Below are 57,671 nucleotides of genomic sequence, written 5' to 3'. Positions count from 1 at the left end.
GATGCCGCCGATGCCGGACGCGGTGCCGTCGCTGCCGTTGATGATCCAGCGGCTTTCGGTTTCCGGCATGCGGTTGTAAACCTCGTCCAGCTTGTACGCAAAACGCTCGACATAGTTCAGGTTGGCGTGCTGTGGCGCCTTGATGGCGGTCAGTACGATGGCCTGATCCTCGGTCGGCGCCAGCTCGCGCTGCGGCATCAGGTACAGCAGCGGCAGGCTGATCATCACCAGCAGCGCCAGCGCGCCGGTCACCCAACGGTGGTGCAGCGAGAAATCCAGCGCGCGCGCATAGCGCCGCGTCAGGCCGCCGAAGAACCACTCGGCGGCGCGCGCCACGCGCCCTTCGCTCTGTTTGGCCGGCAGTAGAAGAGAACTCATTACCGGCGACAGCGTCAGCGCCACCACACCGGACACCACCACCGCGCCGGCCAGCGTCAGCGCGAACTCGCGAAACAGCGCGCCGGTCAGCCCGCCCATCAGGCCGATCGGCGCGTAGACCGCCGCCAGCGTCAGGGTCATGGCGATCACCGGCCCCGCCACTTCGCGCGCGCCGATCATCGCCGCCGCCAGCGGCGTTTTCCCCTCTTCGATATGGCGATGCACGTTCTCCACCACCACGATGGCGTCGTCAACCACCAGACCGATCGCCAAAACCATCGCCAGCAGCGTCAGCAAATTGACGCTGAAGCCGAAGGCCAGCATCAGCCCGGCAGCGCCAAGGATCGACAGCGGAATGGTCACCACCGGGATCAGCACGGTGCGCAGCGACCCCAGACACAGGTAGATCACCGCCACCACGATCGCCAGCGCTTCGAGCAGGGTATGCACCACTTCATCGATCGAGGCCTGGATAAAACGTGCGGTTTCGAACGCCAGCGCCATCTTCACGCCCGGCGGCTGCATCTTGTCAATTGCCGGCATCAGGTGACGAATGCCGTCGACGATCACCAGCGGGTTGCCGGTCGGCGTAGGGAAGACGCCGAGAAACACCGCCGGTTCGCCATCCATCAGCGCGCTGGTTTCCGTGGCTGCGGCGCCCAGCTCCACGGTGCCGACGTCTTTCAGGCGCACCAGGCCGTTGCCGTCGTTGCGCACCACCAGATTACGAAACTCCTCCACGCTGGTGAGATCGGTATTCACCCGCACGTTGGCAACCACATACTGCCCTTTCACCTTGCCCGGCGCCGCCTGGTAATTGTTGCGCCGCACCGCGTCGGCCACGTCGGCGGCGGTCAGGCCGCGGCCGGCCAGCCGATCGCTGTCCAGCCACAGGCGCATCGCCATTTTTTGCCCGCCGAACACTTCCACCTTGGCGACGCCGTCGATAGTGGTGAACATCGGCTCCACCACCCGCGTCAGGTATTCGCTCAGCGCCGGCGTGGACAGCGTTTTACTGGAAAAGCCGACATAGGCGACGGCGGTAGCTTCACCGGCGGAGCGCTCAATCACCGGATCGTAAGCCTGCTCCGGCAGCTTGTAGCGCACCTGGTTGACCTTGGCCATCACTTCGGTCAAGGCCTGGGTCGAATCGCGGTTCAGCGCCATGCGCACCGTCACCACGCTGCGCCCCTGCACCGACGAGGATGAAAGGTAGTCAACGCCCTCGACGGACGACACCGCCTGGGCGATCGGCTGCGTGACAAAGCCCTGCATCAGCTCGGACGACGCACCGGGATAGTCGGTGCTGATGGTGATGGTGGAGTTTTCCAACAGCGGGTATTGACGGATCGGCAGTTGGCTGAGCGCCAGCGCGCCGAACAGCAGGATCAGGGTGCTGACCACCAGCGCCAGCACCGGCCGGCGCACGAACAGATCGGTAAATGTCATCGGTCTCTCCTCAAGAACCAGCCTGGGTGGCGTTCAACGTATCCTGCGCCACCGGCTCGGCCGCCATGCCGTCGCTCAGCTTGAGCTGGCCCGAGGTCACCACCCGATCGCCTTCCTGCAGGCCGCTGACGATCTCGACGCGCCCGTCGTTGCGCTCACCCACGGCGACCGAAACGCGTTTGACCGTCATGCCCTTTTCATCCTGCTGCGCCAGGAACACGGTATCGCCGTAGGCCGTGTAGGTCAGCGCCGTTTCCGGCACCGTCAACACCGCCACGCGCTGCTGCTGCGTGACGCGAATGCCGGCGTACATGCCGGCCTTCAGCAACCCCTGGCGGTTGGTCAACGTCGCCTGCACCTGCACGGTGCGGGATTTGCCGATCATCGGGTCGATAGCGGTAATGGCGGCAGGGAAAGCGCGATCGGGATACGCCCCAACCTGCACCGACACCGCCTGCCCCAGCGCCAGCCCGGCGCTGCTTTGTTCGTCCAGCGAGAAGTTGACGCGCAGCGTATCGGCGTCCACCAGGTTCGCCACCGCGTCGGCGGCGTTGAGGTATTGCCCTTCATGCACGCGGCGAATGCCGATGGTGCCGGCGAACGGCGCGCGGATCGCCTTTTGCGCGATTTTGGCCTGCGTTTCCTGCACCGCACCGAGCGCCATATCCCGTTCGGCCAGCGCATCATCCAGCTGTTGCCGCGCGGTGGCGTTGAGGTTCATCAGCTTGCGCATGCGCGCCAACAGCAGATCGGCATTGCGCAATTGCGCCTGCAGGCGCACCAGCTCAGCCTGCTCGACCGCATCGTTGAGCTGCACCAGCAGTTGCCCCTGCCGCACCGTTTGGCCGGATTCGAACAGAATGCGCGTGATGCGGCCGCTGGTCTCCGCCGCCACTGCCACCTGGCTGGCCGCCTCCAGCTCGCCCACGCCGGCGTAACTGCGCGCCGCCTGTTCACGCAGGGCGGGCGCCAGCGCCACTTTCACCGGCGGATAGGCCGGCGCGCCTTCGTTTTGCCGCGCGGTGGATCGCATCGCAACGGCGGCGACGGCGAGCGCCGCCAGCAGCGCGGCAATAATGAGGTTTCGTTTCATCATGTAACGGTTTCTTCCTGATTTTACAGCCAAAGCCATCCTTCCCCCGACGCAGCGCAGGCAGGTGACGAGAGATGCCGGTTGCCAAGCCCGGCTGGCTGCACTATAAAACCTCAGGTTAACTTGAGGTCAAGCTGAGGCACGTGGAATGGCAAGAAATGAACCGATTGACACCTATCGGCTATTGACCGTGGGGGAAGTGGCGAAGCGCAGCGGCGTGACGGTATCCGCGCTGCACTTTTACGAAAGCAAGGGGCTGATTCAGGCAACGCGCAACGCCGGTAACCAGCGCCGCTACACGCCGGTGGTGTTGCGCTACATCGCGGTGATCAAAATCGCGCAAAGCGCGGGCATTCCGCTGGAGGAGATCCGCGCCACGCTGGGCCGCTTTCCTGCCGGCAGCAAGCTGAACGCCGAACAATGGGGAATTTTGTCCTCCGCCTGGCGCAAAACGCTGGATGAGCGCATTCAGCGGCTGACGGTGCTGCGCGACCATCTCGACAGCTGCATCGGCTGCGGCTGCCTGTCGCTCACCGACTGCCCGCTGCGCAACCCAAACGATATTTTGGGCCAACAGGGCGCTGGCGCGCATATTTTCGAACGCCCAGGCTAACACGGGTGAACAGGTGTTCTTCCTGCGGCCCAACGCTCCCTGTGGGATAGCGATTAAACTCGCTCATCCGCAGCCAAAATGAACTGATGAAAACGTTCAATCTCCAGCTTACGCATGGCATTCATTTTATGTTGGCTGACGGTTTTCTCGGAAATGCCTAATGCTTTGGCAATACGAGTATTGGGTTTACCCGCCAACAGCATGGCCAATACCGCAATCTCTCTCGACGACAGACGCTGCCCTTTGGCGCTTGCAACAAACGACGTGATGGCCTCCGTGAACGCGACCAACCCGATGTTTTTTTTTAGGCAATTAAAATTCGACAGGCGCGGCGTTTCCACACCGGTCAGCACGATAGCATGGTCAGGTCTGTCTATAATATGCGACAAAAAATTCATAATCCGGCAGATAGAAGAAAAAGAAACAATAACCATATCCGCATGACAATAAACGGCATGCATTCTACCACCGGCGGGTGAATAGAGATTAATGACCTCAATACCCTCAAAAGGTATCAAGAGCTGCGACATCCCATAAAATAAATAGTAATCGTCGGAAAAAATAGCCACTTGCATAAAGTCATTCCGTTGCCATTCGTGATGGGCCGTTTTTTAGACAGCCCATGAAAGCGATGTTAGTTAATCGGTGTTGGTTAACTTACTTCAGAGAAGTACATAATGAGCTCAACAACCCGGACAACGATGAAAGATAAAAATCATCCAGATACATAACACCTTCTTCACTGTATTTTACATTATTCTCTAAAATTTCATGAATACCCTCTACCGCACATACGGCATCCTTCCAGACGACACGCTGGCCAAATGGCGAAATACCTAGATATTGCGCATTCTGGCGGAATCCAACGACGAAATCGTGCAGTATATCGAGAATGATCAGCACCTCCCCCCTACTTATACTTTGTTTTAATTGGACTTTATCAAAAAATACGCGAAGTGTGTTCTGTAAGGAGAATAGGTTTTTGAACAAACCTCCGGCAATGTCCTTCGGTGTTTTCACACTGGTTGATATGACAAAAGGAAGTTCACCGTGTTGCGAAATATATTGATAGAGTCCATTTATCGCCGTCGTCGGTTTAATATCCAAACCGCGAAGAATTACGTCAACCTCATCTTTTAGCGACTTTTCCACCTTAACACCGATCTGGATTTGTTCCGTCATACAGTTCATCCTCAACATAGAGATCCTGATTAAAAACCAATATTATTCAAATAATAATATTTGCCATCAATTACCATGTTAAGATTTTTCTTATTCGTATCAACCTGTTTTTTATTATTAAAAATAACAGAAGATTTATTTATATATAATATTAAGCGTGGCGGATGTGTTAATCGTCCCGCTGCTCAGGGTAACCTTGTCGTAAGGATAATAATAGGCCGCCATGCCGATGGAAAATTGCGCATCTAACGCATTACCGACGCCAACATGAAATAATGATGTCGCCGAGCCTTGTACCGTGTTGGAAAGCGCTAACATAACGGGCGCATCTGGTGTTTTAGCATTCACCAGTCGAATACCTACACCTCTCGCCGCCCCAGCACTCTTATCAATCAAAACTGAATTATCCGATGACAGCAGGTTGTTGCTGGATAAAAACATATTGATATCACGATCGGTCTTCCCGTCATTTTGTCGATTCTGACAGCTGAAATTGAGCGTAAAAGGCGTCAGCCCATTTTGCACGCCCTGAGTTATCTGGGACACTCCCAGCGTCGGCAGTTTCACCGCCAAGCCGGCGTTGTCGAAAGAACAGGTCGTCATTTTAGGCGCATATTTGATAGTCATCGGCTGCCCGTACATGTCGCGCTGATCGTAAGGCCAGTTGAAACCGTTGAGCAGCCAGGTCAAAATCTTCAGCAACTGCTTGGCCGGCCATAAAATGATCTCCAGCAACGACATTCCGCTCAGATCGGTCACGAACATCACGTCCTTAAGGCTGACGGTATCGCCGGGTATCGATGTGCCTGTCTTGCTGACCAGACTGAAGCGAATATTCATCGGCTCATTCAATTCCGAGGCGTTGTGCGTTCCCCAGCCACTGAGTTTCTTGTTAGCGACATCGTTGATTATCTCTGCGCGCACCCAATACTTTCCATTACTGAACCCCAGAATGGTCGCTTTCGAGCTATCGGTTGACAGGATCCGGGTATAGCCGAATTCGCTGCTTGAGGTTGAACAGCTAAATGAACCACTGTATTGCGTATAAAAACTGCCTTCCCAGACCGGTGTCTTGGCGCTGAGCTTATCTGACAAGTCGACGTAGATAGGCGGCGCATATTGGATGCCGTTGCCGTAACATGAAGCGTAACTGTAACCGCTGAACACTAAGGACAGCGTCAGTGCGAGTATCCTGAGCATGGTGTAATTATCCTTTTATCGACAAATGTTGGCTGCGCTGTCCATCGAGATTTGCGGGCGTTCAATCTTGCAGATACCGTCATTCAGCCTGACTTCCAGCGACGTGGGTTGCTGTTCCACACGCAGATACAGGACGCTGGCCTGCCCGACAAAGCCAATGGCATGTCCGCTTTGATCCGCCACCTCCGCACCAAATGGCAAGGGCACATCGCCATGTTTAAAGGCGCGAAGCGTATAAGGCCGACGCTGATCGGTTTCGAATCTCAAATAGTTGACGGCGCCGGCATAAGGCACGCTGTTGGCGATATTGCCGACGATCTCCGCCCCGGAGCTATTGCCGGAATCCGACAACGTTACGGAGTTTTGCCGGTAAGGCGTCGCGTACGGCACCAAAGCCAATCCCTCGTCGTTAGTGACAATACTTTCGTCACCGTTCACCATCAGCCCTTTGGCTTTAGGCGCGTCCACCACCATCATGGTGTTACCCATTTCGTTTGACGCCAGCAAATGCCAAGGGATCGCCACCAGGCTGCCGCGGGCGCTCATACCCAATTGTCGATAGTCAGAGGATTCGCTGTAGGAGCCGCCGACGGTCGTCGCGTTGGCGCGATAGGCAGCATTCACACTCGCCATGCTGTTGCCACCGCTTTGATTACTGCCGGCAAGCGCATAACTCAGTCGGTTCGATTCCAGCGCATTACCGCTCAGGCTCAGCGTGCTTTGTTGATAATGTGAATCGGTAGCCGACAAGCCGGTGCTGAGATAGGCATTATTGTCGAATATCGACAGCGGCACGCTTAGCGAAAGATAAAATCGCGTCTCCTCTTTTCGATCGGAGTTTCTTACCCTGCTGGCGGAAACGTTATAGCTGATACGTTCAAAGGCGTTTGAATACCCCAGTTGATATTCCCGGCTTTTATTAGTATCCGACCAGTAATCACGCTGGGTGCCGGAAAAATACAGCGTTCCCCATCCCTCACCGAGCCGTTGATTAAGGTTCAGATTGAAGGTATTGCGCGGACGAGCGGCGCGAACGGCATCCCAAGTATTCAAATCCAGCGGTGTAAGCTCATCGTCATCTTGGCTGTTCCAGTAGTCATGGAAGCGTTTGTCGCGTTCTCGGTAACCTTGATGGGTATAGATGGCATCGTTGAAACTGTAATAACCTTTAGTCGAATAACGGTAAGCGGCCAGCGTGAAGTTGGTCGCGGTGGCATCCAGAAATTTGCTGTAGGCAATGCGAAAACTTTGCCCATCCTCTGTGCGATCCTGCAAAGACGTCGAAGCTTGAGTCACATCGACGGATACCGCGCCGATCGGCAAGTTCCAGCCACTGCCAAGCAGCCAGGCGCGGTAATCCTCACTGAGGATCGTGCCGGCATAACCGGTGACCAGATTATTGAATCCATACTGCAGCGTGCCCTGAACGAAAGCGGGAGAGTAGTCGGTATTTGCCTGATTGACTTTACCGGCAACCAGGCCGTATTTGCTGACGCCCTGCTTCAACATATTGGGTACGGCGGAAAACGGTACGGTAAAGGACTGCTCTCGCCCGTTCGCTTCCTTGACCACCACCAGCAGATCACCCGCGGAACCGGTAGGCAAGATGTTGTCCAACGTAAAGGCGCCCGGCGGGACGTTCTCCTGATAGATAAGGTTGCCGTTTTGTAGCACTTTCACCAAGGCGTTGCTCTGTGCGACACCCCGCACTATCGGAGAAAACCCCTGCTGTGAATTGGGGCGCATATTGATATCAGACGCTAGGGCGCCGCCCCGTACCCGGATAGAGTCGAATAAATCGCCCGGCGAGTAAAAATCGCCCATGGTCAAGTTTGATTTGATGGCAGCGAAGCCACGCTGCACATAGCGAGTATTATTTTGCCAATCGCTACCTTGCCGAGAACTGCTACGGAAATTGCTGCTGTCTCTGAATTGCCAGCCCGCAAGGTTGAATCCAGACTCCAGGCCGGTATAAAAATCGTCCGCAGACGCTTTATCGCCCTGCAACGATTGCACGTGATAATAGGTAGCGTTATAAGCCAACAACAGCGCCGGTACGCCACGATCCCAAAATTTAGCGTCAACATAGCCGGCTTCTGCGCGAATGACCCGCGACTGGGGCACCGTCAACTTCAGGCTAAGCGTCGCCACTTCAAAATCGAAACGCCCCCCTTGCACCAACTTATCAATGGGAATAAGGTCGTTGTCCGCAACGGCGGGCAATGCGTCCAGATCGATGCCCAATAAAGCGGCATCGCGACCGGCAATGCGAATATCGCCTTGGTGCTCGCCGAACAGCAGCGAGAATCGGCCTTTCCAGCTTTGGTTGACATAAACGTCGACAGTCTGGGTTCCCGCCGGCATATCATTGTTGAGGTAAAATCGCGACAGGTCTGACTCTCGGGATGCTCCTGCCAATAAAGAGGTGTCAAATTTCATTGCCGATGCTTTATTCGGCGAGAGGAATGCAGATACGGTCAGTATCGAAAGCAATTTTATTTTAAGCTTCATTGCTATTCTTCACGTTAGCGGGCAGTAATGGCTTTGGATTTATAAGCCCCCAGGTCATCGATATACAGCAGGGTATAAGGGACGTTTCGGCTCACTCTAGACTTCGTCGCGGCAAATAGGCTGGAAAATGGCGCGACCATCACTGAATCGACCAACAGGTTTTTCTTGTCTTTCTGGTCAACATTGGCCAACGTAAAAAAATAAGGGCTTTTGTTGATAACCTTAAATCCCGATCCTGCCGCCTGTAACTCAATAAAATCCGTAATGGCATTAGCGTTGCTGCTTAACCCAGCCGGACGATAAAATAACTTGATGCGCGATTTTATGGCTAACTGCAGCGTATTGACCCCCTGCAAATTCTCCGGCGTAGGTGGAATATCTAACACATTCAAATAAAATACAGACTCACGATCGCCAGGAAGCGCGGCACCTATTTTCTGTATACGCAATTGCTGGCCATTATTTCCAGCCACTTTCACCACCGGTGGCGATAACAAGAACGGTACGTTTGCCGTCTCAGGCGTCGAGTTTATATCACCGTCATCAATCCATGCCTGCACGAGCGCCGGATCGTTGCCGTTGTTCACCAACTGAACGATAACATCTTTATTTTTTTCGGGATAAATAACACGCGTTCCATTAATTACAATATTGGCATCGGCGAAAAAGCTGCTGAAAAATAGCCCAACAAAGATTAAGCATTGTTTCATAGTCACCTCAGAAGCCAGGCCTCTGGCACAGGCCTGGCTTAATTGCGATTACAGGTAAGAAATGGTGTAAGTCACGTTAGAGCTCAATTCCCCTACTTTTGCCGCCGTCACATTGGTCTTGTAGTAGTAAGCATCCAACGTCAGCGTTTCTGCATCAGGTGCCGTTTTATCGCCTTTGATCTTGGTGAGATAAGGCACATTCAGTGGAATCGGCGTGGATGAACCCGGCTCAGCCAAAGAGAAACCGACGTTTTTGGCTACGGCGGCGTCGCTTTCATTAACAGAGCTGTTTAACAGATATTTTCCGTCGGTAGAGATATTATTCGCCGAAGAGAAGTAAATCTTCAGCGGTGTGCCAGCCGTTCCCGCAGCCGGTGTACAACCGGAAAACGTCAGCGAGAAAGATTTCTTGTTTTTGGTGATTGGCCCGACGACGGTGCCCGCATCAGTGACGGAAATTGGGCTGAGCGCAACGGTAAAGTCAGCGCTTTTTCCACCGTTGATGGTACAAGTGGTATCCGTCACGGCACCGCTAAACGAAATAACGCCACCGGCAGAATTATCTGCCGCCGTTGCGCTCACAGAAGTTAACGCGGCAGCCAATACCGCCAAAGAGATACCTTGCTTAATCATAATAAACTCCATTACTTTCTTCGCTGAAAGAGCATATATAAAACGACCTATACCATTAAACCGTTCAGAGGCTAATGAATCTTAGACAATAGCAGAGTATTGACAGCATCCTGCCATCTCATAGTTTATATTTGAAGGTATATGTTTATATATATCCACGTGTATTTGAAAATATATCCAGCAATGGGAAAAATCTCATTCACCGCCAGATGCAGAACATATTAATTCCAAAGGCAAAAAGATTGCAACATCGAATCAAATAATTTTCACAACAATAAAAAAAATGAATCAGGCAATAGATGGGAAGCTACGCATCATAAAAGAGTGGGCATGGTATGCATGCTTACTACTCAGGTTAAATGAGTACAGCCATTTTTTCATGAAGTATGATGTGGGATAAAAACAAAACCCATTGAAAATAAAAAGAAAAATACACAGGGTAAATCTTAAATTTCTTAATTAGTCCTCTTAGCGCCCACGTAGGGTTAGCTTATTTCCACCTTAAAAATTATCTGGCCTACCGATATAGGAGTAGGACAAAAACACGATACCATCTACGTTTGGATATCTATACATATCAAGAATAACCCCCGTTAATTTCATCTATCAGCCGATAAGGCTAAACGCGTCAGACTGAAATATATCTTTTATTATAAATATAAATCCATCTTTGAAGTATATTTTTTAATATACCGAGAGATAAATCACGCCAATAAAACGCTATAGGGGCTGATCAATGATGGGTAGAGAAAATCTCAGAAAGAGAAATAGCAGGAATAAAAAACCCGAACGCACTGGCTCGGGTTTATAGAAAGACAGACATTCGACGATCAGAGCTGTTTTTCAGCCCGAACGATGCCATGGTTTTTCATCACCTCTTCCATGGTGAGGTTCTCATCATACGGCTTATCGTCCACCACGACGTCTTGCGGGCGCACATAGGGTTTGGTCGCGCGTTTGAACATCCACCACCACACGAACACCAGGAAAGCGCCGGACTTCAAAAATATCATGGTCCATAGGGCGACTTGATACCAGTTCATCTCTGTCTCCATAAGAGCATTAAGCGAAATTGATAAGGTGGCGTTGATTATCACCCCGGCGGCGCCTGGCAGCAGCAGGCATCCGGGCAGCCAACCTTGATGACCGCATAATCTCACCGATGCGTGGCCCTTATCAATAGCCGATCGCGTTTCCTGCAAAAGCGCCCCAGTTTCTGAGCACGCAAAAGCAAAAAACCCCGTGCTCAGAGAGCACGGGGTCAGAATGTATGGCGGAGGAGCAGAGATTCGAACTCTGGAACGGTTTCCCGTCGACGGTTTTCAAGACCGTTGCCTTCAGCCACTCGGCCACCCCTCCGCAACGACGCGCACTATAAACAGACCTCATTCGCTTGTAAAGCCCAAGCGCGTTCAACCGCGCGAAAAATCGGCGAAGGCGCAGCAAACGGCGAACAAACGCGCACCTCCCCCCCGCTGTTGCCGTAATGATAACTAAGGGTAAAGATTGGTAAACAAACTTTAATCAAGCGCTTGCGCTGCCTATTATCGGGATTATTTTGTGATGGCTTGATAAGAGAGAGCATTATGGACCGCATTGTCGTCTCATCTTCTTCGCGCGACTCGCTGCTCAGCACGCATAAAGTCCTGCGCAACACCTATTTCCTGTTATCCCTGACCCTGGCCTTCTCAGCCCTGACCGCAACCGCCAGCACGATGCTGGGTCTGCCGGCTCCGGGTCTGCTGCTGATGCTGGTCGGTTTCTATGGCCTGATGTTCCTGACCCATAAACTGGCCAACAGCCCGGCGGGCATTCTGGCGGCGTTCGCGCTGACCGGTTTCATGGGATACGCCCTTGGCCCAATCCTCAGCTCGTTCCTGAACGCCGGCGCGGGCGACCTGATCATGCTGGCGCTGGGCGGTACCGCAGCCGTCTTCTTCTGCTGCTCGGCGTACGTGCTGACCACCCGTAAAGACATGTCGTTCCTGTCCGGCATGATGATGGCCGGTTTTGTGGTGCTGCTGGTGGCGGTGATCGCCAACCTGTTCCTGCAGATCCCTGCCCTGCACCTGGCTATCAGCGCGCTGTTCATCCTGTTCTCTGCCGGCGCGATCCTGTGGGAAACCAGCAACATCATTCACGGCGGCGAGACCAACTACATTCGCGCCACCGTTAGCCTGTACGTGTCGCTCTACAACATGTTCATCAGCCTGTTGAGCATTCTGGGCTTCGCACGCAGCAACTGATCGCACGTTACGCATGCCTTCCTGGCCCCGCTCCGGCGGGGCTTTGTTTTTTGCGGCCGAAAAAATTTGCTAAACTGGCGGCCGTTCCGAATTATCCGTTATCGAGGCAGTATGTTGGAGTTTGAAGGTCAGGTTATCGACACTGACGCGCAGGGCTATCTGAAAAACAGCGCCGACTGGCATGAGGGCCTGGCGCCGCTGCTGGCGGCACAGGAAGAGATCGTGCTCACCGAAGCACACTGGGAAGTGGTGCGCTTCGTACGCGCCTTCTATCAGGAATTTAACACCTCACCGGCGATTCGCATGCTGGTCAAGGCCATGGCGCAAAAATACGGCGAAGAAAAAGGCAACAGCCGCTATCTGTATCGCCTGTTCCCGAAAGGGCCAGCTAAACAAGCCACCAAGATCGCCGGATTGCCGAAACCGGTAAAATGCATCTGACCGCTCCGCCCGCAGCGCCGCTGCAGCCCGGCATTCAATAGCGAATGCCAAACCCGGCGTAATCGACCACGCCCTGCGGCTCCACCAGCACGCGTTCGACGCGCGCGCTGCGCGGGCCGCCCTGTTTCAACCACGCCACCAGCTTGTCCACCTGCGCCTGCGTGCCGCAGGCCACCACCTGAACGCTGCCGTCATCAAGGTTGCGCGCATAGCCGGTCACCCCCAGCGCCTCGGCCTGCCGCTGGGTGGAATAGCGGAACCCGACCCCCTGCACCACGCCATACACATACGCAGCTATGCAAACTTGTGTCATAATCGCCCCCTTATTCAGTTTTCGTTATGGCATTGCCGTGCTTTTGCACCGCCGTGTCACTCTTTTTCTCCTAGCTGGCAGCATTATTAATTATGACCGTACGCCTGTTTCTCGCCAAAGGACGTGAAAAGTCCTTACTCCGTCGCCACCCTTGGGTGTTCTCCGGCGCCGTTCAACGCGTTGAGGGCAAAGCCCATTCCGGTGAAACCATCGATATTCTCGACAGCCAGGGAAAATGGCTGGCGCGCGGCGCCTATTCGCCCGAGTCGCAGATCCGCGCACGCGTCTGGACCTTCCAGCCAGATGAAGAGATTAACATCGATTTCTTCATCCGCCGCCTGCAGCAAGCGCAAAGCTGGCGCGATTGGGTCGCGCAGCGCGACGGTCTGGACGGATACCGCCTGATCGCCGGCGAGTCCGACGGCCTGCCGGGCATCACTATCGATCGTTTCCAGAATTTCCTGGTGCTGCAGCTGCTGTCCGCCGGTGCCGAATACCAGCGCCCGGCCCTGCTTTCCGCCCTGCAACATTGCTACCCGGAATGTTCGATCTACGATCGCTCCGACGTTGCGGTGCGCAAAAAAGAAGGCCTGCCGCTGGCGCAGGGCCCAGTGCTGGGCGATCTGCCGCCGGAACTGCTGCCGATCACCGAACACGGCATGAAGCTGCTGGTGGACATTCAGCAGGGGCACAAGACCGGTTTCTACCTCGACCAGCGCGACAGCCGCCTGGCGGCGCGCAATTACTCCGCCGGCCGTCGGGTGCTGAACTGCTTCTCCTACACCGGCGCCTTCGCCGTTTCCGCTCTGATGGGCGGCTGCGCGCAGGTAATCAGCGTGGATACCTCGCAGGCGGCGCTGGATATCGCCCGGCAGAACGTCGAGCTCAACAAGCTGGATCTGAACAAAGCAGAGTTCGTCCGCGATGACGTGTTCCAGCTGCTGCGCAACTACCGCACCCAGGGCGAGAAATTCGATCTGATCATCATGGATCCGCCGAAGTTCGTCGAGAACAAAAACCAGCTGGCTAGCGCCTGCCGTGGCTATAAAGACATCAACATGCTGGCGCTGCAGCTGCTGAATCCGGGTGGCATTCTGCTCAGCTTCTCCTGCTCCGGGCTGATGCCGACCGACCTGTTCCAGAAAATTTTGGCCGACGCCGCTGTAGATGCCGGACGTGATGTACAATTTATAGAGCAGTTCCGGCAGGCTGCCGATCACCCGGTGATCGCCACGTATCCTGAGGGGCTGTACCTGAAAGGATTCGCTTGTCGGGTGATGTAACTTGAAATGCGCTGCCTTGCCCCCATATATGAGCAAGGCATTGTTTCTCAGGAGGTCATCATGATTGCCAGCAAATTCGGTATCGGACAACAGGTTAGGCATAAACTGCTGGGGTATTTGGGTGTCGTGATCGATATCGACCCGGAATACTCTTTGGAACAACCCAAAGCTGACGAGATAGCGGCGAACGATGAACTGCGTTCCGCCCCTTGGTACCACGTGGTGATGGAAGACGAGGAAGGCCAACCGGTACACACCTATCTGGCGGAAGCGCAGCTGGATAGCGAAGCCCAGGAGGCACACCCCGAGCAACCATCGCTGGATGAACTGGCGGAATCCATCCGCCACCAGCTACAGGCGCCACGCTTGCGCAATTGACCGCGCCAAGACCTGAGAAACCCGAGAGGGCCTGGCATCGCGCCAGGCCCTTTTTATTCAACGCTCCAGCCCCAAACGCGAAATATCGATTTTCGGACAGCGATCCATCACCACGCGCAGCCCGGCCTGTTGCGCCAGCTCCGCCGCCTGATCGTTAATCACCCCAATCTGCAGCCACAGCGCCTTGGCGCCGATCGCTATCGCCTCTTGCGCCACGCCGTAAGCCGCCTCTGAATTGCGAAACACGTCAACCATATCCACCGGCTGCGGTATAGCGGCCAGCGTAGCGTAAACCGGCTGCCCCAGCAGCGTCTGCCCCGCCAGTTTTGGGCTGACCGGGATCACCTGGTAGCCTTGCGCCAACAGATATGCCATCACCCCATAGCTGGGCCGCGACGGGTTATCGCTGGCACCGACCAGCGCGATAGTTTTCACCTGCTGCAACAGCTCGATAATCTCTTGATCTTGCATCTTTCAACTCCCGTTTATCACACCGCCACTCTCCGCTTCGAGTGTAACCGATCGGCACCCGCTCGGCTAAACGCAACGCGAGGGAAACTTCAGCGCAATCTTATGGTCAGAGGCTGTCGCGGTTCAGCTGCTCATGGTCGTGTCTAATCGCGATAAAATATGTAAAAATGTGAACATAACGCCCGATTGAAAAATTTTGACACAACCTGTGCCGTGTTCAACACTTAGAGCTACGTCACTTTATAAGGAGATAATGATGAAATTTGGTCTGGTGGTTGCGGCGTTGCTCAGCATCAGCATGCCTGCCGCGGCTACGACCCTGAAACTCTCCCCGGACATCGACCTGCTGGTGGTCGACGGCAAGAAAATGACAGGTTCGTTGTTAAAAGGCGCCGACAGTCTTGAACTGGATGGCGGACAGCACCAGCTGCTGTTTAAAGTGACCAAAAACGTCCGCGCCGGCCAGCATACGCAGGCCTATGCTTCCCTGCCGCTGGTTGCCTCCTTCAATACGCAAAAGATCAGCCAGGTGGCGATCGAACTGCCGCGCATCGAGAACGATCGCGATGCGCAACGCTTTGACAAGACGCTGAATTATCTGGTGGTCGATAAAGACGGCAACGCCCTGCCGTTCCGGCATGACGTGCTGCATCCCGACAGCGTCACCTTCAATGCCGATTTGGAAAAGGTGATGACGGATTACAACCGCCAGAATCGCTCCGCCTCCGTCGCGTCCTTCGTTCAGGCGAACGCCGGTAATCCCTCAACGCCCTCGCTGGCCGGCACGCCGCTGAACGCTCCAACGGTCACGCTGAAAGGGGAAAACGTGTCGGAACAGATGCTGCAATATTGGTTCCAGCAAGCCGACAAGGAAACACAGAAGCGTTTTCTGCGGTGGGCCAATAAACAACCGGTTCGCTGATCCTTCCCGGCGTCTTTCCCCGCAAAGGCGCCTTTTCTTCGCATTTTCAAGCGCAAACGCTAGGCAGTGAAAAACAGTTTCAGTAATCTGTCGCACATCCCCGATTAGCGAAGGACACCGAGATGGAATTGACCACCCGCACTATCGCCGCGCGCAAACACATTGCGCTGGTGGCGCACGATCACCGCAAACAGGCCCTGTTGGAGTGGGTAGAGAGCCACAAGACCATTTTGGCGCAGCACCAGCTGTACGCTACCGGCACCACCGGTAACCTGATCCAGCGCGCCAGCGGCATTCCGGTCACCAGCATGCTGAGTGGCCCCATGGGCGGCGATCAGCAGGTTGGCGCATTGATTGCGGAAGGCAAGATAGACATGCTGATCTTCTTCTGGGATCCGCTGAACGCGGTACCGCACGATCCGGACGTGAAGGCGCTTCTGCGGCTGGCGACCGTATGGAATATCCCGGTGGCCACCAACCGCTCGACCGCGGACTTTCTGATCGACTCTCCGCTGTTCAAAAGCGAGGTGGAGATCGCCATCCCCGACTATCAGCGCTATCTGCAAGAGCGCCTGAAATAGTCCTCGCGGCCTGGCTACCGCCAGGCCTGATGCCTACGGTTTTTTCTGCACCGGTACGCCAAGATCTTGCAGCTGTTCGACGAACACCGAAGGGCGTTCACGATCCTGCAACAGCCAGACCTGGTGTTTGGCGCGAGTCAATGCGACATACAGCAGGCGGCGCTCTTCGGCATCCGGAAAATCCTCCGGCTGTGGCAGCAGCACCTCTTCCAACACCGACTCGCGCGCCGCGGCCGGGAAACCGTCACGCCCGTCATGCAAACCGGCGATGATGACGTATTCCGCCTGCTGCCCCTTGCTGGCGTGGATGGTCATAAACTCCAGATCCAGCTTGGGCCAGCGGGTGGCCGCTTTCGCCAGCGCTTCCGGTTTCAGATGATGGTAGCGCGCCAGTACCAGAATACGCTCGTCCGGCTTGGCATAGCCGCTCAGTTTATCCAGCAAGGGCTCCAGCTGCTCGTGCGGCAGGATCGCCACCGACTTTTTATTGCCCTTGCTCAGGCTGTTGAGCGGTTTTTTCAACTGGTGCGGGTTCTGCTGCACGAACCGGTTGGCTACCTCACCGATACGTTCATTAAAGCGATAAGTGGTGTCCAGCGCGCACTGCGCCCCTTCACCGAAGTGAGTGGTGAACGCCGTGGTTAACGTCAACTCTGCGCCGCTGAATCGATAAATCGCCTGCCAGTCATCCCCCACCGCAAACAGGCAGGTCTGTTTGTTTTGTCGACGCAGCGCCGCCAGCAACAGCGCACGCTGCGGCGAGATATCCTGAAACTCATCGACCAGAATATGTTTCCACGGGCTGACAAAGCGCCCCTTGTCGAGAATATTGACCGCCTGATGGATCAGACCGGAGAAGTCCACCGCCCCTTCCTCTTTCAAGGCGCTTTTCCAGGCTTTCAGCAGCGGTGCCATCAGCCGGATGCGTTTTGAAAACAGATCGCGGATTTCTTCATCCGCCTGCTCAATCATTTCCGCCTGGCTGCCGCCGTGCATGCGCATCAGCCCCAGCCAGCGTTCCAAGCGGCCCGCCAGCCGATCCGCCAGTCGTTGATCCTGCCAAAAGTCGCCTTCCGGCACTTCCCATTCCAGTTCGTCGCTCAACCATTGACGCCACCCCTTGGCCTGGGCTTTTTTCTCTGCACACTGCTGGCGCCAATGGGTAATCAGCAACGCTTTGCGCGCTTTGGCATCGGTTTCCAATCGGCTGATGGCCGGGGCTTTGCGGCTGCCCTGTTGAATGATCTGCAGCGCCAATGCATGGAATGTCTTGGCCTGAATACCGACATCGCCCAAACGCGCTTTGATGCGATCATTCATCTCACTCGCTGCCTGACGGCCGAACGCCAACAGCAAAATTTGGCCCGGCTCCGCCTCCTGACGGCGCAGCAGCCAGCCGGCGCGCGCCACCAGCACCGACGTTTTGCCGCTGCCGGCCCCCGCCAATACCAGAACGGAATCCTCGCCGTTGACCACCGCACGGCTCTGAGAGTCATTGAGCGGTGAACTCTCGACGGTCTGGAAGAAGTCGTGATGTTGCTCCAGCATGCGCTCGGTCCACTGCTGGTTGCGTTGTTCGACGCTGCGCAGCCCCTGCTGCAGCCATTGCAGACACAGATGATAATCAGCCCGGCAGTTATCAAACTCATCCAGACGCGCCACCGGCATCGGCAACGCGGAGAAAGCCTCGTGGATTTGCTGCTGCAGCTTGCCCAGCTCAGACTTTTTAAACCATTTGTCTTGCTGCTCGATGCGCTGGATCTGCGCCACCTGCTGTTGCAACACGCCGGCGCTGACCTCGCTCATTTCTGCGCTCCACTGCTGCCAGGCCTGCTGCAGATAATGATGAAAACGCTGCGTTTCCTGCCATTCGGTGCCGTGCAGCCGCACCACTTTTTCGTCCGGCAATTCAAATTCCAGCTCGCCCCAGACGATGCCGCGCTTGCACCTGACCTGAATCAATTGATTGAAGGGGATCAGGTATTCATGTTTTTCCCCGCTCACCTCAACGCCAGCGTGCAGCAACCGCACGCGGTTATAAGGGTGCTGAGCCAGGTGTTTCCCCAGCGATGTCGCTTTAAGTTCCATATCGTCGCGCCATGACTATGTTGAGATTAAATAACGGATATCTGCCAGTTTACCTGTGATAAGCAGTGGCACTCTAGCGCTAAAAAAAGGGTAGAATAGATTTTGCGTTTTTATCGTGAATACGCCCGCATCGCGGTTTGGCCATCATTAGAGCAGAATGACGTCTATGCGTACTGTACTGAATATTCTTAATTTTGTGTTGGGCGGTTTCTTCACCACGCTGGGTTGGCTCATCGCCACGGTGTTCAGCGTGCTGCTGGTCATCACGCTGCCGCTCACCCGCTCCTGCTGGGAAATCACCAAGCTGTCGCTGGTGCCTTTCGGCAATGAGGCAATTCACATCGATGAACTCTACCCGGAAAAAAGCAATGCGCTGCTCTCCGCCGGCGGTTCGCTGCTCAACATTATCTGGTTGGTGCTGTTCGGCTGGTGGCTATGCCTGTCACACATCGCCGCCGGCATCGTGCAGTGCGTTTCGATCATCGGCATTCCGGTCGGCATCGCCAATTTCAAAATTGCCGCCATCGCGCTGTGGCCGGTGGGGCGCCGCGTCGTCTCAGTAGAAATGGCCCAGCAAGCGCGTATTGAGAATGCTCGCCGCCACTATCATCAGCGTTAATTTTTTCTCCGTTTGAGGAGTTTTTCGTGCTCTCTTTTGCACCCGCAGTTCGTCGTTATACCTACAACAGCAACCTGCTGTATCACCTGCGCATCCTTATTGCGCTGATCGGCACCACCGCCGTTCCCTGGTGGTTGGGCATTTCCAAGCTGACCATCCCGCTAACGCTGGGCGTCGTGGCGGCGGCCCTGACTGATTTGGATGACCGCCTGGCCGGCAGGTTACGCAACCTGCTGATCACGCTGGTGTGCTTCTTTGTCGCCTCTGCTTCAATCGAGCTGCTGTTCCCCTACCCCTGGTTGTTCGCCCTTGGCTTAACCACGTCGACCTGCGGTTTTATCCTGCTCGGTGCCTTGGGGCAACGTTACGCCACTATCGCCTTCGGCGCGCTGCTGATCGCGGTTTATACCATGCTCGGCACCGCCATGTACGATGCCTGGTATCAGCAGCCGCTGCTGTTGGTGATCGGCGCACTGTGGTACAACCTGCTGACGCTGGCGGGCCACCTGCTGTTCCCTATCCGGCCGCTGCAAGAGAACCTGGCACGCTGCTACGATCAGTTGGCCAACTATCTGGATGCCAAAGCCAATCTGTTCGATCCCGATGCCGAGCGCGACGCCGATCTGCCCTGGATGGATGTCGCGATGGCCAACAGCGCCCTGGTCGCGTTGCTTAACCAAACTAAAGCCTCGCTGCTGACGCGCCTGAAAGGCGATCGCGGCCAGCGTGGCACCCGCCGCACCTTGCACTACTATTTTGTCGCGCAGGATATCCACGAACGCGCCAGCTCTTCCCACGTTCAGTACCACGCACTCAGCCGGCAATTCCGCCACAGCGACATTTTGTTCCGCTTCCAGCGTTTGCTGAGCATGCAGGCGCGCGCCTGCCGCCAATTGGCGCAATCGATCCTGCTGCGGCAAAAGTACCAGCACAACCCGCGCTTTGAACCGGCTTTCAGCCGCATTCAGGAGGCATTGGCGCGCATCGCCGAAACCCAGGGCAATACCGAGCAGACCAAGGCGCTGGCGCATCTGTTGAAAAACCTGCATGCGATCGATGCGCAGCTGGCCAATATCGAATCAGAGCAGACGCTGGCCAGCGGGCAAGCGGAAGAGAACAGCCTGGCCGATGACCGCTTAACCGGCTGGAGCGATATCCGGCTGCGCATCAGCCGCCATTTGACGCCCCAGTCGGCCCTGTTTCGCCACGCGATCCGCATGTCGGTGGTGCTGTGCGTGGGTTACGCCTTCATTCAATTCACCGGCATGCAGCACGGTTACTGGATCCTGTTGACCAGCCTGTTCGTCTGCCAACCGAACTACAATGCCACCCGCCGACGACTGGCATTGCGCATCATCGGCACCCTGGCCGGTATTCTTATCGGCCTGCCAATCCTCTATTTCGTGCCTTCACTGGAAGGACAGCTGGTGTTGATCGTCATCACCGGCGTTCTGTTCTTCGCTTTCCGCACCGTACAATATGCGCACGCGACGATGTTCATCACGCTGCTGGTGCTGTTGTGCTTTAACCTGTTGGGTGAAGGATTCGAAGTGGCAGCTCCGCGCGTTTACGATACCTTGCTGGGCTGCGCCATCGCCTGGGCGGCAGTCAGCTTTATCTGGCCGGACTGGAAGTTCCGCCAACTGCCGGCGGTGGTGGATAAAACGCTGAATGCCAACTGCCGTTATCTGGACGCCATTCTGGTGCAATACCACCAGGGTAAGGATAACGGCCTCGCCTACCGCATTGCGCGGCGAGATGCCCACAACAGCGATGCCGAGCTGGCTTCGGTCATCTCCAACATGTCCGCCGATCCCAAGGCCGACAAGGCGCTGCAGGAAGCCGCCTTCCGCCTGCTCTGCCTGAACCACACACTCCTGAGTTATATCTCGGCGTTGGGTGCGCACCGCGAGCGGCTGAATACCCCTGCCACGCTCGACCTGCTCAATGATGCCGTGTGTTACGTGGACGGCGCCCTGCATCAGGAAGAACAGAACAGCCAGCGCATTGCTCAGGCGCTGGAACAGCTGGCGGAGCGTATTCGCCAAGCCGTTCCGGAACCTGAAAGCAAAGAACAGCTGGTTTTGCAGCAGGTGGGTCTGGTGCTCGAACTTCTGCCGGAACTCACCGCGCTGCACACCCAAATCAATAAGACAGTCTAATTATTCAGGGCCCGCTCGACGGGCCCTGAATCACCGGCTCATGTCCATGGCGGCGCATCGCCATCATATGATCGAACCAGCGCACCAATTCGTTATGCAATTCAGCCGGTAATGCCGCCTGATGATAACCGGCTATCGCACCGCCCAGCGACAACAGGACTCGCAATCCCAGATTGGTCTGTTGTTGCAGCAGGCTAAGATAGCTGCGTTTCGCGCCCTGCAACCGCAGGTCATAGGCATTGCGGATACCCGCTCGCCACAACAGCCGCTCCATATTGACATCTATATTCGGCAGCGCCTTCAATCTGCCTTGGTCGCCGGCCTTGAGCCGCTGTTCCCGACGGGCCTCCCTGACAGCTTGCCAAGCCAGCCCCACCAATTCGTTACGTTCCCGCCACAGGGACTCGTCAACCCAGTAATAGCGCAAAGTGATGGGCACTCCGCGCTTGGAATAGACCATATTGACCATGCCCCGAGCGCGAAAGGCCGGTTCCATGCTCGCCGTAGCCCGCAAATACAGCTCGCCTTCCGCTATCACTGCAAACATCACCCCCTCAGCCAACAGCCCATAGCCGCCAAACTGTGACCGCGTGGTGATGGTGCCCAGCGCCGCGAAGCAACTTTTAGCCTGCGTGATTCTTCTCGTCGACATCCTTTTCATAGCATTCCTCCTTTTTAGGTTCCGGTCGTATTATTTCTCTCATCAATGAAAAAAGTAACGTGAACAACTAATTAGAAAAATACGCACTATCCGTCTGCATGCCAATCACAAAAAACACCGGTACAAAAAATGATCGCAATTATGCGAGCCGCTACGAAAATTTGGGTTGATCTTATCCGAAATCAGGGATACTGTATAAACATACAGTAACACGACGGGCGGGAACTTTATGCGTACTCAATCACTCTACCAACCTCATTTTAGCCATGGCTCTTTTACCGCGAACAGCGTTGCGAAGAACACAAATGTCGGCAAAGAGAATGGCTTGATCAGTGAACTTGTTTACAACGAGCGCCAGCCCGCAGTGGCTCAACTGCTGTTGCCCCTGCTGCAGCAACTGGGCAAGCAGTCTCGCTGGCTTCTGTGGCTGACGCCGCAGCAAAAGTTAAGCAAGCAATGGCTGCAGCAATCCGGCCTGCCGGTGGATAAAATGGTGCAGTTGAGCCAAATCAGCCCGGTGAATACGGTTGAGGCAATGGAAAAAGCGCTGCAAACGGGGAACTACAGCGTGGTTCTCGGCTGGTTGCCCGAGCTAACGGAGGAGGATCGTCTAAAATTAAGACGTGCGGCAGAATTGGGTAATGCCTACGGGTTTATCATGCGTCCTCAACGTGACATTGACCCGACTCACGGACACTGTTCCACCCTAAAAATTCACTCTTCTTTGTATCATTAAGTAAATTTAGGATTTTTCCCATCATTTTCGCACCCCGTAGAGGGAACCTTTGCGGGATAAGGCACAAAGCTAGTCCGGCTGCGGTTTGCCAAGCAAAAACGCCCGATGAATCGCCGTTTTTTTAGGCTAAGAATGTTAGCAAATATGTACGATTCCGCGTTTTTTTTTAGAGCCTTATCACATCACACTTGTAACTTTCGCGCCACGTTGTAGACTTTACATCGCCAAGGTTGCTCTATAACGTCAGAAAAACTGGCGAGTAACAAACGAGGGCTTAAACCTTGGCGAAGGAATTTAACCAAGGGCTTAAAACAGCTTTAAAGCTCATTGCCTATTTGGATGATAACGAGGCGCAAAATGAAAAAGACAGCTATCGCATTAGCAGTGGCACTGGCAGGTTTCGCTACCGTAGCGCAAGCCGCTCCAAAAGATAACACCTGGTACACCGGTGCTAAACTGGGCTGGTCCCAGTACCACGACACTGGTTTCTACGGTAACGGTTACCAGAACGGTATCGGCAACGGCCCAACCCACAAAGATCAGCTGGGTGCCGGCGCGTTCCTGGGCTACCAGGCAAACCAATACCTGGGCTTCGAACTGGGCTATGACTGGCTTGGCCGTATGCCTTACAAAGGCAGCGTGAACAACGGTGCTTTCAAAGCGCAGGGCGTTCAACTGGCCGCTAAACTGAGCTACCCAATTGCTGACGATCTGGACATCTACACTCGTCTGGGTGGTATGGTATGGCGTGCAGACTCCAAAGCTAACTACGGCAACGGCACTCGCCTGAGCGACCACGACACCGGCGTTTCTCCGCTGGCTGCTGTTGGTGTTGAATACGCACTGACCAAAAACTGGGCTACCCGCCTGGACTACCAGTTCGTAAGCAACATCGGTGACGCAGGTACCGTTGGCGCACGTCCAGACAACACCATGCTGAGCCTGGGCGTTTCTTATCGCTTCGGTCAGGATGACGTAGTTGCTCCAGTTGCTCCAGCTCCAGCTCCGGCTCCAGTTGTTGAAACCAAGCGTTTCACTCTGAAGTCTGACGTGCTGTTCAACTTCAACAAAGCAACTCTGAAGCCACAAGGTCAGCAGGCTCTGGATCAGCTGTACTCCCAGCTGAGCTCCATGGATCCTAAAGACGGTTCCGTAGTTGTTCTGGGTTACACCGACGCCGTTGGTTCTGCTCAGTACAACCAGAAACTGTCTGAAAAACGCGCACAAAGCGTTGTTGACTACCTGGTCTCCAAAGGCATCCCGTCAGACAAAATCTCTGCACGTGGCATGGGCAAAGCTGATCCAGTTACTGGCAACACCTGTGGCTACAAAGCTGGCCGCGCTACCAAAGCTCAGATCGACTGCCTGGCACCAGATCGTCGCGTAGAGATCGAAGTTAAAGGTATCAAAGACGTTGTAACTCAGCCTCAGGGCTAAGTTTACTCGCCTAATAAAAAACCCCGCATTGCGGGGTTTTTTTTCGTCCTGCTGTTATCAGAACATTCAAGACCCAGTGTAACTAAGGCGCTCTGCCCCGTTTACTTAGGTTCTTTACCGAGAATCGCCTTCAAATCTTCTTTCAACGACGACATCTGATTCGCATACTTCTCTTTGCGCTCAGCATCTTCGATAAGCTGCACAACCGTTTCCGACAGCGTGACGCCACGACGGCGCGCCAGGGCAGCCAAGCGTTGCCAAACCAAAAACTCCAGATCGATAGATTTTTTACGCGTATGCTGGTGTTCTGCGTTAAAATGACGTTTGCGGCGGGCGCGGATCGTTTGCTTCATCCGGTTATCCAGCTCCGGATTCATATGAGCGGCAATCCATGCAAGTACCTTTACCGGCTCATTTTCCAGCTTCAGCAGCTCGTTAACCGCCTCCTGAGCAGCGCTGTTTTCAATGTAGCGGGTAATAAGTTCCCCTTCCCGGTGCTTCTTCACCAGGTACTTCCATTTCCAACCGCTCTCCAGATTTTCCAGTTGCTGATATTTCATCTTGAGCTCTTCAGTGACCGCGTAACTTCAAATAAGCATAACAGCTTTGCGCCGAATTTCCCCGGCAATTAAGCCGTCTTTTAGACTGTTTTTTGCACAGTCATCGCGCGATGTCAAACTCCCTGATGCCAACTGGCACTCCACATGTATCAAGCCGCCGTTATTCTTGTATAATCGCCCTTTCCCTTTTTAACGATTGCATCTAACACTTTGACCAATAACCGACTTGAATGGCAATCTTTATTGCCGGACGTAACGCCTTATCAGGCGATATTTGATACCGCCGCTCAGTTGGCACCCGTGCCCTTTTCCGCCATTCAGCCTCGGCTGGAAAATGCCCTGACGCTATTTTGCCACCCTCAATCGCCACCGCGTTTCATGCTGTTGAAAGCGCAAGAAACGCGAGAGTACCTGGAACTGATCGCTCACGCCGTCACACCACTGCTGGCTAAGAATACGGCATGCCGCGGCAGCCACTATGCCATTCAGGATGGCAAGGTCAGCATAGAGCCGGCCAGCCGTGGCGATGAGCCTTTCGCCGCCGGCGGTGCTTGTCTGTTCCAGGAGTGGATTGAACCGGAGCAGCTGTTTGGTTGCGTACGGATCCACAATGGCGACATTACCCTGCAACCGGGTCTGGTGCACCAGGCCAACGGCGGCGTCCTGATCCTGTCGGCTCGGGCGCTGCTGGCTCAGCCATTGCTATGGCTGCGGCTGAAGCAGATGATCGGCCAGCGCCAGTTCCATTGGGTTTCGCCAGACGAAACCCGCCCGCTGCCGGTAGCCATTCCACCGATGCCGCTGGACCTGCGGCTGATTGTGGTCGGCGACCGTCACGGCCTGGCCGATTTCCACGATATCGAGCCGGAACTGAGCGAACAAGCGGTCTACGGCGAATACGAAGACGATCTGCAGCTGACCGAAGTCGATGATATGGCGCAGTGGTGCGGCTACGTCAACGGCGTGATTGCCGATCGGCAGTTGCCGATGTTAGCGGCCGACGCCTGGCCGCCGCTGATCGTCCAGGCTGTGCGTTACACCGGCGATCAGGGCATCCTGCCACTCTCGCCGGTTTGGCTTGGCCAGCAGCTGTCCGAGGCTGCACTGTATGCCGAAGAGGAGCGCATTACCGCCAAAGCGTTTGAGGCAGCGTTGAATGCCCGCGAATGGCGCGAAAGCTATCTGGCCGAGCGTATGCAGGATGAGATTGAGCTGGGTCAGATCCTGATTGAGACCGAGGGTGAAGTGATCGGGCAGATCAACGGCCTGTCAGTCCTGGATTATCCCGGCCATCCGCGCAGCTTCGGCGAGCCCTCGCGCATCAGTTGCGTCGTGCATCTTGGCGACGGCGAGTTTACCGACGTCGAGCGCAAAGCCGAGCTGGGCGGCAACCTGCATGCTAAAGGCATGATGATCATGCAGGCGTTCCTTATCGCCGAACTGGATTTGGATCAGCAGTTGCCCTTCTCCGCTTCCATCGTCTTTGAACAATCTTACGGTGAAGTGGACGGCGACAGCGCCTCGCTCGCCGAGCTGTGCGCCTTGGTCAGCGCTCTGTCGCAGCAGCCAATCACACAGCAGATCGCCGTCACCGGCTCCGTCGACCAATTCGGCAACGTACAGCCGATAGGCGGCGTTAACGAAAAGGTCGAAGGTTTCTTCGAAGTTTGTTTACGCCGCGGCCTGACGGGCAAACAGGGCGTCGTATTGCCCGTGACCAACGTGCGCCACCTGTGCCTGCGTCAAGATGTCGTCGACGCGGTACGCGAGGGGCAATTCCATCTGTGGGCGGTAGAGAGCGCGGCGGAAGCCTTGCCTTTGCTTACAGGTTGCCTCTACTCTGATGAACAACAGCCGAATTTGTTGGCGGCCATTCAGGAACGGATTGCGCAGGTGAGCCTGCAGGAACGCCGTCGTCCATGGCCGCTGCGCTGGCTCAACTGGTTCAACCACGGCTGATCGGACTTGTTCAGCGTACACGTGTTAGCTAACCTGCGTCCTTCATTAAAATAAGGCTTACTGAGAACATGGTAGATAAACGCGATTCCTATACGAAAGAAGACCTCGAAGCATCCGGCCGTGGCGAGCTGTTCGGCGCCGGTGGCCCACCGTTGCCGGCAGGTAACATGTTGATGATGGACCGCGTGGTCAAAATGAGCGAAGACGGCGGGACTCACAACAAAGGTTATGTGGAAGCGGAGCTGGATATTAATCCGGACCTATGGTTCTTCGGTTGCCACTTTATCGGCGATCCGGTCATGCCGGGTTGCCTGGGCCTGGATGCCATGTGGCAGTTGGTCGGTTTCTACCTCGGTTGGCTGGGCGGCGAAGGCAAAGGCCGCGCGCTGGGCGTCGGTGAAGTCAAGTTCACCGGCCAGGTGCTGCCAACCGCCAAGAAGGTGACTTACCGCATTAACTTCAAGCGCGTTATCACCCGCAAGCTGATCATGGGCGTCGCCGATGGCGAAGTGCTGGTTGACGGCGAAGTGATCTATACCGCTACCGATCTGAAAGTGGGCCTGTTCAAGGATACCGCAGCGTTCTAATCACGCTGACGAGAAGACGGCCACCGCCTTCTTTTCCAACGATCGCGCATGCCGTCACGTCTCTCGTGGCGGCATTTCTTTTATCCCTCAATGCCTTGCACCGCCTCCGCCCTCCCTTTAAGGATCTCCTGTTTACCCACCGCCAGAGCGCCTAAAGCGTGCCTCGTCTATACGAATCACGCTTTCTCGCTCCTCGTCAGGCCAGCGCGAAGCAATAACCCCGCTGAGAACGCCCTGGGTGATGCCACCTCAGAGGCCACAAACAAAAACCTCCGCCAAAGGGCGGAGGTTATTCCTTTTATTTGACAGGGAGCCGCTTAAGCGGTCACAGCCCTGTCTTCCATGGCTTCTCGCCAACCTCCCAGCCATTGAGACCGGGCGTCCACTGATGATTGGTAGGGACAATGTTCCCTGGAACGCCCTAAAATACCTGCCTGATACCCTCTCGAATGCGCCCTTTCCAGACGATCGCGTTTCTGTCTCTTCATGCCTCGTTTCCCTCATTTTGGTCTGGTGGAAAGAAAACAATGGCTGCTTTTTGCGCAGCCACGAGTTATCAATAGCGCTAAAAGAAGAGAAGATCAATGCGCAAAATTCACGCCAATGTCATATTTGTGAGCTACGCCCGAGGAAAGTGCTAAGTGGCTGATCTGCCGGGAAAGGGTTTAACTTTTTGAAATGAAAAAGAAATCCCTGCCAGGGAGAAAAAAAGACTTTTCACGCTGACAGGGATTAGACGATTTTAGACCAAATTATGACTAAATGCCGCCCATCTGTGCTGCGATAGCCTGGGCTTCCTGCTGCCAGCCCTGCGCCAGCGTGCGCACCAGGGCATCATAGCCGTCCTCACCCTGTTTCAACTCCAGGCTGAAAGGCCGTTTGATCAAGCGCCCCTGGCGGTTCAGCACCCACTCGCCGCGAACGATCGCCTTGCCGTCAAAGCGGCCATGGAAACCGCTGATGGTCACGTTCAGCACATCCTGATCGCTGCTCATCGGCTGTGAAGAGACCACCCAGCCCGGCAGCGCGCTGCTCAGGTTGGTGACCAGCGTTTGCTGCAGCTGCTGGTCGAGCGGGCTGGCCCACAGGTTGTTCTGGGCTATCACATACTGTACGTCGTTGGTCTGATACACCACGCCGCTCTGCGCCAGATAATCCGCCACGCTCACGTGCTCCAGCCACAGCTGGCGCGTGGAGGCGCCGCTGCTGCTGGCCGCGGCCGGCGCACCCAGCGCCGGCAACTGATAGTAGGTCTTCTGTGGCGAACTGCTGCAGGCGCTGAGCAACAACGCCAGGGCTACCGGGATCCATTTCATCATTTCGTGGCCTTCTTCGGCTGAGGGTCAGTGCTGCCGGCGGCTTCAAACACCAGCGCGTTGCTCTTCTCATTCAGGGTGCGCAGCACCGGTTGTAGCTCACGCAACACCTGGTCGAGGCGCTGCATATCGCCCACCATCTTGTTGTAAGCCGGTGAACCAGGCTGGAACCCTTTCATGCTGCGGTTCAGCTCCAGCAGCGTTTTCTGCATGTCCTGCGGCAGCGCCTGCATCTCTTTGCTGGCGATGATGTCGTTCAACGACTTCATGGTCTGCTGCGTCGACTTCATGGTTTTCTGACTTTCCGCCAGCGTCTTGGTCGCTTCGTTGATCATCGGATTGATCGGCATCGCGTTGATCTTGTCCAGCGTCTGCATCAGTTTCTGCTGGATCTGCGCCAGCCCGCCGCTGGTGGTCGGCATCAGCGGATAACCGAACAGTTCGCGCGGCCCTTTCCACGGTTTCTCCTGCGGATAGAAGTCGAGATCGATATACAGCGAACCGGTCAGCAGGTTGGCGGACTTCATCGAGGCGCGCATACCGCGCGATTCCGCGTCCTTCAAATGCCCTTCGATATCGAAATTACCGCCCAGCTGTTTCTGGAAGCGATCCGGCTCGATGCGGATCAGCACCGGAATGCGGTAGTCGTTATCCAGGCGTTGCGCCATGCCCTCTTTATAGAATGGCACCTGAGCCACCGTGCCCAGGCGGATGCCGCGGAACTCTACCGGGGCGCCCGGCTGCAGGCCGCGTACCGAATCGGAGAAGAACAGCAGGTAGTCCTTATGCACGGTATACAGCGAATCCTGCGTGCTGCGCTGGTTGTCGAACAGCTGGTACTCCGCCTTCTCTTTCGCCAGTTCACCGCGATCCCAGCCGTCCGGCACGTCGAAGCTGACGCCGCCGCTGAACAGGGTAGTCAGCGATCCCATCTCCACCCGCATGCCCTGCGCCGACATGTCGAACGCCACGCCGCTGTCTTTCCAGAAGCGTACGTTGGTGGTGACCAGCTGGTCGTAAGGCGCGGTGATGAACAGCTGATAGCGCATGGCGCGTTCTTTAGGATCGAAGTAGCTGGTTTCCACCGACCCGACGCGATAGCCGCGGAACAGCACCGGATCGCCGGCGTTGAGCTGGCCCGATTTCTCGCTGTCCAGCACGATGCGCAGCCCCTTGGCGTCCGGGGAGGCCAGCGGCGGTGCGTCAAGCAGCTGATAGTTGTCTTTGCCGTCTTTGCCCTTGCTGCCCGGCTGCAGTTCGATATAAGCGCCGGACAGCAGCGTGCCCAGCCCGGAGACGCCTTCACGGCCGATCTGCGGCTTCACCACCCAGAAGGCGGAGTCCTGACGCAGCAATTTCTCCATGCCGGAATTGAGACGCGCTTGCACCATCACCTTGCTCAGATCATCGCTCAGCGTGACGGTTTCCACCACGCCGACGTCCACGCTGCGGCTTTTGATTTTGGTTTTACCCGCTTCCAGCCCTTCCGCCGTCGTGGTGACCAGCGTCACCACCGGCCCCTGATGGCTGAAGTGGTAAAACAGGATCCAGGCGCCGATCAGCGCGGTCACGATGGGAATGATCCACACCGGCGACCAGCGTTTGATCTTCTCAACGTCTGCGACGCTATGATTATTTTCCGTCACCTTGCGGCTCCTTGTTGATTGTTTCACTTGCGCGATCCCAGGTCAGCCGGGGATCAAATGTCATGGCGGCGAACATGGTGAGGATCACCACCAGCGCGAACAGCACGGCGCCCGTCGCAGGATAAATGCTCATCAACTGCCCCATTCGCACCAGCGCCGACAATACGGCGATCACAAATACGTCGATCATTGACCAGCGGCCAACGAACTCGACCACTTCATAAATCAGGTGCATCCGCTCGCTGTCGGCACGCGGCTTCTTCCTGCCGTTGGCATCCCAGCACAGCCAGCCGATCGCCAGCATTTTCAGCGACGGCACCATGATACTGGCGATGAAAATCACCATCGCCACCGGATAAGAGCCGTCCCCCCACAGCAGGATCACCCCCGCCATGATGGTGGAATTCATCTTGTTGCCCAGCGCCTCGGTCACCATGATCGGCATCAGGTTGGCCGGGATATACAGCATGATGGAGGTCACCAGCAGCGCCAGCGTCCACTGCAGGCTGTGGCGGCGGCGCACGTAGCCGTTGGTGTGGCAGCGCGGGCAGCGTACCTGATTGGCTGGCAGGATCGCCGTGCAGCAGGCGCAGGAGCGCACGCCCTGGCGCATGCCGGTGCGCCCCACCGTCAGCGGACGATCGAGACGCGGTGCCGGTTCGATGTCCTGCCACAGCCAGCGCCGATCCACGCACTGGAAGGCGCGCACCTGCAGCAAGCAGAACAGGCAATAAGGCACGAAGCTGCTGCCGATGCCGATATCGCCGTAGGCCATCAGCTTGACGAAGCTGACCAGCACCCCGGCGAGGAAAATTTCCACCATGCACCAGGTTTTGAACTGGAACAGCACCCGGGCCATCCACTCTTTGAGCCCCAGCGGCAAGCGCACTTTGGCGCACAGCAGAACGATCGCCACCATGCAAAACGCCGGGATCAGCTGCACGAACACCATAAACAAGGTGGCCATACTGGCGTAATCTTCCGCCACCATGACCTCCGGAATTTGAATCAGCCGGATTTCGTTGCCGAGGCCGGCGACGCGCATGTTGATAAACGGGAAAATGTTGGCCAGCACCAGCATGAACAAGGCACTGAGCGCGTAACCGATCGGCCGCTTGCGCGGTTCGTCCCAGCGGACGCTGAGCGTGGTTTTGCAGCGCGGGCATACCGCTTTGCTGCCATAGGCCAGCGGCGGTAGCGCCACCAGCATGTCGCACTGCGGGCACAGCATCAGGTTATCCTGGTGCTCCGCCGAAGGTACGGAATGACTATGCTGCTGATGATTGTTGTGGGAACACACCATATTCCTCCTCAATAACGTTGCTCACCGGCACGTCGATACCGCCCGCAGCAGCGCGCGGGCGGTATCGCAACGGTCAGCCGTTTTTCATCGCTTCCAGCTCTTCCCAACGGGCGAAGGCCTGCTCGAGCGCCTGCTCGGCGTTAGCCAGCGCCGTCAGCACTTCTTGCGTTTCGCTGTGCGGCCGCGTGAAGAAGTCGGCATCGCTCATCTGCGCCTGCAGCGCTTCGATTTCCGCCTCCAGCTGTTCGAGCCGCTGCGGCAACTGTTCCAGTTCGCGCAGCAGGTTGTAACTCAGCTTGGCCGCCGCTTTCTTCGGCTGTTCGGCCTTTTTCTCCGCCGCCGGTTTGCTCGCGCTCGGCGCCGCCTGACGAATCGGTTTCGCCGTGGCGCGCTGATGATGCGCATCGTAATAGCCGCCGACGAAGGCGTTGATCACGCCGTTGCCTTCAAAGATCCAGCACTCGGTCACCGAGTTGTCGACGAACTGGCGATCGTGGCTGACCAGCAGCACGGTGCCCTGATAGCCGTCGATCAGCTCTTCCAGCAGCTCCAGCGTTTCGACGTCGAGATCGTTGGTTGGTTCATCGAGGATCAGCAGATTGCTCGGTTTCAGAAACAGCTTAGCCAACAGCAGGCGGTTACGCTCACCGCCCGAAAGTGCCTTCACCGGCGTCATCGCACGTTTCGGGTGGAACAGGAAGTCCTGCAGGTAGCCCAAGACGTGACGAGGACGGCCGTTGACCATCACTTCCTGCTTGCCCTCCGCCAGGTTGTCCATCACCGTGCGCTCCGGATCGAGATCCGCGCGGTGCTGGTCGAAGTAAGCCACTTCCAGCTTGGTGCCGCAGTGCACGCGGCCGCTGTCGGCTTTCAGCTGACCGAGCATCAGTTTCAGCAGCGTAGTTTTGCCACAGCCGTTCGGCCCCACCAGCGCAATCTTGTCGCCGCGCTGTACCTGAGCGGAGAAACCGCGCACCAGCACTTTTTCGCCGACCTGATAGTTGACGTCTTCCAGCTCGAATACGATTTTGCCGGAGCGGGTCGCCTCTTCCACCTGCATCTTGGCGGTGCCCATCACTTCACGGCGCTCTGAACGCTCGACGCGCAGCGCCTTCAGCGCACGCACGCGCCCCTCGTTACGGGTACGGCGCGCTTTGATGCCCTGACGGATCCAGACCTCTTCCTGCGCCAGCTTGCGATCGAACTCGGCGTTTTGCAGCTCTTCCACCCGCAGCGCTTCTTCTTTGCTCTGCAGATACAGATCGTAGTTGCCCGGCCAGGAAACCAGCTTGCCGCGATCCAGATCGACGATGCGCGTCGCCATGTTGCGGATAAACGAACGGTCGTGCGAGATGAAGACGATGCTGCCGTCAAACTCTTTCAGGAAGCCTTCCAGCCAGTCGATGGTTTCGATATCCAAGTGGTTGGTCGGTTCGTCGAGCAGCAGCACGCGCGGCGAGCTCACCAGCGCGCGGCCCAGTGCCGCTTTGCGCAGCCAGCCGCCGGACAGCGAGGAAAGCTCGGCGTCGCCGTTCAGCCCCAGCTGCAGCAGCACTTCGCTGATGCGGCTGTCAAGCTGCCAGAGCCCCTGGTGGTCGAGGATCTCCATGATTTGCGCCATGCGCGCCAGGTTTTTCTCGCTCGGATCGCTTTCCACCAGGTGGGAGATCGCGTGGTACGCCTTCAGGTGTTCCGCCTGCTCCGCGACGCCTTCGGCCACGAAGTCGAACACGCTGCCGCCGATATTGCGCGGCGGATCCTGTTGCAGGCGCGCCACGATCAGATCCTGTTCGTAGATCACCCGGCCGTCGTCCAGCGGGATCTCTTTGCCAAGGATCTTCAGCAGCGTGGACTTACCGGCGCCGTTGCGCCCGACCAGACACACGCGCTCGTTGTCTTCGATATGAATTTCGGTGTTGTCTAAAAGCGGCGCATCGCTGAAAGAGAGCCAGGCACCGGACATGCTGATTAACGACATAGTAATTATTTTCCTTCGCCGGCGTGAGTCACCAGCCAGCAGTTGTGGATCTGACGGTTACGGGCAAAGTCCTGCGACAGCGTCTTGGCGGTGATCTCTTTCGCCTCCAGGCCCAGCGCGCTCAGCCCTGCCATATCCATTTGGAAACCGCGCTTGTTGTTCGAGAACATGATGGTTCCGTTACGGCGCAGTAACCGTTTCAAATCTTTCATCAGCGCCAGATGATCGCGCTGCACGTCAAAAGTGTTCTCCATCCGCTTGGAGTTGGAGAACGTCGGCGGATCGATGAAGATCACGTCGAACTGTTCGTTGGCGTTGCTCAGCCACGACAGGCAGTCGGCCTGGATCAACCGATGCTGACGGCCGGTCAGGCCGTTGGCGCGCAGGTTCTTCTCCGCCCATTCCAGATAGGTACGCGACATGTCCACCGTGGTGGTGCTGCGCGCGCCGCCCAGCCCGGCGTGCACGCTGGCGGTGCCGGTATAGGCGAACAGGTTGAGGAAGTCCTTGCCGTTGCTCATCTCGCCCAGCATGCGGCGCGCGATGCGGTGATCGAGGAACAGGCCGGTATCGAGATAGTCGGTCAGGTTGACCCACAGCTTGGCGTTATACTCTTCCACCAGCAGGAATTCGCCTTTCTGCGCCAGTTTCTCGTACTGGTTCTTACCCTTCTGCCGCTCGCGGGTTTTCAGGATCAGCTGATTCGACGGCAATTCCAGCACCGCCAGCGTCGCGTTGATCACATCGAACAGGCGCTGACGCGCTTTTTGCGCATCGACGGTTTTCGGCGGCGCATACTCCTGCACCACCACCTTGCTGCCGTAGCGGTCCACCGCGACGTTGTATTCTGGCAGATCGGCATCGTACAGGCGGTAGCATTCAATGCCCTGCTGTTTCGCCCACTTGTCGAGCTTCTTCAAGTTCTTGCGCAGACGGTTGGCGAAATCTTCCGCCACCTGCACGCCGCCGGTAGTGGCGCCGGCCGGGTTCGCTGCCAGCTGATAGTTTTTCTGCACGCACTCCAGCGGGCCGTTTTTCGCCTTGAACTGGCGCTCGGCGCGCAGCTGCAGGCAGCTCAACAGCTCCGGCGAGGCGCTGAACAGCGAAAGCTGCCAGCCGCCGAAGGCGCTTTTCATCACGCGGCCCAGCATGTTGTGCAGCGCGATCAGCGCCGGTTCGCTTTCCAGACGCTCACCGTACGGCGGGTTGCTGATCACGGTGCCGTGCGGGCCTTCCGGCAGCGGATTGGTCAAGCGCGCCACGTCACCGACGTTGAAGGTGATTAGCTCGGCAACGCCGGCGCGGCGGGCGTTGCCGCGCGCCATTTCAATCACCCGGCGATCGATGTCGGAGCCGAAGAAGCGAGAGACGGTTTCCTGCAGGCCGCGGCGTGCGCGCACCTGCGCTTCGGTGGTGACTTCACGCCACAGTTCGGCGTTGTGGCCGTTCCAGGCGCTGAAGCCCCAGTGTTGGCGGTGCAGGCCCGGCGCGCGATCGGCAGCGATCATTGCCGCTTCGATCAAGAGCGTGCCGGAGCCGCACATCGGATCGAGCATCGGCGTGCCCGGCTGCCAGCCGGAACGCAGCACGATGGCGGCCGCCAGGTTTTCCTTCAGCGGCGCCTGGCCGGTGAGATCGCGGTAACCGCGCTGATGCAGGCCTTCACCGCTCAGATCGAGCGCCACGCTGGCCATATCGCGCTGCAGGAAGACGTTAACGCGAATATCCGGCTGCTGCTTGGCGACCGTCGGGCGTTGGTCAAGTTTGCGGGTGAAGCTGTCGACGATGGCGTCTTTCACCTTCAGCGCGCCATACTGGCTATTGCGGATCTCTTCGTTCACGCCGCTGAAATGCACGGCAAAGGTTTTATCCACGCCAAAAATGCTCGGCCAGTCGATCGCCTGCACCCCGAGGTACAGATCCAGATCGCTGTGCACGCGGAATTCGTTCAGCGGCAACAGAATGCGCGAAGCCAGGCGGCTCCACAGCAGGCTTTGGTACAGAAGACGATCGTCACCCTGAAAATGTACCCCACCCTGCACCACTTTGCAGTCGTGAGCGCCAAGCGCTTCCAGCTCGCTTTTTAACAGTTCTTCCAATCCACGCGCCGTGCTGGCAAACAGAGAGTTCATATCGTGCTTATCACCAAAAAGAAAATTGTTGCGCATTATAGCTAATCCGCACCGCTTGTCATAAAGTTGCTCCCTTCTATTTAATAATCGCACGGAGATAAGGGTGATCACGCTTTCCAGACTCTACGTCCATCCGGTTAAATCACTGCGCGGTCTGCAGCTTTCTTACGCCCAGGTCGGCAGCAGCGGTCTGGCCTTCGACCGCAACTTTATGATCACCGAGCCGGATGGCACCTTTATTACCGCGCGCCAATACCCGCAGATGGTGCTGTTCACGCCGGCGCTGCTGCCGGACGGGCTATTCCTGACCGCGCCGGACGGCGAAAACGCCGCCATTCGCTTCAGCGACTTCGCCGCCGCGCCGCAGCCGACCGAGGTATGGGGCAACCATTTCACCGCGCTGAGCGCGCCGGATGAGATCAACCGCTGGCTGAGCGGCTATTTCCAGCGTGACGTGCAGCTGCGCTGGCTGGGGCCGGAGTTGACCCGCCGAGTGAAAAAGCACCCCGAAATCCCGCTGACGTTTGCCGACGGCTATCCTTATCTGCTGATTAACCAGGCTTCGTTCAACGATCTGCAGCAGCGTTGCCCCGGCAGCATCAAGCTGGAGCAGTTCCGCCCCAATCTGGTGGTGAGCGGCGCAACCGCCTGGGCCGAGGACGGCTGGCAGGTGATCCGCGTCGGCGACGTCATGTTCGATCTGGTGAAACCTTGCAGCCGCTGCGTGCTCACCACCGTCAGCACCGAGCGCGGCCGCAAGCACCCGAGCGGCGAACCGCTGAGCACGCTGCAAAAATTCCGTTCCGCCGACAACGGCGACATCGATTTTGGCCAGAATATGATCGCGCGTAACAGCGGCATCATTCGCGTGGGCGATACGGTGGAAGTTCTGTCGACCAAGCCGCCGCGCCCTTATGGCGCCGGGAAAGTGGTGGAGAGCGTGCAAGCGCCGCAAGACAGCGAGCACAGCGTCACTATCGAATACGAAGGAAAGGTGTTTACCGGCAATAACCAGCAGATCTTGCTCGAGCAGTTGGAACAGCAAGGCATCCGCATACCTTACTCCTGCCGTGCCGGGATTTGCGGCAGCTGCCGCATTACGTTGCTGAGCGGTGAAGTCGCGCCCCTGAAGAAAAGCGCGCTGGGCGACAACGGCACCATCCTGTGCTGCAGCTGCATCCCGAAAAGTGATTTGACCCTGGCGTAATCCGCCTTATACCGCCCTGTCGTAAGCCGGGGCGGCGCTTTCATCCTGCGCGCAGGGTTTCAACCGATCGTGCATCACCTTGATGGCATCGCCCAATACCATGGTGCGGCCAGCGACCGTCAGCTGATTTTGCGCCAGCAGGCACAGGCTGGCGTTATCCCCGGCCTCTACCACCAGCAGGCGCGCTTCCGCGCCGCTTTCCATCACTTTCACCGCCGCCAGCTCGCCATTTTTCGGCTGCAACGGGTAATGCTGCTGCGAGAAATGCCAGCTCTTCGGCATCAGTGGTTTCAGGAAGCGGTAGGCGACCAGCGCATTCAACACCAGCTCGGCGCGCTGCTCATGGCTGAGTTTGACCTGTTTGCACTGTTCTTCATAGGTGAAATAAAGGGCGGCGTCGTCCACGCAAAAAGCGCATTCATCGAAGGCGTCCGGCGTTAACATTTTGGCCGGGAAACGTGAACGAAAGATCATACCATTAGCTAAATCCAGCATTAGCCGATCGTGTTCGGCATCAAAATACCAACGCCAATTATCGTCAGGTTTTATCTTCATTTCGTATCCTTCTCGCTGCCTATGCCAACGCCGCACTCACCCTAAAAGGCGATTTTATCACCGATAAAATAGCTTAAACATCGGATAATTCCGCGAACGATATTTATGCTAATGAACAAAATATAGACGAGCCGGGGGCAGAAATAAACCCCCGGAATAAAATGAGAGGAAAAATATTAGATATGGGTAACGATATCTTTAATCAAACGCGGGCCGTGATAGATAAATCCGGAATAAATTTGCAGCAGGCTCGCGCCGGCCTCCATTTTTTCGCGCGCCGCCGTCAGTGAATCGATGCCGCCCACGCCGATAATCGGCAGGCGCCCTTGCAGTTCGGTGGAAAGACGACGGATCACTTCGGTGCTGCGTGATTGCAACGGACGCCCACTTAACCCGCCCGCTTGTTCGCAGTAATTCAGCCCCTGGATCAATTTTCGATCCAACGTGGTATTGGTGGCGATCACGCCATCGATATTATGCCGCACCAGGCTATCGGCAATTTGGATCAATTCTTCTTCTGAAAGATCCGGCGCGATCTTTACCGCCACCGGCACATATTTGTGATGGCGCGCATGTAATTCCTGCTGCTTATTTTTAATCGCCGCCAAAAGATCGTCCAGCGCTTCGCCATACTGTAAGGATCGTAACCCCGGCGTATTCGGTGACGAGATGTTAATCGCGATATAACCGGCATACGGATAAACTTTATCCATGCAGATCAAATAATCGTCCTTGCCCTGTTCGACCGGGGTGTCTTTATTCTTGCCGATATTGATCCCAAGAATGCCGCCGAAATGGGATTTCTTAACGTTTTCAACCAGATTGTCCACGCCATGGTTATTGAACCCCATGCGGTTGATCAGGCCTTCCGCCTCAACCACGCGGAACAAGCGCGGCTTGTCGTTGCCCGGTTGCGGGCGCGGCGTCACGGTGCCGACTTCCACATGGCCGAAGCCCATCGCGCCGAACGCATCGATGCACTCGCCGTTTTTATCCAGACCGGCGGCCAATCCCAGCGGGTTTTTAAACGACAGCCCCATGCAGCTGACCGGTTTGGTCGGCACGGACTGGCGAACAAGAAACGCTAATGGGGTGCCGGTAATACGGCTGAGCTGACGAAAGGTCACTTCGTGCGCACGTTCCGGATCGAGCTGGAACAACGCTTTCCTGATGAGGGGGTAGTACATGGACTCTCCTGATTTCCCGGTTGCAAACCGGGGGCGTATTATCCGGTATCCCCCGCCCAATTGGAATTGATTAAAGGCAAAAAAAGCGGTTTTTACGCAACCGTTTTCCCGCTTCGCCGCCAAATCGGCGCCAATCCGCTTTTGCGCATATCGAAATCAAAAAATGAGATTTAAAAAACGCGCCCGATTACTGGTAGGTTTAAAACACTTCTCGTTGATTTTCTAATTAAACCTAACTTTTAGTTATAAGGAGTGGCAATGCGCGTTATATCACTGGCCGGCAGCCCACGCATCCCATCACGTTCCGCCGCACTGCTCGCGCTGAGCCAGAACTGGCTGCGGCAGCAAGGGGTGGAAGTGACGGCTTATACCCTGCACGACTTCGATGCCGAAGACCTGCTGTATGCCAACTTCAACAGCCCGGCGATCAAGGCGTTTGCCGACCAGCTGGCGCAGGCCGACGGTCTGCTGATTTCCACGCCGGTTTATAAAGCGTCGTTTTCCGGTGCGCTGAAGACCTTGCTGGATCTGCTGCCGGAACGCGCTCTGGATCATAAGGTAGTGCTGCCGCTGGCAACCGGCGGTTCGATCGGCCACATGCTGGCGGTGGACTATGCGCTCAAACCGGTGCTGGCAGCGCTGAAAGCGCAGGAAGTGCTGCACGGCGTATTCGCCGACGACAGCCAGGTCCAACTGACCGGTGAAGGCGCCACGCTCACCGACGCCGTCGCTACCCGGCTGGAAGAGGCGTTGGCCAGTTTCTATCTGGCGCTTGGCCGCCGCAAACCGCCTGCGCTGCGCGTCGCCTCGCCGCTGGCGGCGCGTCAGACCGCCTGAAAGGCCTGGAAAAGGAGAGCCTGAATGAAAGAACGCATCGCTTTACGGCGCTGGCTGAGCGCCGCTACCCTCACCGGCCTGCTGTCGCTGGCCTGGGCCAATGCCGCCGCTGCGCAGGATCCGGCGCAGTTCCGCATCGGCTACCAAAAAGGGTCGGTCAGCCTGGTGCTGGCGAAGAGCCACCGGCTGCTGGAGGAACGTTTCCCCGCCACCCGCATCAGCTGGATCGAGTTTCCCGCCGGCCCGCAGATGCTGGAAGCCCTGAACGTCGGCAGCATCGATCTGGGCAGCACCGGCGATATTCCGCCGATCTTCGCGCAGGCCGCCGGCGCTGACCTGCTGTATGTCGGCGTTGAGCCACCTAAACCCAAAGCGGAAGTGATCCTGGTGCCGGAAAACAGCCCGATCAAAACCGTCGCCGATCTGAAAGGCCATAAGGTCGCCTTCCAGAAAGGATCCAGCTCGCACAACCTGCTGCTGCGATCGCTGCAAAAGGCCGGCCTGAAATTTACCGACATCCAGCCCGCTTACCTGACGCCCGCCGATGCGCGGGCCGCCTTCCAACAGGGCAATGTCGATGCCTGGGCCATCTGGGATCCTTACTATTCCGCCGCGCTGCTGCAGGGCGGCGTGCGAGTGCTCGGCGACGGCACCGATCTGAACCAGACCGGTTCCTTCTATCTGGCGGCGCGCCCCTATGTCGAAGCCAACGGCGCCTTTATCAGCCAGGTCTTGACGGTGCTGACCCAGGCCGATGCGCTCACCCGCAGCGACCGGGCGCAAAGCGTGACCCTGCTGGCTAACGCCATGGGGCTGCCGGAACCGGTGATCGCCAGCTATCTGGATCACCGCCCGCCGACCGCCATCACACCGCTCGATGCGCGGACGATCGCCGCGCAGCAGCAAACCGCCGACCTGTTTTACGCCAACCGGCTGGTGCCGGTGAAGGTTGACATCTCGCAACGCATTTGGCGCCCAAGCGCACAATAACTCATGGGAGAAGATTAACGATGAGCCTGAACGTTTTCTGGTTTTTACCCACCCACGGCGACGGCCACTATCTTGGCAGCGCACAGGGCGCGCGCAGCGTCGATCACGGTTATTTGCAGCAGATCGCCCAGGCGGCGGATCGGCTGGGATTCGGTGGGGTACTGATCCCCACCGGCCGCTCGTGCGAAGACTCCTGGCTGGTGGCCGCCTCGCTGATCCCGGTCACCCAGCGGCTGAAGTTTTTGGTCGCGCTGCGGCCGGGCATCATCTCCCCTACGCTGGCGGCGCGCCAGGCGGCGACGCTGGATCGCCTGTCCAATGGGCGTGCGCTGTTCAATCTGGTCACCGGCGGCGATCCGGAAGAGCTGGCGGCCGAGGGGCTGCACCTGAGCCATGAAGAGCGCTACGAAGCCTCAACCGAGTTCACCCATATCTGGCGCCGGGTGCTGGAAGGCGAAACCGTCGATTTCGACGGCAAGCATATTCAGGTGAAAGGCGCCAAACTGCTGTTCCCGCCGGTGCAGCAGCCGCGCCCGCCGCTCTATTTCGGCGGATCCTCCGCCGCCGCGCAGGATCTGGCCGCCGAACAGGTAGAACTGTATCTCACCTGGGGAGAGCCGCCGGCGCAGGTTAAAGAGAAGATCGAAGAGGTGCGCGCCAAAGCAGCGGCGAAAGGCCGCCAGGTACGCTTCGGTATCCGCCTGCATGTCATCGTGCGTGAAACCACCGAAGAGGCCTGGCGCGCCGCCGACCGGCTGATCGCGCACCTCGATGAGGAAACCATCGCTAACGCGCAGCAGGCCTTTGCGCGTTTCGACTCCGTCGGCCAACGGCGCATGGCGGCGCTACACGGCGGCAAAAAGGATAACCTGGAGATCAGCCCGAACCTGTGGGCCGGCATCGGCCTGGTGCGCGGCGGCGCCGGCACCGCGCTGGTGGGCGACGGCCCGACGGTCGCGGCGCGCATGCAGGAATATGCCGATCTGGGCATCGACACCTTTATTCTCTCCGGCTATCCGCATCTGGAAGAGGCCTACCGCGTCGGCGAACTGCTGTTCCCGCACCTCGATCTGGCGCAGGAGGAAACGCCCGCGCGCCTTCAGCCGGTGCGCCCGCAGGGCGAAGTGGTGGCCAACATCTATGTTCCGCAAAAAGTGTCGCAGAGCTGAGGAGTGCCCCGATGGCAAAGAACGCGCAACGCATCCTATATCGGCTGGCCCCCTGGGCGCTGCCGCTGGCGCTGGTGATCCTCTGGCAGATCGCTGTCGAAACCGGCTGGCTGTCCAACCGCATTTTACCGGCGCCGAGCGCAGTGCTGGCCGCCTTCTGGAGCCTGAGCCAAAGCGGCGAACTGTGGCAGCATCTGAGCATCAGCAGCCAGCGCGCGTTGATCGGCTTTGCCATCGGCGGCAGCATCGGGCTTACCCTCGGCTTTATTACCGGGCTGTCGCGCTGGGGCGAACGCCTGCTGGACAGCTCGGTGCAAATGATCCGCAACGTGCCGCACCTGGCGCTGATCCCGTTGGTGATCCTGTGGTTCGGCATCGATGAATCCGCCAAGATCTTTCTGGTGGCGCTCGGTACGCTGTTCCCGATTTATCTCAATACCTACCACGGCATCAAAAACATCGATCGCGGCCTGTTGGAGATGGCCCGCAGCTACGGCCTGAGCGGTTTCCGCCTGTTTACACAGGTGGTGCTGCCGGGCGCGCTGCCGTCGATTATGGTCGGCGTGCGTTTCGCTCTTGGCTTCATGTGGCTGACGCTGATCGTCGCCGAAACCATCTCGGCCAATTCGGGCATCGGCTATCTGGCGATGAACGCGCGTGAATTTCTGCAAACCGATGTGGTAGTGGTGGCCATCGTGCTGTACGCCCTGCTCGGCAAGCTGGCGGACGTGGGCGCGCAGCTGCTGGAGCGCGTCTGGTTGCGCTGGCATCCGGCCTATCAACTGAAACAGGGAGAAGCACTATGACCCTTCCCGCTCGCCTTGCGCAAGGCACGCCGGTGACGCTGGAGTCCATCGGCAAAGGTTACGGCAACCGCACGGTGCTGGACAATATTCAGCTGCACATCTCCGCCGGGCAGTTCGTGGCGGTGGTCGGTCGCAGCGGCTGCGGCAAAAGCACCCTGCTGCGCCTGCTGGCCGGCCTGGAACAGGCCAGCAGCGGCGTGCTGCTCAGCGGCAACGCGCCGCTTGCCGCCGTTAAAGAGGATACCCGGCTGATGTTTCAGGATGCGCGCCTGCTGCCGTGGAAAACGGTGATCGACAACGTGGGGCTGGGGCTGCGCGGCCAGTGGCGCGATGCGGCGCTGCAGGCGCTGGACGCGGTCGGCTTGGCGGATCGCGCCCGCGACTGGCCGGCGGCGCTGTCCGGCGGGCAAAAGCAACGGGTCGCCCTGGCGCGCGCGCTGATCCACCGCCCTCGCCTGCTGCTGTTGGACGAACCGCTCGGGGCGCTGGATGCCCTGACGCGCATCGAGATGCAGGGGCTGATAGAAACGCTGTGGCAACAGCACGGTTTTACCGTGCTGTTGGTCACGCATGACGTCAGTGAAGCCATCGCGCTGGCGGATCGGGTGATCCTGATCGAAGAGGGGCGCATCGGGCTGGATCTCTCCCTCGATCTGCCGCGGCCGCGCCGCAAAGGCTCGGCCCGGCTGGCGGAACTGGAAGCCGAAGTGCTGGAACGGGTATTATCGCCGCCGGCTACCGGGGCCAGCCCGCGCCAGGCGGCGAATTGAACGGATAAAAAAGGGACGGCAAAAGCCGTCCCTTGATCTATTCAGCGTGAAAAATCAGGCGTCGAGCGCCTTGCTGATCTTCTCGTACAGATCGCCGGACAGGTTTTCCAACCCTTTCAACTGTTCCAGCGCCTTGCGCATCAGCGCCTGGCGGCCCGCGTCGTAACGCTTCAGGCGAATCAGCGGTTCAATCAGGCGCGCGGCGATCTGTGGGTTACGCTGGTTGAGATCGCTGAGGATCTCCGCCAGGAACTGATAGCCGCTGCCGTCCGCCGCATGGAACGCCGCCGGGTTACCGGAAGCGAAGCCGCCGATCAACGAGCGGGTGCGGTTCGGGTTGCTCAGGCTGAACGAGCGGTGTTGCAACAGCGCACGCACCTTGCTCAGCACGTCTGCCGCCGGGCTGCTGCCCTGCAGCACGAACCATTTGTCCATCACCAGGCCATCCTGATGCCAGCGCTCGTCGAACGCCGCCAGCAGCGCATCGCGGCACGGCAGCTGGGCCGCGACCGCGGCGGACAGCGCCGCCAACGAATCGGTCATGTTATCCGCCTGGCGATACTGTTCGCTCACCAGCTGATCCGCCAGCGCCACATCTTCGCCGAACGCCAGGTAGCCCAGGCAAACATTGCGCAAGGCGCGCTTGGCGATCTCGGCGTGCTCCACGCGGTAGCCGTCGGTCTTGTTGGCGTGATACACCGCCAGCCACTCATCGGCCAACTCACGCGCCAGGCAGCGTACTATCGCTTCGTGCACCGCAGCGATCGCTTCCGGATCGATGGTGGCGAACAGCTCGGCGATTTCGTTCTCCGACGGCAGCGTCAGGATCTGCGCCGCCAGCGCCGGATCCAGTTTTTCGTCCAGCAGCACCGCGCGGAACGCATCGGCCACGTGCAGCGGCAGCGACAACGGCTGCTTCTGCTGGTGCCGCGCCACGTTCAGCTTGATATAGGTCGCCAGCAGGCTCTGCGCCGCATCCCAGCGCGCAAATTCATTGCGCGCGTGCTGCATCAGGAAGGTCAACTGCTGGTCGCTGTACGGATAGTCCAGCTTCACCGGCGCGGAGAATTCGCGAAGCAGCGACGGCACCGGCTTGTGCGCCACGCCGTCGAACACGAAGGTCTGCTCCGCTTCGGTGACGTTCAGCACGTTGTTGACCGGCAGACCGCCCTTTTGCAGTGGAATGACGTTGCCTTCGCTGTCGTACAGTTCGATATCCAGCGGGATATGCAGCGGCAACTTCTCCGGCTGATCGGCGGTTGGCGCGGTTTTCTGGTTGACATGCAGGCGATACTGCTGAGTTTCCGCGTCGTATTCGTCGCGTACCGTCAACAGCGGCGTGCCGGACTGGCTATACCAACGGCGGAAGCGCGAGAGATCGACGTTGGACGCATCCTCCATCGCCTGCACGAAATCGTCGCAGGTGGCGGCGCTGCCGTCGTGGCGTTCGAAATAGAGCTGCATCCCTTTCTGGAAGTTCTCTTCCCCCAGCAAGGTGTGCATCATGCGGATCACTTCGGAACCCTTTTCATACACCGTCAGGGTGTAGAAGTTGTTCATCTCGATCACTTTGTCCGGGCGGATGGCGTGCGCCATCGGGCTGGCGTCTTCGGCGAACTGCGCGCCGCGCATCACGCGCACGTTATCGATGCGGTTGACCGAGCGCGATCCCAGATCGGAACTGAACTCCTGATCGCGGAACACCGTCAGCCCCTCTTTCAGGCTGAGCTGGAACCAGTCGCGGCAGGTCACGCGGTTACCGGTCCAGTTGTGGAAGTATTCGTGGCCGATCACCGCTTCGATGTTCAGGTAGTCCTTGTCGGTGGCGGTTTCCGCCTTCGCCAGCACATATTTGGAGTTAAAGATATTTAACCCTTTGTTCTCCATCGCGCCCATATTGAAGAAATCGACCGCCACAATCATATAAATGTCGAGATCGTATTCCAGGCCGAAGCGGGTCTCGTCCCACTTCATCGAGTTCTTCAGCGACGTCATCGCCCAGTCGGCGCGATCCAGGTTGCCGCGATCGACGAACAGCTCCAGCGCGACCTTACGGCCGGAGCGGGTGGTGAAGCTGTCGCGCAGCACGTCGAAGTCCCCCGCTACCAGCGCGAACAGGTAGCAAGGTTTCGGGAATGGATCCTGCCATTGCACCCAGTGGCGGCCATCGGCCAATTCGCCCTGGCCGATGCGGTTGCCGTTCGACAGCAGGAACGGATAGCGCGCCTTGTCGGCCACGATGCGGGTAGTAAAGCGTGCCAGCACATCCGGGCGGTCCTGATAATAGGTAATGTGGTGGAAGCCTTCGGCTTCGCATTGCGTGCACAGCGCATCGCCGGACAGGTACAGCCCTTCCAGGGCGGTGTTTTTCGCCGGGTGAATGTCGTTGACGATGGTAAGAGTGAATTGTGCCGGCAACTCTTCGATGATCAGCTGGTTATCCTGCTGACGATAGGCGCTCCACGGTTGACCGTCGACCTGAATGCTCACCAGCGTCAGATCTTCGCCATCCAGCACCAGCGGGGCGCCGGCCGTGCCCTGACGTTTGATTTTACTGACGGCGGTCACGCGCGTGGTTTCCGCGTCCAGACTGAAGTCCAAATCGATATCGGTCGTGGTGTAATCAGGCGCGCGATAATCGTGGCGATATTTTGCCTGTGGCTGTTGTGTCATAAAAACCCTTAAACGTCTCAGTGAGTTATAGGTGCAGGCCGCTCTTCTCCTCCGCGCCGCAGCTGGTGTGTTCCCCTGCGGCGCACGGCGGACCTGATTGTGAATAAACTGTATCACAGCTGGCCGAAAAGCCCAGAGCCGCCGGGCGACCACGAGAGAGAAATCAGAGGCAAATCATAAATCGCCCGCCAGACGACAGCGCGGGTGACCAATGGCTAAATAGAAATCAGCATTTAATGCTAAAAAACTGCCGTCCGGGCTCGCCGGCATAGTTGAGGCGGCACAGGCGGCATAGTGATATAATTGCCGAATCAGGCCCAGGGATGACTCGCACTATGAAAATCAAATACGCAATCTATTTTTTTACCCTGTGCCTGATGACCTCCTTCTCGCTTTTCATCGTCGAGGAGCTGCTCGAAGCCCATACCGACTACCGCGATAACCAGCTCAACCTGTATAAGATCGATCGCGCCAAAGAAATCTCCGAGGCCTTCCAGGCTTCGCTGCAGGCTCACCGCCTCAAACGATTGAGCCTGATCGATCCGCAAATCACCCGCGCGCAATGTTTGGCCGCCGATCGGGTGGCGCGTGAGAAAATTACCCGGATCCGCGAGCATCTGAACGATCCGGTCGCCAGGCAGCTCGGGGTGCGGCAAAAAATCGCCGCGCTGTCGATGATCGGCCTGATGGAACAGCTGTTGGATAACGACAACCTGCAGCTTTCGCAGGTCAACAACGCCAATGCCAATCTGTTCAACATCAACAGCGCCTATTACATCTCGCAAACCAGCAAGAGCTATTACCGCTACACCTACGATACCCGGATGGTGGATACCGATTCCTTTATGTTTCTCGAGGCCATTCGCCTCAACAACCGGCTGAATATGTCACTGACGGAGTTAAGCGATCAGATTATCGACGTCAACGTCAACCCGCTCGATCGCAAAGACGCCTACCTGAAGTCCATTCAGTTGACCGGCGTGCTGAACGCGCTGAGCACCCGATTGATCTTCATGAAGATCAACTACGACGACGTGCAAACCACCGAGCTCGTCAATCAGTTGCTCACCCTGGTGTCGGCCGAACGACTCAAGCAGATCACCGATGGGTTATACACCGCCATCAATACTCAAAAACCCTATCCCGCAGCGCTTATTTCGCGCTATGTCGACGAGCTGAGCGGGCTTTCGCAGGCGCTGTATCAACGCAGCTTCGAGCTGGAAACCGTCGCTTCGCGTCACAAAATTTACGATAGCCAGACCACCATTTACGGCATGATCGCGCTCGCCGGCCTGGTGGTGTTGCTGTTCATTTTGCCGGCGCTGGTGTTCTGCACCAACATCAACCGTTGGCTGACCAAGACCCACAACAATATCGTTCGGTTGTCGCGCGGCGAGATGAATATCGATCGCAATGATGCCTTCTACAGCCAGGAACTGATCGCCATCAGCGACGCCATTCAGCAGCTCAGGCAATACCAGCTGGACAAGGTCTCGCTGGAAAGTGAGAAGCAACTGTTGATTAAAGAGCTCGAGGCCTCTTCCTTCCTCGATCCGCTCACCAATATTTATAACCGCCGTAAATTCTTCCTTGAATGTCAGCTGCTGGGTGACAGCAGCTATCCACAGGCCTTTTGCCTGATCGATATCGACAACTTCAAACAGCTCAACGACAGCTATGGCCACGACGTAGGTGACCAGGCGCTGGTGGCATTCGGCCACCTGCTGCAACGCGCGTTCCGCGCCAGCGACATTTTCTGCCGCTACGGCGGCGAAGAGTTCGCGGTGCTGCTGGGCAACTGTTCGTTGGACAACGCGCGGGACATCATGGAGCAATTGCGCACCCGTACTCATCGCCTGACGCTAAATCTGACCGACGGACGGCAAGTGCGTTTCACCACCAGCTGCGGCATTGCGCCGGTCAACGCGTTCACCGCGCTGCAGGCGGCGATCAAACAGGCGGACGAAGCGCTCTATTTTTGCAAAAAGAACGGCAAGGATCGGGTCAGCGTACACACTCAGATCGGGTTTATCTGATTCGCTGTTTAAAATAATTAACATTATAATTTTTATGACTAATTAGGCTAAGTCATTCACCTTACAGGCATATCTGGCTTTTTTTCTTCCCCGCCGCCGCCAGGCCGCCATAAAGGCACGTTTAATCCTCGACCCGCTTTGGTGATTTATGGTGTGATGCACCTTCAATAACAGGATAATCCGGGTATACTCCACCCCCACTTTTATGATTATCCGGATTTGGACACGCGCCTGACGAGGATGCTGTAACGCGCTATGACTCAATACGCTTCCCCGATTTTGACATCACTGCTTGATACCGATGCTTATAAGCTTCATATGCAGCAAGCAGTGTTCCATCGCTATCCCGCGATCAGCGTGGCGGCGGAATTCCGCTGCCGCGGAGACGAACTGCTGGGCGAATATGCCGACGAGATCCGCGCGCAGGTGGCGCTGATGAGCCGGCTGGCGCTGACCGACGCCGAGTTCGCTTATCTCTCGGGCCTGCCCTTCTTCCGTCAGGATTATCTGAACTGGCTGCGGACGTTCCGCTACGATCCGCAGCAGGTGATCGTCGAGAACCGCGACGGCAAGCTGCACATCCGCATCGCCGGGCCGTGGCGCGAAGTGATCATGTGGGAAGTGCCGCTGCTGGCGGTGATCAGCGAAGTAGTACATCGCCGCCGCTCTGCGCAGGTGACGCCGGAACAGGCGGTGGCACATCTGCAGACCAAGCTGGCACAGTTCAAGACGCTGGCGGGCGATCTGGACCTTTCGCGCTTCAAGCTGATGGACTTCGGCACCCGTCGCCGTTTCTCTCAGGGCGTTCAGCAGGCCATCGTCAGCACCTTGCAGGCCGAATTCCCGTACCTGTCGGGCACCAGCAATTACGATCTGGCTCACCAGCTCGGCCTGGCGCCAGTCGGCACGCAGGCGCATGAATGGTTCCAGGCGCACCAGCAGATAAGCCCGGTGCTGGCCAACAGCCAGCGCGCCGCATTGCAAGCCTGGCTGGATGAATACCCGGACCAGCTTGGCATCGCGCTTACCGACTGCATCACCATGGATGCCTTCCTGCGCGACTTCGGCCCTCAGTTCGCCGAGCGTTATCAGGGGCTGCGCCACGATTCGGGCGATCCCGTCGAGTGGGGTGAAAAGGCCATTGCCCACTACGAGAAACTGGGCATCGACCCGATGAGCAAAACGCTGGTGTTCTCGGACAACCTGGATCTGGACAAAGCGCTGGCGCTCTACCGCCACTTCTATCAACGCATCAACCTCGGATTCGGCATCGGCACGCGCCTGACCTGCGATATTCCCGGCGTCAAGCCGCTGAATATCGTGATCAAACTGGTCGAGTGCAAAGGCAAACCGGTGGCCAAGCTCTCCGACAGCCCCGGCAAAACCATTTGTCAGGATCAGGCGTTCGTCAGGGCCCTGCGCAAAGCCTTCGATCTGCCGCTGGTGAAGAAAGCCAGCTGATCCTTCTTTATATAGAGAGAAAGCCGGCCCGGTTCACGCGCCGGCTTTTTTGTTTTTATCCCGAACGCCCTCTTTTCGGCCAGCCGCGATAAATGTTGCGCCAATCCGATGATTTCTGCTTGTGCTCTGCACCGCGGCAAGTAACATAGCCATTACCCCCATATTCTTGGGTTGTAAGCTATTTCTAAACCAAATTATTAAAGAGAGAAATCTATGAGCGTAGTGCCTGTAGTCGACGTACTGCAAGGTCGTGCTGCGGTTGACAGTGAAGTCACCGTACGCGGCTGGGTACGTACCCGGAGAGATTCAAAAGCTGGTATCTCCTTCCTGGCCGTCTATGACGGTTCCTGCTTTGATCCGTTACAGGCCGTCGTTAATAATTCTCTGCCGAATTATCAGGATGAAGTACTGCACCTGACCACCGGTTGCTCGGTTGAAGTGACCGGTAAGGTCGTTGCCTCACCGGGCGAAGGCCAGAGCTTCGAACTGCAGGCCACCGCGATCAAAGTGGTCGGCTGGGTCGACGATCCGGACACTTACCCAATGGCGGCCAAACGCCACAGCATCGAATACCTGCGCGAAGTGGCCCACCTGCGCCCGCGCACCAACCTGATTGGCGCCGTGGCGCGCGTGCGTCATACCCTGGCGCAGGCAATCCACCGCTTCTTCCATGAAAACGGCTATTTCTGGGTATCTACCCCGCTGATCACCGCCTCCGATACCGAAGGCGCCGGCGAGATGTTCCGCGTGTCCACGCTGGATCTGGAAAACCTGCCGCGCACCGACAAGGGCACCGTCGACTTCAGCGAAGACTTCTTCGGTAAAGAAGCCTTCCTTACCGTTTCCGGCCAGCTGAACGGCGAAACCTACGCCTGTGCGCTGTCCAAGGTTTACACCTTCGGCCCCACCTTCCGCGCCGAAAACTCCAACACCAGCCGCCACCTGGCGGAATTCTGGATGATCGAGCCGGAAGTGGCCTTCGCGACGCTGGACGACGTTGCCGGCCTGGCCGAAAGCATGTTGAAGTATGTGTTCCAGGCGGTGCTGGATGAACGTGCCGATGACCTGAAATTCTTCGCCGAGCGCGTGGATAAAGACGCAATCTCTCGTCTGGAGCGTTTCGTTTCTTCCGATTTCGCCCAGGTGGACTACACCGACGCCATCGAGATCCTTCTGGCCTCGGGCCAAACCTTCGAAAACCCGGTTTCCTGGGGCATCGATCTCTCTTCCGAGCATGAACGTTACCTGGCTGAGAAACACTTCCAGGCGCCGGTGGTGGTGAAAAACTACCCGAAAGACATCAAAGCGTTCTATATGCGCATGAACGAAGACGGCAAAACCGTCGCGGCCATGGACGTTCTGGCACCGGGTATCGGCGAAATCATCGGCGGCTCGCAGCGTGAAGAACGCCTCGACGTGCTCGACCAGCGTCTGGAAGAGATGGGGCTGAATAAAGAAGACTACTGGTGGTATCGCGATCTGCGCCGCTACGGCACCGTGCCGCACTCCGGTTTCGGCCTGGGCTTTGAACGTTTAATCGCCTATGTCACCGGCGTGCAAAACGTGCGCGATGTGATTCCATTCCCGCGCACGCCACGTAACGCAAGCTTCTAATTTATACGATCAAACGTTTTTTAAACGATTTCGTTACAAAACAAAGGCCAGCATCGCTGGCCTTTCGCATTTTTTAATATTGACGCACGTCACAAAGTTCCCTAAAAATTACATTTGGTTACACATACTTTCTCTTTGCAACCTGATTGGGACATTGGTATCATTTTCGTCCTAGATTAACCCGCCTGTGAATGGAACACTGCGTTCAGACACAGGACGACACCAATCTATCAACAATAGTTCCCAAAGAATTATTGGCGGCAGTGGCAAAGGTGTCCGAATAACACCAATGAGGGTAATAATGATGAAGCGCAACATTCTTGCAGTGGTTATCCCGGCTCTGTTGGCTGCTGGTGCAGCAAACGCAGCTGAAATCTACAACAAAGACGGCAACAAGCTGGATCTGTACGGCAAAGTTGACGGTCTGCACTACTTCTCCAAAGACAAAGGTAATGACGGCGATCAGACCTATGTTCGTTTTGGCTTCAAAGGTGAAACCCAAATTACTGACCAACTGACCGGTTACGGCCAGTGGGAATACAACGTTCAGTCCAACCACTCCGAGTCTCAGGGCACCGAAGGTACCAAAACCCGTCTGGGCTTCGCCGGTCTGAAATTCGCTGACTACGGCTCCTTCGACTACGGCCGTAACTACGGCGTACTGTACGACGTGGAAGGCTGGACCGATATGCTGCCAGAGTTCGGTGGCGATACCTACACCAACTCCGACAACTTCATGACCGGCCGTACCAACGGCGTTGCGACCTATCGTAACAACAACTTCTTCGGTCTGGTTGACGGCCTGAACTTCGCTCTGCAATACCAGGGCAAGAACCAGAACGACGGTCGTGACGTTAAGAAACAGAACGGCGACGGCTGGGGTATCGCCTCTACTTATGACATCGGCGAAGGCGTAAGCTTCGGCGCTGCATACGCTTCTTCCAACCGTACCGACGATCAGAAACTGCGTTCCAACGAGCGTGGCGACAAGGCTGACGCATGGACCGTGGGCGCGAAATACGACGCCAACAACGTTTACCTGGCGGCCATGTACGCAGAAACCCGTAACATGACTCCATTCGGCGGCGGTGACTTCACTAACACCTGTGCTGCTTCTGAAAAATGCGGCGGCTTCGCCAGCAAAACTCAGAACTTCGAAGTGACTGCTCAGTACCAGTTCGACTTCGGTCTGCGTCCAGAAGTGTCTTACCTGCAGTCTAAAGGTAAAAACCTGAACGTCCCAGGCGCGGGTTCTGACCAGGATCTGGTTAAATATGTTTCTGTTGGTACCACTTACTACTTCAACAAAAACATGTCCACCTACGTTGATTACAAAATCAACCTGCTGGATGACAACGCGTTCACCAAAGCAACCGGCACCGCTACTGACGATATCGTAGCTGTTGGTCTGGTGTACCAGTTCTAAGTTGTCTCGCTTAACGGCGGTTTACCGTCGGCTAAGTTAAAAAAACAGGGCCTCGGCCCTGTTTTTGTTTGTGTCAGCCGGTAACTTTTTATTCTGCCAATTTCTCCTTCCCCATCATTTTTTCTGCCTAATACTCCCCCTTCGCAAGATCGCGGTGTTTTTGTCGCAAACGGTTGGCAAAGCCGGTAACTGGCGTTACCCTGATGCTTCTGTCTGCTTAACTCCGAGATTTGGAAGCACCTGACATGTTTGAAAAAATCACCGCCGCACCCGCCGACCCGATCCTGGGCCTGACCGACATTTTCCGCGCCGACGCCCGCCCGAATAAAATCAATTTAGGGATTGGCGTTTATAAAGACGAAACCGGTAAAACCCCGGTGCTGACCAGCGTAAAAAAAGCTGAGCAGTATCTGCTGGAAAATGAGACCACCAAAAACTATCTCGGTATTGAGGGCATCCCGGCGTTCGCCAGCTGCACGCAAGCGCTGTTGTTCGGCAAAGAGAGCCCGATCGTCGCCGATCGTCGCGCGCGCACCGCACAGACGCCAGGCGGCACCGGCGGCCTGCGCGTGGCGGCAGACTTTATCGCTAACCAGACCAGCGCCAAACGCATCTGGATCAGCAACCCAAGCTGGCCGAACCACAAGAACGTCTTTAGCGCCGTGGGCCTGGAAGTGCTGGAATACGCCTACTACGACGCCGCCAACCACGCGTTGGATTTCGACGGCCTGCTGAACAGCCTGAAACAGGCGCAGGCCGGCGATGTGGTGCTGTTCCACGGCTGCTGCCATAACCCGACCGGTATCGATCCAACGGCGGAGCAGTGGGCGCAGCTGGCCGAACTTTCCGTCGCCAACGGCTGGCTGCCACTGTTCGACTTCGCTTATCAGGGCTTCGCCAATGGACTGGAAGAGGATGCGCAGGGCCTGCGTATTTTCGCCGCCAAACATAAAGAGCTGATCGTCGCCAGTTCCTACTCGAAAAACTTCGGTCTGTACAATGAGCGCGTCGGCGCTTGCACCATTGTGGCTGCCGATGCCGAAACCGCCGATCGCGCCTTCAGCCAGGTGAAAGCGGCGATTCGCGCCAACTATTCCAACCCGCCGTCACACGGTGCGGCCGTGGTCGCCACCATTCTGGGCAACGACGCGCTGCGCGCGATGTGGGAGCAGGAACTGACCGACATGCGCCAGCGTATTCACCGCATGCGTCAGCTGTTTGTGAACACCCTGCAGGAGAAAGGCGCGCAGCAGGACTTCAGCTTCATCATCCAGCAGAACGGCATGTTCTCGTTCAGCGGCCTGACCAAAGAACAGGTGCTGCGTCTGCGCGAAGAGTTCGGCGTCTACGCCGTGAACTCAGGCCGGGTGAACGTGGCTGGCATGACGCCGGACAACATGGCGCCGCTGTGTGAAGCCATCGTCGCCGTGCTCTAAAAGCATCGACGCAGGTCATAAAAAAAGGGGCGCTCTATGCGCCCCTTGATTTTTCCTGCCGGGAAATAATCGTTACCACACCGCCGGCTCTTCGCGCAGGAACGGGTTGGTCTGGCGCTCGTGGCCGAAGGTCGACATCGGGCCATGGCCGGGAATAAAGCGCATGTCGTCGCCCAACGGCAGCAGTTTGGTACGAATAGAGGCAATCAGCGCCTGATGGTCTCCGCGCGGGAAGTCGCTGCGCCCCACGCCGCCGTTAAACAGCACGTCGCCCACCAGCGCCAAACGCGCCTGCTCATTGATAAAGACGATGTGGCCCGGCGTATGCCCAGGACAGTGCAGCACCTTGAGCGTCATCTCGCCCACCTGCATCTCATCGCCTTCCAACAGCCAGCGGGTCGGCGTCAGCGGCGCGCACTCTTCCAGTCCAAACATCCGGCTCTGCGCCGGCAAACCGTCCAGCCAAAACGCGTCTTCTTTATCCGGGCCGTAGATCGGCACCTGATAATGGTCCGCCAGCTCCGCCGCCGCACCGACGTGATCCAAATGGCCGTGCGTCAGCAAAATCTGAGTGATCGTCACCCCCTGCCGCGCGACTTCCGCTTTGATTTTCTCGGCTTCACCGCCGGGATCGACCAACGCCGCCTGCTGCGTGTTTTCGCACCAAATCAGGCTGCAATTCTGGCTAAAGGCGGTAACGGGAATAAGATGGTATTTCATAAGGCTCCAACGACAATAACGCCGCATCCGCAAGGGGCGGCGTTATTCACTGATGGCACAGCGATTACCAGGTCCGAACCGGGCCGGTATCGATGTGTACGAAGTTGCTACGTGGGTAATATCCTACACCACCGGCGCGCATTTTTAACGCCGCTTTACGGATATTACTCAATTGGATGCCTTCGATATGGAAATCCATCGCTTGGCCTTTGGTGTGGTAGCTGTGCTTGGCCACGCCGCGGCTATGCGCACGCAGTTCGTTGTTGGTATCTACGGAACGGTATCCGGAGATCAGCTGCACCGGCTTGCTGGTGCCCAGCAGCCCCTGCAGGCGATAGAGGTGATCAAACAAGCGGGGATCGATCGATTTAACCTTGTTGGCGCGATAATCGCGGAACAGATGATTTAGCCGCACCAACTCTTCTTTATTGTAACCTTTGCCGTCAAAGAACTCGGCTTTAATAGATTCACCGGTATTCAGGTTATTCAACACTAAAATACGCGGTCGAGCGGTGGAAAGACTGGCAAACGCCTGCCCTGGAAGCAGCGCTATGCCCATAGCGGCGCCACCTAGCGCCAGCCATTTACGGCGGTGATGATCAATTTTGTCCATGACTCTGTTAAACCCGGCAAGAATGTCAAAATAAATGCACAAAGCAGCGCACTGTCCGAACCATAACCGCCTGCGTATGCTGAGTCAACCCGCGATACGCCTAGGTTTACAGGCCCCCGGCGACGAGGGCCTGCGGTATAGCCAAACATTCTGACCGTTATTTATTTATAATTACTGCATTTACTGCATTAATTTTTTGGCCTGAGCCAAAATTTGTGCGCCCGATCGCACCGTATTATCATAATTGTAAATATCTGTACGGAATTGCGGTTGGCCGTCATCCGAAACCCAGGCGGTCAGATAATACAGTTTTACGGGAATACGCTGGCGAATATTCACATAAGTGGTATTCCCCTCTTTCAGCGTGGAAGACACGCGGCTGTTGTTCCAGCCTGCGTCCTGCAGCAGCATATTCGCCAAATCGGAAGCCTTGTTCACCCGCACGCAGCCGGAGCTGAGCGCACGGATATCTTTCTGGAACAGGCTGTGGTTCGGGGTATCGTGCAGGTAGATGGCGTCCGAGCTCGGCATATTGAACTTGAAGCGCCCCAGCGAGTTGGTGGCACCCGGCGCCTGACGGACGCGATACGGGAAATTGCGCGCAGAAACCATGCTCCAGTCGATCATCGACGGGTTGATCACTTCCGCATCGTTGCTCCAACCCGACAGCACCGTATAGCCGTGTTTCTGGAAGTAATTACCGTCGCGCATCGCCTTCGGCACAATGTCCTCGCGCACCAGCGTGGTCGGCACATTCCACGGCGGGTTGACCACCACGTTGTTCAACGCGCTGCTCATCAGCGGCGTCTTACGGCTCGGCCGCCCGACGATAACGCGGGAAGACAGCACTTCATTGCCGTTCTGGTAGTAGGTCAGCGAGTAGTTGGGAATATTCACCATAATGCCGGTGCCGACATGCCCCGGTAAAATTCGCAGGCGTTGGATATTCAACGCCAGCAGCGCGGCGCGGGTTTTCGGTGACACGTTGAGCCACTCACGGGTGCGCACGCCGATCACGCCGTCCGCCGTCAACCCCTGCCATTTCTGGAAGCGCTTGACGCCCTCCACCAGCTCATTGGTATAAAGATTGTCACTCACCACGCTGCCAATCTGCGGCGGCGTCTGCTCCGCAGTCAACTCCGTTACCGGCGCCGCCGATGGGCTGACCGTCACGCGGCTTTTCTCTTCGTCTACCGTCAGCCCGCCGTCGTCGGGCTCATTGCTCTTCGCCGAAACCACCGCCGGTTCCGGCTCCGCTTCCGGCGCCGAGGCGGCCAGCATGCCGGTACGCGTCAGGATCTCACGCAGCGCCGGGATATCGTTGCTCATTTGGCCTGGGCGCAGGCTCGGGCCGCTGCCCACCTGTGGCCACGGACGATTGTCCGCCAGCATGTCGCGCAGCGCCTGATGCATCTTGGCGTATTGCGGATGCTGCGGCGCGAGCGAATTCACATAGCTCAGGGTACGCGCCTGGCGCACCGCCAGCTGCCATTGGTTGATCACCGCGGTGGGCGGCAAGCCAAGCTTGTAGGGAATATTGCTGTACAGCCAGTTGTTGCCGTTGGCACCGATGGCAGAGACGAACTGCAAATAGCCCAGCATCGCATCGGACAGCACCGCATCGCGGCCCGCTTCACTGAGCGCCGGATCGGTCAACATCTTCACCCATTGGGTAAACTGCGGCTGCACGCCGGACATCGCCAGTTCGGCCAGCTGCTGCTGAAACTGCTGAACGGCTTCGCGATCCTGCCACATCGGCTGCATGTGATTCGCCGCATACAGCGGTGCCAGCGTGGAAAGGTAGTGCAAATCCATGCCGCGCGGCAACGCGGCCAGCAGCTCAGAACGGCTCTGCGCAACGGACATGCCTGCTGATGCCACCGGCAACGCCGTAACGGTAGCCGATGCGGAAAACGACGACACAAGACTACAGGCGATAGCGCCACTCAGCGCCAAACGTCGTAGAGAGTTTCCCTTTTTAAGCAACATCCCTTGCCCCCTGTATGCTCACAAAAAAAACGTCAAAAACTGCATATAGTTTCAGTATACAAACAGAAAGGCCGTTTCGCCCTGCGGGCGTCGAATAACTGTTTATGTGATTAAACTAACCGCTTTTCAACGGATAAAAAAGCAGGACTATCATCCACGCGCACAAAAAAATAGCCACCCTGCGGCGGCTATTTTCGGATTTTTAGGGCGTTTTTCTGCGTTACGGCGTTTCAACCGGCGCAGTACCCAGCGCCGGCGGCTCGCCGGCGAAACCGCGCAGCCCCACCACGTGCACATGCTCGTGGTTCTGGAACACTTTACGCACCAGTTTATAGGTGGTGCCCTTCTCCGGACTGATGTTTTCCGGCGCCGCGATGATCAGCTGCATCTCCAGACGGTCGCACAGTTCGAACAGCGTAGCGATCGACTTGGCATCCAGACGCGCCGCTTCATCGAGGAACAGCAGGCGACACGGCGAGATGTCTTTACCGCGCAGGCGGCGGGATTCTTCTTCCCAGCTCTGCACCACCATCACCAGGATTGACATCCCGGTACCGATGGCTTCACCGGTAGACAACGCGCCGCTTTCCGCAC

The 57,671-nt window shown here is 57.2% G+C and carries 51 protein-coding genes and 1 tRNA gene (2 of these 52 cut by a window edge); 24 read left to right on the top strand and 28 right to left on the bottom strand.

Annotation, left to right across the window (positions count from 1 at the left end; translation table 11 throughout):
* Positions 1-1,827, bottom strand: the 5' portion of a protein-coding gene (locus tag ACJ8QI_RS04905) for a MexW/MexI family multidrug efflux RND transporter permease subunit (protein WP_442532155.1). Its footprint begins 1,254 nt before the window's first position; the window shows 1,827 of its 3,081 coding nt (coding positions 1-1,827); the start codon lies at positions 1,825-1,827; its stop codon lies off the left edge, out of view.
* 10 nt (positions 1,828-1,837) lie between these two features.
* Positions 1,838-2,923: an efflux RND transporter periplasmic adaptor subunit gene (locus ACJ8QI_RS04900; RefSeq protein ID WP_442532154.1), complete on the bottom strand. Its 1,086-nt coding sequence runs from the start codon at positions 2,921-2,923 to the stop codon at positions 1,838-1,840.
* A gap of 145 nt (positions 2,924-3,068) precedes the next feature.
* Between ACJ8QI_RS04900 and soxR the strand changes: the two genes are divergently transcribed.
* Entirely contained in the window at positions 3,069-3,533 is a 465-nt protein-coding gene (gene soxR / locus ACJ8QI_RS04895) for a redox-sensitive transcriptional activator SoxR (RefSeq protein WP_442532153.1), read from the top strand.
* 53 nt (positions 3,534-3,586) lie between these two features.
* Here the strand turns inward: soxR and ACJ8QI_RS04890 are convergent, their stop codons facing one another.
* The 8 genes from ACJ8QI_RS04890 to ACJ8QI_RS04855 all read right to left on the bottom strand — a co-directional run bounded on the left by ACJ8QI_RS04890 (position 3,587) and on the right by ACJ8QI_RS04855 (position 11,128).
* On the bottom strand, positions 3,587-4,108 hold the full coding sequence (locus tag ACJ8QI_RS04890) for a helix-turn-helix domain-containing protein (protein WP_089185781.1): 522 nt from the start codon (positions 4,106-4,108) through the stop codon (positions 3,587-3,589).
* An 82-nt stretch (positions 4,109-4,190) separates the two neighbouring features.
* Complete coding sequence (locus tag ACJ8QI_RS04885; RefSeq protein ID WP_145958023.1) at positions 4,191-4,715, bottom strand: hypothetical protein; 525 nt, start codon at positions 4,713-4,715, stop codon at positions 4,191-4,193.
* Positions 4,716-4,850: 135 nt separating this feature from the next.
* On the bottom strand, positions 4,851-5,915 hold the full coding sequence (locus ACJ8QI_RS04880) for a fimbrial protein (RefSeq protein WP_084826470.1): 1,065 nt from the start codon (positions 5,913-5,915) through the stop codon (positions 4,851-4,853).
* Positions 5,916-5,930: 15 nt separating this feature from the next.
* Positions 5,931-8,426 carry a fimbria/pilus outer membrane usher protein gene (locus ACJ8QI_RS04875; RefSeq protein ID WP_197785567.1) on the bottom strand — a complete coding sequence of 832 codons (2,496 nt, stop codon included), beginning with the start codon at positions 8,424-8,426 and terminating at the stop codon, positions 5,931-5,933.
* 14 nt (positions 8,427-8,440) lie between these two features.
* Positions 8,441-9,136 carry a fimbrial biogenesis chaperone gene (locus tag ACJ8QI_RS04870; RefSeq protein ID WP_442532152.1) on the bottom strand — a complete coding sequence of 232 codons (696 nt, stop codon included), beginning with the start codon at positions 9,134-9,136 and terminating at the stop codon, positions 8,441-8,443.
* 48 nt (positions 9,137-9,184) lie between these two features.
* Positions 9,185-9,781 (bottom strand): fimbrial protein, encoded by a 597-nt coding sequence (locus ACJ8QI_RS04865; protein WP_391575303.1) that lies wholly within the window; start codon positions 9,779-9,781, stop codon positions 9,185-9,187.
* 818 nt (positions 9,782-10,599) lie between these two features.
* A complete protein-coding gene (locus ACJ8QI_RS04860; protein ID WP_060419649.1) occupies positions 10,600-10,812 on the bottom strand; it encodes a hypothetical protein in 213 nt (70 codons plus the stop codon).
* Between the two features lie 228 nt (positions 10,813-11,040).
* A tRNA-Ser gene (locus ACJ8QI_RS04855) sits at positions 11,041-11,128 on the bottom strand.
* Positions 11,129-11,355: 227 nt separating this feature from the next.
* On the opposite strand from ACJ8QI_RS04855, the gene yccA reads away from it, so the two are divergent.
* Both yccA and tusE read left to right on the top strand, forming a co-directional pair.
* Positions 11,356-12,015, top strand: coding sequence for an FtsH protease modulator YccA (gene yccA / locus ACJ8QI_RS04850; protein WP_004928091.1), 660 nt, complete (start codon positions 11,356-11,358; stop codon positions 12,013-12,015).
* 111 nt (positions 12,016-12,126) lie between these two features.
* On the top strand, positions 12,127-12,456 hold the full coding sequence (gene tusE / locus ACJ8QI_RS04845) for a sulfurtransferase TusE (protein ID WP_442532151.1): 330 nt from the start codon (positions 12,127-12,129) through the stop codon (positions 12,454-12,456).
* 34 nt (positions 12,457-12,490) lie between these two features.
* Here the strand turns inward: tusE and yccX are convergent, their stop codons facing one another.
* Positions 12,491-12,769 carry an acylphosphatase gene (gene yccX, locus ACJ8QI_RS04840; RefSeq protein WP_060419652.1) on the bottom strand — a complete coding sequence of 93 codons (279 nt, stop codon included), beginning with the start codon at positions 12,767-12,769 and terminating at the stop codon, positions 12,491-12,493.
* A 92-nt stretch (positions 12,770-12,861) separates the two neighbouring features.
* Between yccX and rlmI the strand changes: the two genes are divergently transcribed.
* Both rlmI and hspQ read left to right on the top strand, forming a co-directional pair.
* Positions 12,862-14,052 (top strand): 23S rRNA (cytosine(1962)-C(5))-methyltransferase RlmI, encoded by a 1,191-nt coding sequence (gene rlmI, locus ACJ8QI_RS04835; protein ID WP_084826474.1) that lies wholly within the window; start codon positions 12,862-12,864, stop codon positions 14,050-14,052.
* A gap of 60 nt (positions 14,053-14,112) precedes the next feature.
* The gene (gene hspQ, locus ACJ8QI_RS04830) at positions 14,113-14,430 is read left to right on the top strand and encodes a heat shock protein HspQ (protein WP_033637900.1); all 318 of its coding nucleotides are present in this window, start codon (positions 14,113-14,115) and stop codon (positions 14,428-14,430) included.
* A gap of 57 nt (positions 14,431-14,487) precedes the next feature.
* Here hspQ and ACJ8QI_RS04825 read toward each other — a convergent pair whose 3' ends face one another.
* The gene (locus ACJ8QI_RS04825; RefSeq protein WP_442532150.1) at positions 14,488-14,901 is read right to left on the bottom strand and encodes a CoA-binding protein; all 414 of its coding nucleotides are present in this window, start codon (positions 14,899-14,901) and stop codon (positions 14,488-14,490) included.
* A 256-nt stretch (positions 14,902-15,157) separates the two neighbouring features.
* Here ACJ8QI_RS04825 and ACJ8QI_RS04820 point away from each other — a divergent pair, with 256 nt between their 5' ends.
* The gene (locus tag ACJ8QI_RS04820) at positions 15,158-15,823 is read left to right on the top strand and encodes a DUF2057 family protein (RefSeq protein ID WP_070913941.1); all 666 of its coding nucleotides are present in this window, start codon (positions 15,158-15,160) and stop codon (positions 15,821-15,823) included.
* A gap of 122 nt (positions 15,824-15,945) precedes the next feature.
* Entirely contained in the window at positions 15,946-16,404 is a 459-nt protein-coding gene (locus ACJ8QI_RS04815; RefSeq protein ID WP_038875247.1) for a methylglyoxal synthase, read from the top strand.
* Between the two features lie 33 nt (positions 16,405-16,437).
* On the opposite strand, the gene helD is transcribed toward ACJ8QI_RS04815, so the two are convergent.
* Positions 16,438-18,492 (bottom strand): DNA helicase IV, encoded by a 2,055-nt coding sequence (gene helD, locus ACJ8QI_RS04810; protein ID WP_442532149.1) that lies wholly within the window; start codon positions 18,490-18,492, stop codon positions 16,438-16,440.
* A gap of 166 nt (positions 18,493-18,658) precedes the next feature.
* Between helD and ACJ8QI_RS04805 the strand changes: the two genes are divergently transcribed.
* Together ACJ8QI_RS04805 and yccS are read left to right on the top strand one after the other, a co-directional pair.
* Positions 18,659-19,111 carry a YccF domain-containing protein gene (locus ACJ8QI_RS04805; protein WP_442532148.1) on the top strand — a complete coding sequence of 151 codons (453 nt, stop codon included), beginning with the start codon at positions 18,659-18,661 and terminating at the stop codon, positions 19,109-19,111.
* 26 nt (positions 19,112-19,137) lie between these two features.
* Positions 19,138-21,273, top strand: a complete 2,136-nt coding sequence (yccS, locus tag ACJ8QI_RS04800) for a YccS family putative transporter (protein WP_442532147.1) — start codon at positions 19,138-19,140, stop codon at positions 21,271-21,273.
* A gap of 4 nt (positions 21,274-21,277) precedes the next feature.
* On the opposite strand, the gene ACJ8QI_RS04795 is transcribed toward yccS, so the two are convergent.
* A complete protein-coding gene (locus ACJ8QI_RS04795) occupies positions 21,278-21,934 on the bottom strand; it encodes a TfoX/Sxy family DNA transformation protein (RefSeq protein WP_336842952.1) in 657 nt (218 codons plus the stop codon).
* Between the two features lie 229 nt (positions 21,935-22,163).
* Between ACJ8QI_RS04795 and sulA the strand changes: the two genes are divergently transcribed.
* Positions 22,164-22,670 carry an SOS-induced cell division inhibitor SulA gene (gene sulA, locus ACJ8QI_RS04790; protein WP_047727899.1) on the top strand — a complete coding sequence of 169 codons (507 nt, stop codon included), beginning with the start codon at positions 22,164-22,166 and terminating at the stop codon, positions 22,668-22,670.
* A gap of 357 nt (positions 22,671-23,027) precedes the next feature.
* The gene (ompA, locus tag ACJ8QI_RS04785) at positions 23,028-24,107 is read left to right on the top strand and encodes a porin OmpA (RefSeq protein ID WP_060419786.1); all 1,080 of its coding nucleotides are present in this window, start codon (positions 23,028-23,030) and stop codon (positions 24,105-24,107) included.
* Positions 24,108-24,208: 101 nt separating this feature from the next.
* Here ompA and matP read toward each other — a convergent pair whose 3' ends face one another.
* Positions 24,209-24,667 (bottom strand): macrodomain Ter protein MatP, encoded by a 459-nt coding sequence (gene matP / locus ACJ8QI_RS04780; protein ID WP_019454505.1) that lies wholly within the window; start codon positions 24,665-24,667, stop codon positions 24,209-24,211.
* Between the two features lie 210 nt (positions 24,668-24,877).
* Between matP and ACJ8QI_RS04775 the strand changes: the two genes are divergently transcribed.
* A complete protein-coding gene (locus tag ACJ8QI_RS04775; protein WP_102984904.1) occupies positions 24,878-26,626 on the top strand; it encodes an AAA family ATPase in 1,749 nt (582 codons plus the stop codon).
* Positions 26,627-26,694: 68 nt separating this feature from the next.
* A complete protein-coding gene (fabA, locus tag ACJ8QI_RS04770) occupies positions 26,695-27,213 on the top strand; it encodes a bifunctional 3-hydroxydecanoyl-ACP dehydratase/trans-2-decenoyl-ACP isomerase (protein ID WP_049200448.1) in 519 nt (172 codons plus the stop codon).
* A gap of 317 nt (positions 27,214-27,530) precedes the next feature.
* Here fabA and rmf read toward each other — a convergent pair whose 3' ends face one another.
* The 6 genes from rmf to rlmKL all read right to left on the bottom strand — a co-directional run bounded on the left by rmf (position 27,531) and on the right by rlmKL (position 35,588).
* Positions 27,531-27,701 carry a ribosome modulation factor gene (rmf, locus tag ACJ8QI_RS04765; protein ID WP_004928150.1) on the bottom strand — a complete coding sequence of 57 codons (171 nt, stop codon included), beginning with the start codon at positions 27,699-27,701 and terminating at the stop codon, positions 27,531-27,533.
* Between the two features lie 270 nt (positions 27,702-27,971).
* Positions 27,972-28,532, bottom strand: a complete 561-nt coding sequence (pqiC, locus tag ACJ8QI_RS04760) for a membrane integrity-associated transporter subunit PqiC (protein WP_049272921.1) — start codon at positions 28,530-28,532, stop codon at positions 27,972-27,974.
* Entirely contained in the window at positions 28,529-30,175 is a 1,647-nt protein-coding gene (gene pqiB, locus ACJ8QI_RS04755; RefSeq protein WP_060440264.1) for an intermembrane transport protein PqiB, read from the bottom strand. Before pqiB ends, pqiC begins: the two co-directional genes overlap by 4 nt.
* Positions 30,162-31,478 (bottom strand): membrane integrity-associated transporter subunit PqiA, encoded by a 1,317-nt coding sequence (gene pqiA / locus ACJ8QI_RS04750; RefSeq protein ID WP_060440265.1) that lies wholly within the window; start codon positions 31,476-31,478, stop codon positions 30,162-30,164. Before pqiA ends, pqiB begins: the two co-directional genes overlap by 14 nt.
* 73 nt (positions 31,479-31,551) lie before the next feature.
* Positions 31,552-33,456 carry an ABC transporter ATP-binding protein gene (locus ACJ8QI_RS04745; protein WP_046686785.1) on the bottom strand — a complete coding sequence of 635 codons (1,905 nt, stop codon included), beginning with the start codon at positions 33,454-33,456 and terminating at the stop codon, positions 31,552-31,554.
* Between the two features lie 5 nt (positions 33,457-33,461).
* Positions 33,462-35,588 (bottom strand): bifunctional 23S rRNA (guanine(2069)-N(7))-methyltransferase RlmK/23S rRNA (guanine(2445)-N(2))-methyltransferase RlmL, encoded by a 2,127-nt coding sequence (gene rlmKL / locus ACJ8QI_RS04740; protein WP_159317869.1) that lies wholly within the window; start codon positions 35,586-35,588, stop codon positions 33,462-33,464.
* Between the two features lie 103 nt (positions 35,589-35,691).
* Between rlmKL and ACJ8QI_RS04735 the strand changes: the two genes are divergently transcribed.
* The gene (locus tag ACJ8QI_RS04735) at positions 35,692-36,795 is read left to right on the top strand and encodes a YcbX family protein (protein ID WP_442532146.1); all 1,104 of its coding nucleotides are present in this window, start codon (positions 35,692-35,694) and stop codon (positions 36,793-36,795) included.
* 6 nt (positions 36,796-36,801) lie between these two features.
* Here ACJ8QI_RS04735 and ACJ8QI_RS04730 read toward each other — a convergent pair whose 3' ends face one another.
* Positions 36,802-37,350, bottom strand: a complete 549-nt coding sequence (locus tag ACJ8QI_RS04730) for a cell division protein ZapC (protein WP_004928171.1) — start codon at positions 37,348-37,350, stop codon at positions 36,802-36,804.
* Positions 37,351-37,526: 176 nt separating this feature from the next.
* Positions 37,527-38,537 carry a quinone-dependent dihydroorotate dehydrogenase gene (pyrD, locus tag ACJ8QI_RS04725; RefSeq protein WP_019454516.1) on the bottom strand — a complete coding sequence of 337 codons (1,011 nt, stop codon included), beginning with the start codon at positions 38,535-38,537 and terminating at the stop codon, positions 37,527-37,529.
* 258 nt (positions 38,538-38,795) lie between these two features.
* On the opposite strand from pyrD, the gene ssuE reads away from it, so the two are divergent.
* Genes ssuE through ssuB form a run of 5 tightly spaced genes read left to right on the top strand, consistent with a single transcriptional unit; the run spans position 38,796 to position 43,109 of the window.
* Entirely contained in the window at positions 38,796-39,374 is a 579-nt protein-coding gene (gene ssuE, locus ACJ8QI_RS04720; RefSeq protein ID WP_060440267.1) for an NADPH-dependent FMN reductase, read from the top strand.
* 24 nt (positions 39,375-39,398) lie between these two features.
* A complete protein-coding gene (locus ACJ8QI_RS04715; protein ID WP_442532145.1) occupies positions 39,399-40,364 on the top strand; it encodes a sulfonate ABC transporter substrate-binding protein in 966 nt (321 codons plus the stop codon).
* Positions 40,365-40,384: 20 nt separating this feature from the next.
* Positions 40,385-41,533, top strand: coding sequence for an FMNH2-dependent alkanesulfonate monooxygenase (ssuD, locus tag ACJ8QI_RS04710; protein WP_060440269.1), 1,149 nt, complete (start codon positions 40,385-40,387; stop codon positions 41,531-41,533).
* Positions 41,534-41,544: 11 nt separating this feature from the next.
* A complete protein-coding gene (ssuC, locus tag ACJ8QI_RS04705; RefSeq protein ID WP_060440270.1) occupies positions 41,545-42,339 on the top strand; it encodes an aliphatic sulfonate ABC transporter permease SsuC in 795 nt (264 codons plus the stop codon).
* Positions 42,336-43,109 carry an aliphatic sulfonates ABC transporter ATP-binding protein gene (ssuB, locus tag ACJ8QI_RS04700; RefSeq protein ID WP_038874242.1) on the top strand — a complete coding sequence of 258 codons (774 nt, stop codon included), beginning with the start codon at positions 42,336-42,338 and terminating at the stop codon, positions 43,107-43,109. Before ssuC ends, ssuB begins: the two co-directional genes overlap by 4 nt.
* 54 nt (positions 43,110-43,163) lie before the next feature.
* Here ssuB and pepN read toward each other — a convergent pair whose 3' ends face one another.
* Positions 43,164-45,782 (bottom strand): aminopeptidase N, encoded by a 2,619-nt coding sequence (gene pepN, locus ACJ8QI_RS04695; protein ID WP_442532144.1) that lies wholly within the window; start codon positions 45,780-45,782, stop codon positions 43,164-43,166.
* Positions 45,783-46,117: 335 nt separating this feature from the next.
* Between pepN and ACJ8QI_RS04690 the strand changes: the two genes are divergently transcribed.
* The 5 genes from ACJ8QI_RS04690 (at position 46,118) to ACJ8QI_RS04670 (ending at position 53,755) form a co-directional block, all read left to right on the top strand.
* Positions 46,118-47,818 (top strand): GGDEF domain-containing protein, encoded by a 1,701-nt coding sequence (locus ACJ8QI_RS04690; protein ID WP_442532143.1) that lies wholly within the window; start codon positions 46,118-46,120, stop codon positions 47,816-47,818.
* 255 nt (positions 47,819-48,073) lie between these two features.
* Positions 48,074-49,279, top strand: a complete 1,206-nt coding sequence (pncB, locus tag ACJ8QI_RS04685) for a nicotinate phosphoribosyltransferase (RefSeq protein WP_060440274.1) — start codon at positions 48,074-48,076, stop codon at positions 49,277-49,279.
* 213 nt (positions 49,280-49,492) lie between these two features.
* Complete coding sequence (asnS, locus tag ACJ8QI_RS04680) at positions 49,493-50,893, top strand: asparagine--tRNA ligase (RefSeq protein WP_038874233.1); 1,401 nt, start codon at positions 49,493-49,495, stop codon at positions 50,891-50,893.
* 301 nt (positions 50,894-51,194) lie between these two features.
* Positions 51,195-52,319 (top strand): porin OmpC, encoded by a 1,125-nt coding sequence (gene ompC, locus ACJ8QI_RS04675; RefSeq protein ID WP_311768233.1) that lies wholly within the window; start codon positions 51,195-51,197, stop codon positions 52,317-52,319.
* A gap of 245 nt (positions 52,320-52,564) precedes the next feature.
* On the top strand, positions 52,565-53,755 hold the full coding sequence (locus ACJ8QI_RS04670; RefSeq protein ID WP_060440276.1) for an amino acid aminotransferase: 1,191 nt from the start codon (positions 52,565-52,567) through the stop codon (positions 53,753-53,755).
* Positions 53,756-53,827: 72 nt separating this feature from the next.
* Here ACJ8QI_RS04670 and ACJ8QI_RS04665 read toward each other — a convergent pair whose 3' ends face one another.
* The 4 genes from ACJ8QI_RS04665 to mukB form a co-directional block, all read right to left on the bottom strand.
* Complete coding sequence (locus tag ACJ8QI_RS04665) at positions 53,828-54,475, bottom strand: MBL fold metallo-hydrolase (RefSeq protein WP_049195843.1); 648 nt, start codon at positions 54,473-54,475, stop codon at positions 53,828-53,830.
* 64 nt (positions 54,476-54,539) lie between these two features.
* Entirely contained in the window at positions 54,540-55,088 is a 549-nt protein-coding gene (locus ACJ8QI_RS04660; RefSeq protein ID WP_025302289.1) for a YcbK family protein, read from the bottom strand.
* A gap of 180 nt (positions 55,089-55,268) precedes the next feature.
* Complete coding sequence (ldtD, locus tag ACJ8QI_RS04655; RefSeq protein WP_442532142.1) at positions 55,269-57,077, bottom strand: L,D-transpeptidase; 1,809 nt, start codon at positions 57,075-57,077, stop codon at positions 55,269-55,271.
* 220 nt (positions 57,078-57,297) lie between these two features.
* Positions 57,298-57,671, bottom strand: the 3' end of a protein-coding gene (mukB, locus tag ACJ8QI_RS04650) for a chromosome partition protein MukB (RefSeq protein WP_442532141.1). The gene runs 4,075 nt beyond the window's last position; only the last 374 of its 4,449 coding nucleotides appear in the window; the start codon falls outside the window, past its right edge — the gene reads right to left on this strand; its stop codon occupies positions 57,298-57,300.

Source organism: Serratia sp. CY84636, from assembly GCF_052166245.1.
Lineage (GTDB): Bacteria > Pseudomonadota > Gammaproteobacteria > Enterobacterales > Enterobacteriaceae > Serratia > Serratia nevei.
Note: the sequence above shows the minus strand (reverse complement) of the source record. Positions and strands in the feature narration are given on the sequence as shown.

Bases quoted from the DNA above. Each gene is read 5' to 3' on its own strand.
- ACJ8QI_RS04900 (WP_442532154.1), bottom strand. From the start codon at position 2,923: ATGATGAAACGAAACCTCATTATTGCCGCGCTGCTGGCGGCGCTCGCC.
- soxR (WP_442532153.1), top strand. From the start codon at position 3,069: ATGGCAAGAAATGAACCGATTGACACCTATCGGCTATTGACCGTGGGG.
- ACJ8QI_RS04890 (WP_089185781.1), bottom strand. From the start codon at position 4,108: ATGCAAGTGGCTATTTTTTCCGACGATTACTATTTATTTTATGGGATG.
- ACJ8QI_RS04885 (WP_145958023.1), bottom strand. From the start codon at position 4,715: ATGACGGAACAAATCCAGATCGGTGTTAAGGTGGAAAAGTCGCTAAAA.
- ACJ8QI_RS04880 (WP_084826470.1), bottom strand. From the start codon at position 5,915: ATGCTCAGGATACTCGCACTGACGCTGTCCTTAGTGTTCAGCGGTTAC.
- ACJ8QI_RS04875 (WP_197785567.1), bottom strand. From the start codon at position 8,426: ATGAAGCTTAAAATAAAATTGCTTTCGATACTGACCGTATCTGCATTC.
- ACJ8QI_RS04870 (WP_442532152.1), bottom strand. From the start codon at position 9,136: ATGAAACAATGCTTAATCTTTGTTGGGCTATTTTTCAGCAGCTTTTTC.
- ACJ8QI_RS04865 (WP_391575303.1), bottom strand. From the start codon at position 9,781: ATGGAGTTTATTATGATTAAGCAAGGTATCTCTTTGGCGGTATTGGCT.
- ACJ8QI_RS04860 (WP_060419649.1), bottom strand. From the start codon at position 10,812: ATGAACTGGTATCAAGTCGCCCTATGGACCATGATATTTTTGAAGTCC.
- yccA (WP_004928091.1), top strand. From the start codon at position 11,356: ATGGACCGCATTGTCGTCTCATCTTCTTCGCGCGACTCGCTGCTCAGC.
- tusE (WP_442532151.1), top strand. From the start codon at position 12,127: ATGTTGGAGTTTGAAGGTCAGGTTATCGACACTGACGCGCAGGGCTAT.
- yccX (WP_060419652.1), bottom strand. From the start codon at position 12,769: ATGACACAAGTTTGCATAGCTGCGTATGTGTATGGCGTGGTGCAGGGG.
- rlmI (WP_084826474.1), top strand. From the start codon at position 12,862: ATGACCGTACGCCTGTTTCTCGCCAAAGGACGTGAAAAGTCCTTACTC.
- hspQ (WP_033637900.1), top strand. From the start codon at position 14,113: ATGATTGCCAGCAAATTCGGTATCGGACAACAGGTTAGGCATAAACTG.
- ACJ8QI_RS04825 (WP_442532150.1), bottom strand. From the start codon at position 14,901: ATGCAAGATCAAGAGATTATCGAGCTGTTGCAGCAGGTGAAAACTATC.
- ACJ8QI_RS04820 (WP_070913941.1), top strand. From the start codon at position 15,158: ATGAAATTTGGTCTGGTGGTTGCGGCGTTGCTCAGCATCAGCATGCCT.
- ACJ8QI_RS04815 (WP_038875247.1), top strand. From the start codon at position 15,946: ATGGAATTGACCACCCGCACTATCGCCGCGCGCAAACACATTGCGCTG.
- helD (WP_442532149.1), bottom strand. From the start codon at position 18,492: ATGGAACTTAAAGCGACATCGCTGGGGAAACACCTGGCTCAGCACCCT.
- ACJ8QI_RS04805 (WP_442532148.1), top strand. From the start codon at position 18,659: ATGCGTACTGTACTGAATATTCTTAATTTTGTGTTGGGCGGTTTCTTC.
- ACJ8QI_RS04795 (WP_336842952.1), bottom strand. From the start codon at position 21,934: ATGAAAAGGATGTCGACGAGAAGAATCACGCAGGCTAAAAGTTGCTTC.
- sulA (WP_047727899.1), top strand. From the start codon at position 22,164: ATGCGTACTCAATCACTCTACCAACCTCATTTTAGCCATGGCTCTTTT.
- ompA (WP_060419786.1), top strand. From the start codon at position 23,028: ATGAAAAAGACAGCTATCGCATTAGCAGTGGCACTGGCAGGTTTCGCT.
- matP (WP_019454505.1), bottom strand. From the start codon at position 24,667: ATGAAATATCAGCAACTGGAAAATCTGGAGAGCGGTTGGAAATGGAAG.
- fabA (WP_049200448.1), top strand. From the start codon at position 26,695: ATGGTAGATAAACGCGATTCCTATACGAAAGAAGACCTCGAAGCATCC.
- rmf (WP_004928150.1), bottom strand. From the start codon at position 27,701: ATGAAGAGACAGAAACGCGATCGTCTGGAAAGGGCGCATTCGAGAGGG.
- pqiC (WP_049272921.1), bottom strand. From the start codon at position 28,532: ATGATGAAATGGATCCCGGTAGCCCTGGCGTTGTTGCTCAGCGCCTGC.
- pqiA (WP_060440265.1), bottom strand. From the start codon at position 31,478: ATGGTGTGTTCCCACAACAATCATCAGCAGCATAGTCATTCCGTACCT.
- ACJ8QI_RS04745 (WP_046686785.1), bottom strand. From the start codon at position 33,456: ATGTCGTTAATCAGCATGTCCGGTGCCTGGCTCTCTTTCAGCGATGCG.
- rlmKL (WP_159317869.1), bottom strand. From the start codon at position 35,588: ATGAACTCTCTGTTTGCCAGCACGGCGCGTGGATTGGAAGAACTGTTA.
- ACJ8QI_RS04730 (WP_004928171.1), bottom strand. From the start codon at position 37,350: ATGAAGATAAAACCTGACGATAATTGGCGTTGGTATTTTGATGCCGAA.
- pyrD (WP_019454516.1), bottom strand. From the start codon at position 38,537: ATGTACTACCCCCTCATCAGGAAAGCGTTGTTCCAGCTCGATCCGGAA.
- ssuE (WP_060440267.1), top strand. From the start codon at position 38,796: ATGCGCGTTATATCACTGGCCGGCAGCCCACGCATCCCATCACGTTCC.
- ACJ8QI_RS04715 (WP_442532145.1), top strand. From the start codon at position 39,399: ATGAAAGAACGCATCGCTTTACGGCGCTGGCTGAGCGCCGCTACCCTC.
- ssuD (WP_060440269.1), top strand. From the start codon at position 40,385: ATGAGCCTGAACGTTTTCTGGTTTTTACCCACCCACGGCGACGGCCAC.
- ssuC (WP_060440270.1), top strand. From the start codon at position 41,545: ATGGCAAAGAACGCGCAACGCATCCTATATCGGCTGGCCCCCTGGGCG.
- ssuB (WP_038874242.1), top strand. From the start codon at position 42,336: ATGACCCTTCCCGCTCGCCTTGCGCAAGGCACGCCGGTGACGCTGGAG.
- pepN (WP_442532144.1), bottom strand. From the start codon at position 45,782: ATGACACAACAGCCACAGGCAAAATATCGCCACGATTATCGCGCGCCT.
- ACJ8QI_RS04690 (WP_442532143.1), top strand. From the start codon at position 46,118: ATGAAAATCAAATACGCAATCTATTTTTTTACCCTGTGCCTGATGACC.
- pncB (WP_060440274.1), top strand. From the start codon at position 48,074: ATGACTCAATACGCTTCCCCGATTTTGACATCACTGCTTGATACCGAT.
- asnS (WP_038874233.1), top strand. From the start codon at position 49,493: ATGAGCGTAGTGCCTGTAGTCGACGTACTGCAAGGTCGTGCTGCGGTT.
- ompC (WP_311768233.1), top strand. From the start codon at position 51,195: ATGATGAAGCGCAACATTCTTGCAGTGGTTATCCCGGCTCTGTTGGCT.
- ACJ8QI_RS04670 (WP_060440276.1), top strand. From the start codon at position 52,565: ATGTTTGAAAAAATCACCGCCGCACCCGCCGACCCGATCCTGGGCCTG.
- ACJ8QI_RS04665 (WP_049195843.1), bottom strand. From the start codon at position 54,475: ATGAAATACCATCTTATTCCCGTTACCGCCTTTAGCCAGAATTGCAGC.
- ACJ8QI_RS04660 (WP_025302289.1), bottom strand. From the start codon at position 55,088: ATGGACAAAATTGATCATCACCGCCGTAAATGGCTGGCGCTAGGTGGC.
- ldtD (WP_442532142.1), bottom strand. From the start codon at position 57,077: ATGTTGCTTAAAAAGGGAAACTCTCTACGACGTTTGGCGCTGAGTGGC.